We start from the raw sequence: 44,480 nt of genomic DNA, 5'->3' as shown, positions 1-44,480 counted from the left end.
AGGCCTGACAGACCGGGACGGCAGCGACAGCGTGGCCGCTGCTGCATGCGACAGCCTGCGCGCCGCCCACCGGGCACTGGCCGCGCGCCGCGACGCCATCGAAGCCGTCAAGACCGTCGCGGCGCGCGTGCGGGCGCTCGACGAAACGCTTGCCGCCTTGCGAGCCAGCATCGCCGGCGCCGGCCTGCCGGCGGAGCTCCTCGCCACATGGCAGCTGGCGGAGCTGGACCGCGCCGCCCTGCACGCGGCGGCGCCCTGCTTCATGCCAGCCCTGTTCGCGGCCAGGCGCGAGTTGTTCGTGGCGGCGATGGCGCTGCAACAGGCCTTTGTCGCAGGCGCCTGGTCCAAGCTCAAGCCGACGCTGGCCGCGTTCATGAATGTCCTGACCGGAGGTGTCCAGCCAGGCAGCGTGCCCGGCGGCGTCGCTGCCCTGTGGGACACGTTCTTCCTCGTCGTGCCGGTCGTGTCGACGACGTTCGCATCCTTCCCCCGCGTATTTGCGGGCATTGGCCGCGAGGAGCTGGGCTGGCTGCTGATCGACGAGGCAGGACAGGCCGCGCCGCAACAGGCCGTGGGCGCCATCTGGCGCTCACGCCGCAGCGTCATCGTCGGCGATCCGCTGCAACTGGAGCCGGTCGTCGCCTTGCCGGAGGAACTGGTGACGCCCCTGCTGGCGCGAACGGGCGCCGAACGGCAGTGGGTCCCGCCGGCCACGTCGGCCCAGACCCTGGCCGACCGCGCCAACCGTTACGGCACCTGGCTGCGCCAGGGCGAGAAGGACGATCCGGTATGGCTGGGCGCGCCGCTGGTGGTACACCGGCGCTGCCTCGATCCGATGTTCGGCATCGCCAACGGCATCGCCTACGACAACCGGATGGTGTACGGCGCCGGCAGGGACAGCGCACCCTGCCCCGAAAGCGGCATCGGCGAGAGCTGCTGGGTCGACATGCCGGCGAGCGACGCGCAAGGTCACTGGGTCGCATCGCAGGGGCACATGGCGCTGGAGCTGGTCAAGCGGCTGACCGCGCAGGGCCTGCGCGACGAGGAAAACCGCTTCCGCGTCTACGTCATCACGCCGTTCCGCCACGTCGCCCGCCAGTTCAAGGCCCTGCTGCACGAGAAACTGGGCAAGGACACGGAAGGCATGGCCGGAACGGTCCATACCTTCCAGGGCAAGGAGGCGGAACACGTGATCTTCCTGCTGGGTGGCGATCCGACCCGCCCCGGCGTCATCGGCAGCTACGCCGGCAAGAAACCGAACCTCGTCAATGTGGCCGTGACGCGGGCCAGGCGCCGGCTGTACGTCATCGGCGACCGGGGCTTCTGGACCGACCCGGGCCACGATCCGCGCGGCATCTACCGCCGGCTGGCGGCGCCGCTGCCCACGTGCCGGCCGGACGAACTGCGTGGCCGGCTGGACGTTCCGCCCGGCGAATAAGTACCGACCACCACAAGGAACTCGAATGTTCACGGACTGCACCTGGCTCAACGAGCCGGCCAACCACACCATCGACGGCGATGCACTGCGTGTCACGACCGATACCGCCACCGACTTCTGGCGCATCACCAGCTATGGCTTCATCCGCGACAGCGGCCATTTCCTCGGCCGCGCCGTCGAGGGCGACTTCACGGCGCAAATCCATGTCCAGGGCGACTTCCGCGAGCTGTACGACCAGGCCGGCCTGATGGTGCGCATCGACGAAGGACAATGGATCAAGGCGGGCGTGGAATTTTCCGACGGCGCGCTGATGCTGAGCACGGTCCTGACGGATGGCAGGTCGGACTGGGCCACCGGCGCGGCGCCACCCTTGCCGGACGGCTTCTGGCTGCGCGTCACGGTGACGGGCGGGGCCATCCGCGTGCAGTACTCGGCCGACGGCAAGGTCTGGCCCCTGTTGCGCCTTGCCCCATTCCCTGTCGCGGCGCGCTACCTGGTCGGGCCCATGTGCTGCACGCCCGAGCGGGCCGGGCTGGACGTCACGTTCACGGCGTTTTCCGTGGGGCCGGCGCTGGCGCGCGACCTGCACGACCTCAGCTGAACTCAAGCCCCATCGAGAAGGCGCGCCACCAGCGGCAGAACCCGTTGCGCCGGCAGCGCCAGCTTCAAGCCGATCAGCTCGTCCGCGCGGGTCTTGCCGGCGTTGACGGCGGCAATCGATTTGCCGGTGGCCGCTGCCAGCTTGGCGAAGCGAAAACCGGAGAACACCATCAGCGACGTGCCCACCACCAGCAGCGCGTCGGCCTCGTCCATCCACGCCAGCGCCTGTTCCGTGCGCTCGCGCGGTACGTTGTCGCCGAAGAAAACGACGTCCGGCTGCAGCATGCCGCCGCAGGCGACGCAGTCGGGCACGATGAAGTCGTCGAGCGCTTCAGGCTCCAGCTGGGCGTCGCCGTCCGGCAAGGGCTGGGCCAGCACGTTGGCCAGCGCCGGGTTGCGTTGCAGCAGTTGCACCTGCAGGTCGGCGCGGCGCTGGCGGGCGTCGCAGGCCAGGCAGCGCACCATATGGATATTGCCGTGCAGTTCGATCAGGCTGGCCGTGCCGGCGCGCTGGTGCAGGCCGTCGACGTTCTGCGTGATGACGCGCCCGATGCGGCCCGCATGTTCAAGCCGGGCCAGCGCTTCGTGGCCCGCATTGGGCTCGGCCCCGGCCAGCACGGGCCAGCCGACCATGCTGCGCGCCCAGTAGCGGCGGCGCAAGGCATCGGAACGGCGGAACTCCGGGCCTTCGGTCGGCGGGCGGCCCCGGCGGATGCCTTCGGCGTCGCGGTAGCCGGGAATGCCGGAGGCGGTGGACAGGCCGGCGCCCGTCAGCACGAGGACGCGGCGGTGGCGGTCGAGGAATTCGGCCAGCGCGCCGCACTGCTCCTCGATGCTGGCGGCCGGGGCGATGGGTTCGGTCAGGTTCATCCGGTCATGCTAGCATTTTGCGCCGTCGCGGGCGCGGCGCTGAACCGCTGTTGCACCGCGAGAACGAACAGCTAGCGGTAGCGCAGGATATTGATCAGCGTATTGGTGGTATCGACATCCGTCAAGGTGTCGCCTGCCACGCGCAGCAGGCTGCGTTCGCGCAGGGCCACCAGGTGCTCGATCAGGGTCGCCGTCGGCATGGCGGAACGGGCCAGCGCGATGGGGTTGATGCCGTCGTAGTTGCCGTACCGTTCGTGCAAGGTGGCCAGCACCTGGCGCGTGGCCGCTTCGTCCAGGCCGCGTACCGTGCCGGCCGCCACCGCCGCGCGCTCCTCGTTCTGGTCGGCCAGTTGCCCCACCAATGCATCGAAACCCATGTTGCCCAGCTGCCCCTGCGTCTGGCGGTAGAATTCCAGCGCCTTACCCTGCAGCTTGCGTGGATCGAAGGCGCGCAAGGCGTCGCGCCCGGCCGGGCCGCCGGCGCGCAGCAGGAAGGTGGCGGCCCGCGCGAAGGTTTCCGGGTCCGGCGTGTCCAGCAGGGCCGCCACGGCCGGCACGCTGTCGGGCGAACCCACCCACATCAGCACTTCCAGCGCGCGGTGCACGGCGGCCTCGTCGCGCAGCAGGCCGCGCAGGTGGCGCTCGGCGACGGCGCCATATTGGCCGTACAGGTAGATGCAGACGGAGGTCTCGTCCACCGTCACGCCCTGCTGGGGCAGGAAGACGGTGACCTGGCCGCGCAGGAAGGCGCGGTCCATCAGCGGCAGCAGGCGCGCCTCGCGCTCTGACGCCATCGCGTGCACGAAGCGGAACAGCTGCTGGCCCTGGGCCGTCGCGGCGGGCCCTTCCGGATCGATGCGCAGCAGCGCGGCCAGTGCCAGCGCCTTGTCCGCCGGCTCGCCCTGGGCGCGCAGGAAGTAGCCCACGTCCAGCAGCACCAGCTGGTTCGGCCTGGCCTTCTTCAGTTCCAGCGCCAGCTCGCGGCGCAGCACGGGCAGGGCTTGCGCCTTGTTGTTGCCGAACCAGCGCCAGGCGGCATCGAGCTCGCCCCGCTGGCGCGCCGCTTCCTGCGGTGCCGCCGCCACGGGCAGGCCGCGCATCTGCGCCAGCCGCTCCAGCACGGGCTCGTCGCCCGGCGCGGCCACGGCACCCATCATCGTTGCCGCCGCCAGCACGGCCACCGCCAGTCTGCTTCCCGCCGTCCCCGCCATCCTCGTCTCCTTCAACCTTGCAGCCGCGCTCGCTGTGCCTCGACACCGGCGCGCCATTGTTCGCCATGCTCGCTATCGTGCCACAGCTCGCGCAATTCCGACCGTTCCGACAGGATCAGGTCGATTGCCCGGCCGGCCTTCTCGAACAGATCGGTGCGCAGGCGGAAGCGCCCCTTGACGGCGCCGACCCAGTCGTCCACCTTCTGCGAGTCCGCGTCATGCTCGCCACCCCGGTCGTACAGGCGCAGCAGGGTCTCGATGGCGGCCAGGCCCTCGGCGCCATAGGGCGCTTCGAGCAGCTCGGCATCCTGCGCCGCCAGCACGTTGTCCAGCGTGTTTTCGATAAAGTACAAATCGTTCGATTCGCCCAGGTCCTCGGCCCAATCCTGGGCGAAGTCATTGCCGAATGGTCCCACGGTCCACGTTCCCACCTTGTTCTCCTCAGCCCGGGCGCACGACGGTGCGCTCCGGCGTTTGTGTCTTGACGACCTGCATCGCGGTGGCGATCAGGCTGCTCATATCGCCCACGTTGGCGGGCACGATCAGCGAATTGCCCGTCTTGGCCAGCTTGCCGAAGGCGTCCACGTACTGCTCGGCCACGCGCAGGTTGACGGCCTCGATGCCGCCCGGCTGCTCGATGGCGGCGCCCACCTGGCGCAGCGCGCCGGCGGTGGCCTCGGCAATGGCCGTGATGGCGGCCGCCTCGCCCTGGGCACGGTTGATGGCGGCCTGCATCTCGCCTTCGGAACGGGCGATCGACGCTTCCCGTTCACCGGTGGCGATATTGATCTGTTCCTGCTTGCGCCCTTCCGAGGCGGCGATCAGCGCGCGCTTGCCCCGCTCGGCCGTGATCTGGGCCTGCATCGCGTGCAGGATGTCGGCCGGCGGCGTCAGGTCCTTGATCTCGTAGCGCAGCACCTTGACGCCCCAGTTCGCGGCCGATTCGTCGATGGCGTTGACGACGGCCGTGTTGATATGGTCACGCTCCTCGAACGTCTTGTCCAGTTCCATGCGGCCGATCACGGAGCGCAGGGTCGTCTGCGCCAGCTGCGTGATGGCGGCAACATAGTTCGACGAGCCGTACGAGGCGCGCATCGCGTCGGTGACCTGGAAGTACAGGATGCCATCCACCTGCAGCTGGGTATTGTCCTTCGTGATGCAGACCTGCGATGGCACGTCCAGCGGGATTTCCTTCAGGATGTGCTTGTAGGCGATGCGGTCGATGAAGGGCACGACGATGTTCAGGCCGGGGCCCAGGGTGGCGTGGTATTTGCCGAGCCGCTCGACCACCCACGCATGCTGCTGGGGCACGACGTTGATGGTCTTGAAGACGAACACGAGGGCGACCAGCAGCAGCACCAGGGTCACGCCGCCGAATGTAATGTCCATATGGATTCCTTTGAATGACGATAAATCGTTTGGTTAATGCAGGGTGGCCAGCGCATCGAGCCGGTCGACCAGCAGCGGACAATCGGCGGCCACGAGGCAGCGCCGCAGCAGTTCCAGCCGTTCCAGCCACGCTTCGGAACGGTCGCACAGTTCGGCCACGTCGGCCACCACGGTCTGCGCGGCGCGCGGGTCGAGTACGGCGATATATACGAGGCCCCAGTACCACAGCGCGACGCGGCCGATGTCCTCATCCTGCAGGTAGCGCAGCGCGCGCAGCAGCACCATCACGCGCGTGAGCACCTGCTGGTCTTGTGCGTACGGCAGGAAGCGCTCGCGCTTGGCCAGCATGGTGGGAATCGACACGTACGCCGTCACGTGGGCCCACACCTTGCGATATGCCATGTACGTGGCCAGGGTCGGCGTTTCGCCGTCCGGCAAGGCCGACGTGCCGTCGTTGCCGAACAAGAAAATGCCCTGGGCCCGGGGCATGGCGCAGGCGGGCCAGCCATGTTCCAGCAGCGGCGTCATGCTCTGGTAGGCCCCGTGCAGCAACTCGAACTCCCGTTCCCGCTTCACGGCCGGCAGGATATCGAGGCGCAGCAGGTGAAAATAAAACATCAGCAGGTCGTCGTCGCCCAGCAAGCCCGAGGCACGGGGAATGCCCGCCTTGATGCCGACATGGTGCTGGCTGTAGAACGAACCCTGTTCCTGCCTGTCCATGGCCCGGTCCTCGTCGTCGATAAAGGCCAGCAGCAGCTGTTTCAGGTCGGCCTTCGAAGGCATCGGCTTGTTCAAATGACGTACGTTCTGCAGGCGCGGCGGCGAGTCAGTCGCTGACGATCAGCTTACTGCCGCGCACTTCGCGAATGGTGAAAATGCCGGCCTGGCCCGTGGCACCGGGCGCCAGTTCCACATCCCATAAAGCGCCCCGGTACATCACGCGGGCAGCGCCGTTTTCCCAGTGCGTCACCTGCACGGTCTGGCCGATATCGAGGTTGATGTTCGGGTCGCGCGCGGCATTGCCGCCGCCGCCCACGCGGGCGAACCGGCTGCGCCGCAGCAGCACGGTGGCAACGACGCCGACCAGGCTGGCAGCCAGCATCTGCCCCGGCAGGTCCACGCGCAGGAAGGCCAGCAGGGCCCCGGCCAGCGCGCCGATGGCGATCATCAGCAGATAGAACGTACCGCTGAACAGTTCCAGCGCCACCAGCACGCCCGCTGCCACCAGCCACATGACCCAGTCCGCCATATCGATAGTCTCCTGAAAATGAAAAACCCCCGCGGCCCTATTGGGCGGCGAGGGTAACGATAAAGGAAATCGCTATCGTTGTGTAGGCATTATTTATTCAAAAATAATATTTCGCCCGGTTTTTAACGGACAGTACCGGCTTATTTCTGCAATGCCGCCAGTTTCTGCCACGTGTCGATGACGGAATCGGGATTGAGCGACATCGATTCGATGCCCTGCTCCATCAGCCATTCGGCCAGGTCCGGGTGGTCCGAAGGACCCTGGCCGCAGATGCCAATATATTTGCCTTGCTTGCGGCAGGCGGAAATGGCCATCGCCAGCAGTGCCTTGACGGCCGGATCGCGCTCGTCGAAGTCGGCCGCCAGCAGTTCCATGCCGGAATCGCGGTCCAGGCCCAGGGTCAGCTGGGTCAGGTCGTTCGAGCCGATGGAGAAGCCATCGAAGTATTCCAGGAACTGGTCGGCCAGCACGGCGTTCGACGGAATCTCGCACATCATGATCAGGCGCAGGCCGTTTTCGCCCCGCTTCAGGCCGTTCTTCGCCAGCAGCTCCACCACTTTCTGCGCCTGGCCCACGGTGCGCACGAACGGCACCATGATCTCGACGTTGGTCAGGCCCATGTCTTCACGGACGCGCTTCATGGCCACGCATTCCATATTGAAGGACTCGGCGAAATCGGCCGCCAGGTAACGCGCCGCGCCGCGGAAGCCCAGCATCGGGTTTTCCTCGTCCGGCTCGTAGCGCGAACCGCCGATCAGCTTCTTGTACTCGTTCGACTTGAAGTCGGACAGGCGCACGATGACGGGTTTCGGCCAGAACGCGGCGGCAATGGTCGCGATGCCTTCGGCCAGCTTGTCGACATAGAAGGCCTTCGGCGATGCATGGCCCCGGGCCACCGATTCCACGGCCTTCTTCAGGTCCGGATCGATGTTCGGGTATTCCAGGATGGCTTTCGGGTGAACGCCGATATTGTTGTTGATGATGAATTCCAGGCGGGCCAGGCCGACACCGGCATTGGGCACCTGCTGGAAGTCGAACGCCAGCTGCGGGTTGCCCACGTTGAGCATGATCTTCGTCGGCAGCTTCGGCAGTTCGCCGCGCGCCACTTCCGACACTTCCGTTTCCAGGAGGCCGTCGTAGATCTTGCCTTCGTCGCCTTCGGCGCAGGAGACGGTGACGAACGTGCCGTCCTTCAGGATGTCGGTGGCGTCGCCGCAGCCGACCACGGCCGGCACGCCCAGTTCACGGGCGATGATGGCCGCGTGGCAGGTGCGGCCGCCACGGTTGGTGACGATGGCCGAGGCACGCTTCATGACCGGTTCCCAGTTCGGGTCCGTCATGTCGGCCACCAGCACGTCGCCCGGCTGCACCCGTTCCATTTCGGACGGGTCGCGGATCACGCGCACGGGGCCGGCGCCGATCTTCTGGCCGATGGCGCGGCCGGAGGTCAGGATGGTGCCGGTCGATTTCAGGCGGAAGCGCTGCTGCGCATCCGTGGCTTTTTGCTGCGACTTGACCGTCTCGGGACGGGCCTGCAGGATGAACAGCTTGCCGTCGCGGCCGTCCTTGCCCCACTCGATGTCCATCGGACGGCCATAATGGTTTTCGATGGTGACGGCGAACTTGGCCAGCTCGACCACTTCGGCATCCGTCAGCGAATAGCGGTTGCGCATTTCGATGGGCACGTCCACCGTCTTGACCGAGCGGCCGGCACGGGCTTCGTCGGTGAATTCCATCTTGATCAGCTTGGAGCCGATATTGCGGCGGATCACGGGCGACTTGCCCTGCTCCAGCATCGGCTTGTGCACGTAGAATTCGTCGGGATTGACGGCGCCCTGCACCACCGTCTCGCCCAGGCCGTAGCTGGAGGTGATGAAGACGACGTCCTTGAAGCCCGATTCCGTGTCGATGGTGAACATGACGCCGGCCGCGCCCAGGTCGGAGCGGACCATGCGCTGCACGCCGGCCGACAGGGCCACTTCCGCATGGGTGAAGCCCTTGTGGACGCGGTAGGAAATGGCGCGGTCGTTGTACAGCGAGGCGAAAACGTGCTTCATGGCGTCCAGCACGTTGTCGATGCCGACCACGTTCAGGAACGATTCCTGCTGGCCCGCGAACGATGCGTCCGGCAGGTCTTCCGCCGTGGCGGAGGAACGCACGGCAAAGGACATTTCCGCTTCCGAGTCGGCCACCAGGCGCTCGTAGAAGGCACGGATTTCCTGCTCCAGGCGGGGCTGGAACGGCGTTTCGACGATCCACTGGCGGATTTCCGCGCCGGCCTGGGCCAGCGAACGGACGTCGTCCACGTTCAGGTCGGCCAGGCGGTCGGCGATGCGTTCGGCCAGCGGCTTGCCGCCGTCGATGCTGTGGGTGAGGAAGTCGCGGAAGGCTTGCGCCGTGGTGGCGAAGCCGCCGGGGACGCTGACGCCGGCACCGGCCAGCTGGCTGATCATCTCGCCCAGCGACGCGTTCTTGCCGCCGACGGACTCGACGTCCGTCATGCGCAGGTTCTCGAACGACGCGACATAGACGGCGTCGTCGCCCGGCGCCTGGCCCGGTTCCTTCAGTGCTGCGTTAGACATGTTGGTCATAATGACACCCTTACTGTTTAGAAACCAGTGTTGGGGTGCTCGACTTCCCTTGCGCGACGCCACCGGCCGGCCGCTGTTCCAGACAGCAGCTCCTGGCCGAACGACACCGCCCCATCGCGGAAACCCAGTTCACCCCGAGGCGCCCGTGAACAGCCGCACCGTCTCCGGCTGGCCTTGCGGTGCTCGCTGTAAAGCTACAGCTGCGCAACGGCCAGCTTGCGTGCCGCGGTCCTGATTCGCGGGTGTCTCAATAATCCTTGTACAGGCCTGCCGGCGCTTCTTGTTATTCTCCATGCCGTGCAGCACAATCGAACTGTTGCCGGCCATTTTACAGCCTGTGGCGGAAATTGACGATTCACAATTATAGAACCCTTCCTCATGACCCCAGAGCAATCCCCGGCGGAGCAGCGCCCTGCCACCGCCCGCACCGTTTTCTTCGTTTCCGACGGCACCGGCATCACGGCGGAAACCTTCGGCCATTCCGTGCTGACCCAGTTCGAACTGCGTTTCCGCCAGATCCGCCTGCCCTTCATCGACACGGTGGACAAGGCGCGCGACGCGGCCCGCAAGATCAACGAAATGGCGGCCGTCGATGGCCAGCGCCCCATCATCTTCAGCACCCTGGTGCAGGCCGAGCTGTCGTCGATCATTCGCCAGTGCAACGGCATGCACATGGACCTGTTCCAGACCTTCGTCGCGCCGCTGGAGCTGGAGCTGGGCGTCAAGTCGACCCATACCATCGGCCGCTCGCACAATATCGTCGACAGCGAGGAATACAAGAACCGCATCGAGGCCATCAATTTCTCGCTGGCCCACGACGACGGCCAGTCGCACCGCAACCTGGCCGACGCGGACGTGATCCTGGTCGGCGTGTCGCGCTCGGGCAAGACCCCCACGTCGCTGTACCTGGCGATGCAGTACGGCATCAAGGCGGCCAACTACCCCCTGATCCCGGACGACTTCGAACGGGGCAAGCTGCCGTCGGCCCTGTACGAGTTCAAGAACAAGATCTTCGGCCTGACCATCACGCCGGAGCGGCTGACGGAAATCCGCAACGAGCGCCGCGCCGGCAGCAAGTATGCGTCGATCGAGAACTGCCGCTATGAAGTGAACGAGGCGGAAATGATGATGAAGCGGGAAGGCATCCGCTGGCTGTCGTCCACCACCAAGTCGATCGAGGAGATCTCCACGACGATCCTGCAGGAAATCAAGCCGAACCGGCGCGAGTATTAAGCGCTGGGTGCCGGCGGCCTGACGGCCCGCAGCCGGGTGGCTGGCGCCTGCCGGCTGACGGAATTGGCGGCGGCAATGATCAGGCTTTGCACGATGGCCGGTGACGTCAGGCCCACCTGCAGGGCCAGGATGGGGCTGAGTTTGTCACCGTTCATTAGGTAAATGGCGGTGACGCAGCCGCCCAGCAGTGGCAAGGTCAGCAGCAAGGTGACGACGAAGACGACATATTTCCCAACGGGCAACTTGTCCTGTTCGCGGCGCCCGAAATGCTCGGCCAGCTTGAAGCCGAACAGCACGAAGCCACCTAACACGGCGATGGCGATCAGGTGCTGGTTCGGCAGCAGCATGCCCCACGGATTGACGGCACCGTCAGGCATCGGCCAGCCTCGGCCGGTCCGACGCGAAGAAGTCGACGAATTTTTCCTTGAACGTCGCTTCGTTGGCGAAGCGGTCCTTGGTGGTCAGCAGCACGCGGCCATCCGGGGCGCGGATCGGCACCAGCTTGACGGTGCGTGCCAGTACCTTGTCGTCGCGCAGCAGTTGCGCCACGACGGTCGCGCTCAGCCCCGCTTCCTCGGCGACGCTGGACAGGGTGCGGAATTTATAGGCGGGATTGTTCAGTGCCTTGACGATCCGCGCGCGGACCGTTTGACGGCTGGGTGCCTCCGGCGCCGTCATGGGCTGGGGCCGCTTGAACCGGTATACGATATTCATCAAGAACCTCCACGATCGGGTACGGCGCCGGAAGCCGGCGCCTGGGTCTATCGGTTCAACCTATACAAAGCGCCGGGCGATTGCCAGTGCTACGTTTGACTTCTTGGGATACATCAAACGGCAGGGCACCCCCGGCCGTCGCCCCCCGGCACGCCATCGCTGAGTTACCATCTGGCTTCGTCCGTCATCCGCCATGAAGAAAATACCCATGCAAACCTCGATCATCGCCGCCGCCATCGCCACCACCCTGTTGAACGGCGCCGCCTTCGCCCAGCAAACGCCCACCGTTTCGGAACCCGTGCTGCGCGGCCACCTGGCCTTCCTGGCCGACGACCTGCTCGAAGGACGCGGCACGGGCCAGCGCGGCGGCGACCTGGCCGTACGCTACCTGGAAACCCAGGCGGCCATCATCGGCCTGAAACCCATGCCTTCCGGCGGTTACCGCCAGAGCGTCAAGTTCGAGGGCTCCAAGCTGCTGCCGGACAGCAGCGTGACCTTCCGCACCGGCACCACGCGCATCATGCCCATTGCCGGCAAGGATATCGTATTCGGCACGGGCAGCGGCAAGGCCAGCCTGTCGTTCGACGCGCCGCTGCTGTTCGTCGGCTACGGCGTCAAGGCCGAGGAGGAAAACTGGGACGACTACAAGGATGCCGACGTCAAGGGCAAGATCCTCGTCATGATGGTCAACGACCCGCAGCCCACGGCGGACGAGCCGAACCGCTTCGCCGGCAAGGCCTACACGTATTACGGCCGCTGGCTGTACAAGTTCGAGGAAGCCGTGCGCCGTGGCGCGGCCGGCGCCCTGCTGATCCACACGACGCCGTCCGCCTCGTATCCGTGGAGCGTGCCGGCCAACGGTTTCTCGCATGAGCGCTTCCACTTGAAGGGCCCGGGCAACCAGGTCGAGGGCTGGCTGCACGAGGACATGGCGCGCGAACTGTTCCTCTCCGCCGGCTTCGACCTGGACGTGCTGCGGGCCCAGGCCGAGCGGCGCGACTTCAAGCCCGTCGACCTGAAGGTGAGCACGCACGTGACGCTGCGCTCGACGATCCGGCAGGTGGAGCAGTTCAATGTCGTCGGCATCGTGCCGGGCACGGATCCGAAATTGAAACAGCAGGCCGTCGTGTACTCGGCCCACTGGGACCATATGGGCATCGACGAAGGCGCCAAGGATGGACGCGACCACATCTACAACGGCGCTGTCGACAACGCCTCCGGCACGGCGGCATTGCTGGCGATGGCGGCCGAAGCGGTGAAGCGCCCCGCCAGACGCAGCCAGGTGTTCCTGTGGCCGGCCGCCGAGGAGCAGGGCCTGCTGGGCAGCGCCGCCTACGTGGCCGACCCCGTCTTCCCGCTGGACCGGACGGCCGCCGACCTGAACCTGGACAGCATGAACTTCGTCGGCGTCACGCGCGACATCGGCGTGGCCGGTGCCGAGCGCAGCAGCCTGTACGAGACGTCGGCCCAGGTGGCCAGGAAGATGGGCCTGAAACTGGCGCCGACGATTCCCGACCTGTCCGGCGCCTACTTCCGCGCCGACCACTTCAATTTCGCCAAGGCCGGCATTCCCGCGTTTAACGTGGGCTCGGCCGTGTTCTCGGGCGACGGTCACTTCGAGTTCGCCCACGACCACGCGGCCGAAAGCGCGAAGATGGTGGGCTTCAAGAAGGACTACCACCAGGTGACGGACGAATACCGCGCCAGCTGGGACCTGTCCGGCATGGTGCAGCAGGCCCAGTTCACGTTGAACCTGGGCTATGCGGTAGCGAACGCGCCGACGATGCCGACGTGGAAGAAGGGGATGAAGCTGGGCGGCGCGGCGGCCGCCAAGCGGTAATACGGGAAACCGCGAAACAGCCGCGGCCATGGGCCGCGGCGCCGGGCCTTACTCGTTCACGCAGGTGGGACAAGCGTCTTCGATCGATACAGGCTCGGGGGCCGGCCGTCCGGCCTGCTCCGGCGTAGGCGCGGGCGCGGGCGCCGGCTCGGCCGACACGGCGGTGGTCAGCAGGCAGGCGCAAGCCAGCAGCAGGGTGTGGAATGGACGCATGAATACTCCTTTTGGTTGGTAAAAAATCAACCGTTAGTATTGCCTGCCGCGCCGCTGGCGTCCAGGCCAATATTACGGATTGCCCCTGCCGCCCGCCACGCCGTACACCTGCCCCGTCGTGTAGCTGGCGTCGTCCGCCGCCAGGGTGACGTAGACGCTGGCCAGCTCGGCCGGCTGGCCGGGCCGCTTCATCGGCGTGTCCGCGCCGAACTTTTCCAGCCCTTCCGGGGTCTGCCCACCCGTCACCTGCAGCGGTGTCCAGACGGGACCCGGCGCAACCGCGTTGACGCGGATGCCCTTCTCGGCCACCTGCTGCGCCAGCGCCTTCGTGAACGCCACCTGGGCGGCCTTGGTCTGGGCGTAGTCGAGCAGGTTCGGCGACGGATCGTAGGCCTGCACAGAGGCCGTCACGATGATGGCGCTGCCCGGCTTCATCTGCGCCACGGCCGCCTTGGCGATCCAGAAGTTCGCATACAGGTTGGTCTTCATCGTCCAGTCGAACTGGGCGGTGGTCAGGTCCAGGATCGATTCCACCGTATGCTGCTTGGCCGCGTTGCTGACGAGGATATCGAGCCCGCCCAGCAGCCGCACGGCGTCGTCCACCAGCTTCTTGCAGAAGGCCTCGTCGCGGATGTCGCCCGGCAGCAGCACGGCCTTGCGTCCCGCCGCCTTGATCAGGTCCGCCACCTCACGGGCGTCGGGTTCCTCGGCTGCCAGGTAGCTGATCGCCACGTCCGCCCCTTCGCGCGCGTAGGCGATGGCGGCGGCGCGTCCGATGCCGGAATCGCCGCCCGTGATCAGGGCCTTGCGGCCATTGAGCCGGCCGCTGCCCCGGTAGCTGGTTTCGCCGTGATCCGGGCGCGGCGTCATCTTGCCGGCCAGGCCAGGCCATTCCTGGCGCTGCTTCTGGAACGGCGGCTTCGCATAGTTGGGGGGCGGCTTGCGCCCTGCCGGCGGAGCCGGCGGCTGGCCCTGCGCCAGCGCGCCGCCCGCGGCCGTGGCCGCCGTTCCTGCGGCGATGCCGCTTGCCACGGCGCCGACGAAGCGCCGCCGGCCCTGCACGAATTGGTCGTCCGAATCCATGTGAACTCCTGATAGGTGATATTGAAAGTTGGTATGCTGTCCGCTTGTCAATGTAGTTAAGATGCGCATGGGCTGGCCACACCTTTGCGACAGGAAACGCGTGACGGCCTGTCACAAACGAAGCGGCCGGGCCGTCTTGCCCTTATTTCCTCGCCATCACGCCATGACCGACACCACGACCGACACGACGACCGGCACCACGGCAGACCCCGCCGCCACCTTCGCCGCCCTGCGGCCCCGCCTGTTCGCAATCGCCTACCGCATGCTCGGCACCCGCGCCGATGCCGAGGACGTCGTACAGGACACCTGGCTGCGCTGGCACGGCAGCGACCACGCCGTCGTCCGGAATGCCGAAGCGTGGCTGGTGACGGCGACGACGCGCCTCGCAATCGACCGCCTGCGCTCGCGCCAGAGCGAACGGGAGGCGTATATCGGCTGGTGGCTGCCGGAGCCGCTGGTGGAGGCGGACCATCACACGCCGGAATCGGCAGCCGAACTGGCCAGCGACGTGTCGGTGGCGATGCTGTGGGTGCTCGAGCGCCTGGCGCCGGAAGAACGGGCCGCCTTCCTGATGCGACAGGTGTTCGACCAGGATTACGCCGACCTGGCCGCCACCCTGGGAAAGAGCGAGGCAGCCTGCCGCCAGCTGGTGCACCGCGCACAGGAACGGGTGCGGCAGGAGCAGCCCCGCTTCGTCGTGTCGCGCGACGTGCACCGGGAAGTACTGACGGGTTTCATACAGGCCGCTGCCGGCGGCGACCGCGCGGCCATGAAGACCTTCCTGGCCGGCGACGTGCAGTTCGTCTCGGACGGCGGTGGCAAGGTGCCGTCGTTCGGCCGCATCCTGCAGGGCGCGGCCCGGATCGCCGGCCTGTTCTGGTGGCTGGAAAGCCAGTTCCCCGGCCAGGTCACGTACCGGCTGGCGCGGATCAACGGCGCGTTGGGATTGCTGCGCTACGTGAACGGGGCGATCGAGTCGGCCCAGAGCTTCATCGTCGACGGCGGCAAGATCGTCGCCGTCTATGTCGTGCGCAATCCCGACAAGCTGGCCGGCATCCCGCCCCTGGATTGAAGTTCTTCCGCGACTCTGTCACAGGCGGCACGGCCCTTCGTCTAATGGTCATGGCAGGCGCACACGGCGCCCGCCGCCACCTTAGAGAGGAACCGATATGACCCACGCAGCCCGCGTCACCTTCTTCAACTTCGCTCCCGCCAGCATGAAAGCCATGGTCGGCCTGTCCGCTGCCGTCAAGGAATCGCTCGGCGCGCAACTGGCCGAACTGGTGTTCCTGCGCGTCTCGCAGATCAACGGCTGCGGCTTTTGCATCGACATGCACTGGCGTGCGCTCGTCAAGGGCGGCGCCGACCAGCGCCACCTGAACACCCTGCCGGGCTGGCGCGAATCGCCCTTCTTCAGCGAACGGGAACGGGCCGCGCTGAACTGGGTTGAAGCCGTCAACGCCATCCCCCAACGCAGCCCTTCCGACGCCGACTTTGCCCTGCTCAAGGAACACTTCAACGATGAGGAAATCACGCAGCTGGGCTATGCGGTGGCCGTGATCCGCGGTTGGAACATGCTCAATGTCAGCCTGCGCAACCCGATTCCCGTGACGCCGGCACCGGGGATGTGAGCGCGTCCGTCCGGGGCCGCGATGCTAGAAGAACTGCCGCCAGTCCGCCAGCCAGCCGGGAACGTCCTCCACCGGCATCGGGCTGGCGATGTAGTAGCCCTGCGCGTAGGTGCAGCCCAGGCCCTGCAGGAAATCCCAGTCCTGCTTGGTCTCGACGCCAACGGCGCAGGCCTGCCGGTCCAGGCTGCGCGCCAGGCCCAGGTAGGATTTCAGCACGGTGCCGATGGCACGCTTCCGCGACGCGCCGTCGACGAAGCTGCGGTCGATCTTCAGTTCGGAAAACGGGATGCTGGCCAGGAGCTGCAGGTTCGACCTGCCCGTGCCGTAGTCGTCCACCGCCAGGCCGAAGCCCATCATGCGCAGACGCAGCAGGCGTTCCAGGAAGTGCGGGTCCGTCGCCAGCACGGACGATTCCGTGATCTCGAAGGTGATGTAGGCGGGCAGGATGCGGTGGCGCTCGACGCAGGCCGTGATCTGGCCGATGAACTGTTCGTGCGCCAGGGTGCTGGGGTCGACGTTGACGGAAAACGAGATGGGAATGCCCTGGTCGTGCAGGATGCGGCAGGCGCCGACGGATTTCTCGATCATGCTCCAGTCGAGGAAATCGATGCGCCCGTTCGCTTCCAGCACGGGCACGAAGGCCGATGGTCCCAGCACGCCGTGCTGCGGATGGCGCCAGCGGGCGAACATTTCCAGGCCCTTCACGTCGCCCGTTTCCAGCTCGATCTTGGGCTGGAAGAAGGGATCGAACTCGCGTGCCTGCAGGCCGCGCCCCACTTCGGCGAAGGTGAACGGCGGATGGGCGGCCGCCACGTCCGGCGTACCGGGCGGCGTGTAATGGCCGATCAGGGTTTGCAGCCGCGCCGCGGTGGCCGGCTTGGCCATCGTGCCGAGCAGGTCGACGCCATAGGCCAGCGCCATCGTCTCGACGGAGAACAGGATGTCGCCGCTTTGCGCGCCGACGACGACGAGGCCGGCGCGGCAGCCCTGCTCGGCCAGGCGCCGGATCAGTTCCAGTCCGTCCATCCCCGGCACGGCCAGGTCGATGATGGCGATGTCGATGGGCGGCGCGGCACCATCGATGGCGCGCAGGGCCGCGTGGCCATCGGGCGCCAGGTGAACGTGCTCCGCGCCGATGCTGCGCAGCAGGCCGGCCAGCAGCTCGCGTTGCACCGGTTCGGCTTGAGCGACGAGAAACTGCAGCTGTGCGATGTCCATCCGCGCTCCTATGTGAAGGCTGTATCCTGGGGCCAGGTGGCGGGCGCCACCACTCAGCTCAGATTCTGCCTGACCTGTTCGAAAAAGCATACCGCCGCACACGCGGCCACGTTCAGCGACTCGACCTGCCCCAGGTGGGGAATCACCACCCGGTAGCGCGCCAGCGACAGCAGCTCGTCCGACACGCCCTGCCCTTCGTGGCCGAAGACCCAGGCCACGGGCCGTTTCAAATCGACGTCGAACAGGCGCTGCTCGGCGTAGCCGCTGGTGGCCAGAGTGGCGATCGGCGCCTCGCGCAGCAAGGGCGCCAACTCGGCGTTTTCGAAAATATCGAGCACGAAGTGGGCACCCATGGCCGCGCGCAGCACCTTGGGCGACCAGCAGAACGCCGTGCCGGGGCTGCAGAACACCTGCTTGACGCCGGCGGCGGCGGCACTGCGCAGGATCGAGCCGACATTGCCGGGGTCCTGCACATTGTCGAGCAGGACGGCATTGACGGACAGCGCCGCCGGCGTGGCCCGCTGCGGCGTCTCGACCAGGAACATCAGCCCGACGCCGTGCTCCACCTGGCTCAGGGGCGCGTACAGCGCGTCCGGCAGGCACAGGCAGTGCCCGTGGTCCGCCGTCACGCGCGCGACGATGGCGGCGACTTCCCCGTTATGCATGGCGCTTTCGCTGACGATGCACTGCTCCGGCAGGCCGCGCAGCTGCAGCCACGTTTCGCACAGGTGCACGCCGTCGAGCAGGGTGCGGCCGGCCTTGCGGCGCGCCTGCGAACTGGTGGCCAGGTGCTTCAGGTCCTTGTACTGCGCGTTATCGCGCGAGGTGATGGTTTTCAAAGGTCGGACTTCAAAGGGACAGCGTTAAAACAGTTGTTCCAGCAGCTCGCGCACAGGCGCGAACGAGCGCCGGTGCACGGGCGACACGCCATGCGTCTTCAGGGCCTGCAGGTGCTGCGCCGTGCCGTAGCCCTTGTGCTGGTCGAAGCCGTACTGCGGGTACTTCTTGTGCAGCTTGCGCAGCGCGTCGTCGCGCGCCGTCTTGGCCAGGATCGACGCGGCCGAAATCGATTCGATCTTGTCGTCGCCGTCGACGATGGCGATGGTCTGGATGCGCATCACGGGGCACTTGTTGCCGTCGATAAGAGCCAGGGTGGGAATCGTCTCGAGCGCATGGACGGCCCGCTTCATCGCCAGCAGGGAGGCCTGCAGGATATTGATCTTGTCGATTTCCGCCTCGGAAGCCTTGGCGATGGCCCAGGCAATGCAGTCGCGCTTGATCAGCGGCGCCAGTTCCTCGCGGCGCGCCTCGGTCAGCTTCTTCGAGTCGCGCAGGCCCTCGATGGGACGCTCGCGGTGCAGGATCACGGCGGCCGCGTAGACGGGCCCGGCCAGGGGCCCGCGCCCGGCTTCATCGACGCCGCAGATGATTTCGTCGAGCGAGTAAGGCAGGTCGTCGAACAGGCCGGTCTGCAGGAGGTTCATGGTGTTCTACCGTCTTGAATGACTTGCATGACTGCCGCCGCGCCCTCTTCCGCGCTGTTGCGCAGCAGGCTGTGGTGCATGTCGGTGAAGCGCTGCGCCAGCGCCATGCGGTGCGGCGCATCCGTCAACTGCCGCCACATCGCCTCGGCCAGCGCTTCGGGGCTGGCGTGGTGCTGCAGCAGCTCGGGCACGAGGAACTCGCGCGCCAGGATATTGGGCAGGCCGATCCACGGCTGGTAGCCCATATGGCGCATGATTTCCCACGATGCCCGCATCATTCTATACGCGATCACCATCGGCTTCTTGAACAGGGCCACTTCCAGCGAGGCCGTGCCGGATGCGACCAGCACGGCATCGGCGGCGCAGATGGCCGTATGGCTTTGTCCGTCCAGCAGGGTGATCTCCACGTCCTGCAGGCCCGCTTCCCGCACCAGCTGGCGGAAGTAGTCGCGCTGCTTGTCCCCGGCCATCGGCGCGATGAAGCGCAGCGAACGGTCGCGCGCCTGCAGCAGCTTCGCGGCGCCGACAAAGGCGGCCGTGTTGTACTTGAGCTCCCCCATGCGGCTGCCCGGCATCAGGGTGATGATGTTGGCATCTTCCGGCAGGCCCAGCTCGCGCCGCGCGGCGCCTTCGTCCGGCACCATCGGGATCACTTCGGCCAGCGGATGGCCCACGTAGGTGACGGGCACGCCGGCGGCCCGGTAGATCGCTTCCTCGAACGGAAACACCACCAGCATGTGCGACACGGACTTGACGATCTTCTTGATGCGCCCGCCCCGCCAGGCCCAGATCTGCGGCCCGATGTAATGCATCGTGGGGATGCCGGCGGCCTTGAGCTGCGCTTCCAGGCCCAGGTTGAAGCCGGGGTAGTCGGCGCCGATGAAGACGGCCGGTTTCTCGGCGATGAGACGGTCGCGCAGTGCGTTCTGGATGCCCTTCAGTTCGCGGTAGCGGGGAATGATCTCGAACAGGCCCCGCACCGTCATGGTCTCGATGGGCCAGTGCGATTCGAAACCTTGCGCGATCATGCGCGGGCCGCCGATGCCGTGGAAGCGCGCGTCCGGCAGGTGCCGGCGCAGGCCCGACAGCAGGCGCCCGGCCAGCAGGTCGCCGGACAGTTCGCCGGCGACGACGGCAATATCGGCGATGTCGGCAGCTTCAGCGGACGATGCCACGGCTGGCCGTATCGAGGAAGGTGCGGAAGGCGCGCAGGTGTTCGGCCGCATCCGGCGTCGCCTGTTCCTGCGCCAGCAGCGCCGCCTTGGCTTCTTCCAGGGTCAGGCCGGAGCGGTACAGCGTCTTGTAGGCAGCCCGCAGGGCGTTGATCTGCTCGCGCGTGAAGCCGCGCCGCTTCAGGCCTTCGATATTGATGCCGTGGGCCTGGGCCGGATTGCCGTTCAACAGCACGAAGGGCGGCACGTCCTGCGTCAGGCTGGTGCTCATGCCGACAAAGGCGTGGGCGCCGATCTTGCAGAACTGGTGCACATTGGCGTAGCCGCTCATGATGACCCAGTCGCCGATCTCCACGTGCCCGGCCATCTGGGCATTGTTCGAGAAGATCGTATTGCTGCCCACCACGCAGTCGTGCGCCAGGTGGACGTAGGCCGAGATCCAGTTGTCGTTGCCCAGCTTCGTCACGCCCTTGTCCTGCACGGTGCCCAGGTTGAAGGTGCAGAATTCGCGGATCGTGTTGCGGTCGCCCACTTCCAGGCGGGTCGGTTCGCCGTTCCACTTCTTGTCCTGCGGCGGCGCGCCGATCGACGAGAACTGGAAGAACTTGTTGTCGCTGCCGATGGTCGTGTGGCCTTCGATGACGACGTGCGGACCGACCCAGGTGCGATCGCCGATGACGACGTTCGGACCCACGATCGAATAGGCGCCGATCTCGACGCCCTCGCCCAGCTGGGCTTTCGGGTCGACGATGGCGCTGGGGTGGATGGTTGCCATGCTTGCCTCCGGGTCCGGTGTTACGACGCCGCTTCGGCCGTATTGCGGATGGTGCACATCAGCTCGGCTTCCACCGCCACCTGGCCGTCGACGCTGCCGACGGCCTTGTACTTCCAGATGCCGCGCGAGGTGCGCAGGATCTCGACATCCATCTTCAGCTGGTCGCCGGGGCCGACGGGGCGCTTGAAGCGCGTGTTGTCGATGCCGACGAAGTAGACCACCGAATTCTCGTCCGGCTTGACGTTCATCGTCAGGAACGACAGGATTGCCGCCGTCTGCGCCATCGCCTCGATCATCAGGACACCAGGCATGACCGGCTTGTGCGGGAAGTGCCCGTTGAAGAATTCCTCGTTGGCCGTCACGTTCTTGATGGCCGTGATGGTCTTGTGCGCTTCCCAGGTCAGCACGCGGTCCACCAGCAGCATCGGGTAGCGGTGCGGCAGCAGTTCCTTGATCTGGTTGATGTCAAGCGTCTTGTTTTCGGTAGTTGTCATGATTCGTCGTGTTTCTCGTCTTGTGACGTTATCGTTTTAATGGTCTTTTCCAGTGCGCGGATCTTCTCGCGCATGGTCGACAGGTTGCGTACGATGGCGGCGCTCTTTTCCCACTCGCTGTTCTTCGCCAGCGGATAGAAGCCCGTGTACTGGCCCGGTTCCAGGATCGAGCGCGACACCATGCTGGCCGACGACACGTGGACACGGTCGACAATGGTCAGGTGACCCAGCACCATGGCGGCGCCGCCAAAGGTGCAGTATTTGCCGATCCTGGCGCTGCCGGCCACGCCGACGCAGCCGGCCATGGCCGTGTGCGCGCCGATATGGCAGTTGTGGCCGATCTGGATCTGGTTGTCCAGCTTGACGCCATCCTCGATGATGGTGTCGGCCAGCGCGCCCCGGTCGATCGTCGTCGAGGCGCCGATATCGACATCGTCGCCGATGACGACGCGCCCCGTTTGCGGAATGCGCACGTAGACGCCGCCCTCGTTGGCGAAGCCGAAGCCGTCCGTGCCGATGACGGCACCGGAATGGACGATGCCGCGCGCGCCGATGATGCAGCGGGCGTGGAACGTCACGTTGGCGAAGAAGTGCGTCTTCTCGCCGATGACGGCATCGCGGCCGATGTAGCAGCCGGCGTCGATGACGACCCCGGGCCCGATGCGCGCGCCGGCCTCGATCGTGACGTTGGCGCCGACATGGGCGCTGGCGTCGACGACGGCCGTCGCATCCACCACGGCGGACGGGTGGATGCCCGCCGCCGGCACGATGGCCGTCAGCGCCTCGAACAACTGCGCCGCATGGGCGAACCAGGCGTAGGGATTGTTCGTGACGATGCGCGCCCCCGGGTAGGTCTGGGCCACCAGCGCGTCGTCATTCGGGGATACGATCAGTGCGGCGGCGCGGCTCTGGCCGGCCTGTGCGCGAAATTTGCTGTTGCTGAGAAAGCTGATGTGTGAAACGCCGGCGTCCGTCAATGGCGCGATCCCGAGCACTTGCGTGTTCGGGTCGCCGATCAACTGTCCGCCCAAGCGCTCGACCAGTTCTCCTAGTCGAAGGCCCATGAGTGATCCGATCTGTTTATTTGTCCTTGTCCAGCTCTTCCAGCACGCGCTTGGTGATGTCGATGCGCGGGCTGGCCCAGACGGCATCCTGCAGCACGATGTCGAAGCCTTCGGTCTGCGCCAGCTGCTTGATGATGCGCGTGGCCTTTTCGGCGATCACGGCGCGTTCCTCGTTGGTGCGCTGGTTCAGGTCCTCGCGGAATTCGCGCTGGCGCCGCTGGAATTCCTTGTCCAGCTCGACCACGTCGCGCTGGGTTTTCGCGTGCTCGGCTTCCGGCACGGCCTTGCCTTCCTCGCTGGCCAGCTTGTCGGTGGCGGCCTTCAGGCGCTGTGCCAGGGCCTGAACGGCCTTCTCGCGCGGCGAAAACTCTTCCTTCAGCTTCTCGCCGGCCAGCTTGGCCAGGCGCGACTCATTATAGATCCGTTCGGGACTGAGCCAGGCGATGCGTGACGCCTGCGCCTGCGCCGGAGCGATTCCCCCCAGCGCCAGCCAGCCCAGCGCCGAGGCGGCAAGGAACTTGCCAAGCGTAGCGGATGACTTCAACATGATTCTCCTAAACGACGGGTCGGGGCTCAGAAGCCCGTACCCATCTGGAACTGGAAGCGTTCCAGGCGATCGCCCGGTTTCGCGTTCAGGGGCTTAGCATAACTCAACTTGAGCGGACCGACCGGGGAAATCCAGCTGATGCCCAGGCCCGTCGAGAAGCGCAGCTCGGACAGGCGCATCTTCTGGCCTTCCGTGTAGACCTGGCCGCCGTCGAGGAAACCGAACCAGCGCAGGCTGCGGTCCTTGCCCTGGCCGGGGAACGGCATCTGCAGTTCGGCGTTGCCGATCAGGCGCGAGGCGCCGCCCAGCGCATCGTTGTTGGACGGGTCGACGTAGCCCAGCGAGGAACTGTAGTAGCCGCGCACGGAGCCGATGCCGCCGGCGTAGAAGTTCTTGAAGACGGGGTAAGGCTTGCCGCCGATGCCGTGGCCGTAGTCGAACTCGCCCTTCAGCGCCAGCGTCATCGTCTGCGTCAGCGGACGATACCACTGGTGCTCGTAGACGGCGCGGAAGTACTTCGAGTCGCCCACGACGTCGATTTCCAGGTTGGCGCGCTGGTAGCGGCCCACCGTCGGCGTGACGGCGCTGTCGCGGCTGTCGCGGCCCCATGCCACCGTCAGCGGCACGGAGTTGGACGACACGGAACCTTCGCCGTTGGCGGGACCGCCCAGGTCGGCCACGTACTTCTTGTAGAAGCTCGGGCTGGAGTTGTCCGTCTCGACGTTGGCGTGTTCCAGGCCGATGCCGAAGAAGACCGTGTCCACTTCCGAGAACGGCACGCCCCAGCTGACGCGTCCACCCGTCTGCTTGATGGCGTACATGCCGATATTGACCGCGGGCGGGCGGAACGTGCGCAGGTACAGCTCATAGCTTTGCGACACGCCGTCGTCCGTGAAGTACGGATTGGTTTCCGAGAAGGCGATGGTGCGGCTGTACTTACTCGTGTTCAGGTCGATGCCGACGGTGTTGCCGGAACCGGCGAAGTTGGCCTGCTGGATCGACGCGTTCAGGCTGAATTTCTCGGCCTGCGAGAAGGCGCCGCCGATCTGGAAGCTGCCCGTGGGCTTTTCCACCACCGTCAGGTTGACGTCGACCTGGTCGGACGTGCCTTGCGCTTCCGGCGTGTCGATCGTCACGTCCTTGAAGTAGCCCAGGCGGTCGACGCGGTCGCGCGACAGCTTGATCTTGTTGGCGTCGTACCAGCTCGACTCGAACTGGCGGAACTCACGGCGGATCACTTCGTCGCGCGTCGTCGTATTGCCGGCGATATTCATGCGGCGCACGTAGGCGCGCTTGCCCGGGTCGATCATGAACGTGAAGGCCACTTCGCGCTTCTCGCGGTTCACTTCCGGGTTGGCATTGACGTTGGCAAAGGCGTAGCCGAAGGTGCCCAGGCGGTCCGTGATCAGCTTGTTCGTCGCCGTCAGGCGCGCGCCGGAATAGGTCGAACCGGGCGACAGCAGCACCAGCTGGCGCAGCTCTTCCTCGCGGCCGAACATCTCGCCTTCGAACTTGATGTCCGAGACGGTGTACTTCTCGCCTTCGGTGATGTTGATGGTGAGGTAGATGTCCTTCTTATCCGGCGTAATCGAGACCTGGGTCGAGTCGACGTTCATCTCGATATAGCCGCGGTCCAGGTAGAACGACTTGAGCGCCTCGATGTCGCCCGTCAGCTTCGTCTTCGAATACTGGTCGGCCTTGGTGTACCAGCTGAACCAGGTGCTGGTGTTGAGCTGCAGTTCCTTGCGCAGTTCCTTGTCCGAGAACACCTTGTTGCCGACGATATTGATCTGCTTGATGCGGGCGATCTCGCCTTCATCCACGTTGAACGTGATGCTGACGCGGTTGCGCTCCATCGGCGTGACGGTGGTGGTGATCTTCACGCCATACAGGCCGCGCGACAGGTACTGGCGCTTCAATTCCTGTTCGGCGCGATCGACCGTGGCCTTGTCGAAGGTCTTGGCTTCGCCGACGCCGATGTCCTTCAGCGCCTTGACCAGCATGTCCTTCTCGAATTCATGGGTGCCACTGAAGTCCACCTTGGCGATGGCGGGACGCTCCTCGACGATCACGACCAGCACGCCGCCGTCCGCTTCCAGGCGCACGTCCTTGAAGATGCCGGTGGCATACAGGGCCTTGATGGCGGCCACGCTCTTGTCGTCGCTGAAGGTCTCGCCGACTCGCACCGGCAGGTAGCTGAACACGGTGCCGGCTTCGGTCCGCTGGATGCCCTCGACCCGGATATCCTTCACGACAAAGGGGGCGATGGCGAAAGCGCTGCCGGAGCAGAAGGCCAGTACGGCGGCACCGATCAGGCTGCGGCGAAAGGAAGGCAAGGCAAAGCGGTCAGAATTGAATTTCATTGGCAAATATAATGGCTTGGAAGCCGCTTCGCGATGACCGCAGATCTGCGCTCATTGAGAACCGGCTTCTCTAACACGAGACTGCACGTGCGCCGGGCGGATCACATCAACCGCACAACGTCGTTGAACACAGCGAGTGCCATCAAGGTCACCAACAACCCCACACCCAGACGCTGTGCAATCTCCCCAAAACGCTCCGGCACCGGGCGCCCAGTCAAAACTTCCAGCGAATAATACAGCAAATGGCCACCATCCAGAACGGGAATCGGTAGCAAATTCATTACGCCCAGGCTAATGCTGACCATGGCGATGAAGGACAGATAGCTGGCCACGCCGATGCGCGAAGTCTGTCCGGCATAGTCGGCGATGGTGATCGGTCCCGTGACGTTCTTCCACGAGACGTCGCCCGTCAGCATGCGTCCGATCATGCGCACCGTCAGCACGCTGGTGTCCCACACCTTCGTGACGGCCTTGGCCAGCGCGCCGAACGGACCATCGCTGACGACGATCATATCCGGCCGGCCCGTCAACTCCACCCTGATCTTACCGACTGTTACAGACCCTTTACCGCCAGCGCCCGCGGGCGACGCTTCGGGCACGATGGACAGGCGCAGCGCCTGCGCCCCACGCCGCACGTCCAGCACCAGCTGCTTGCCAGGCGCAGCGCGCACGATGGCCATGAAGGCCCCCACGTCGACGACCGGCACGCCGTCGATGGCGGCGATGCGGTCGCCCGGCTGCAATCCGGCGCGCCCGCCCGGGCCGGCCGGGTCGACCCGCCCCAGCACGGGCGGCGGCAGCGCAAGGGCCAGGCCGACGGCGGCGGCGACGTCGCTGTCGGGATCGAAATCGTTCAGCGCCGCCGCCGGCAAGGTGAAGGTGTAGTCACCCCGGCCCGGGCGCCGCACCGTCAGCGGCACGTCTTGCTGCTCGCCGTCGGTGGCGGCGCGAATCAGCTGCCAGCGCATTTCCGACCAGCTGGCGACGGCTTCGCCACCGACGGCGACGATGATGTCGCCCCGGTGCAGGCCGGCCTGCCGGGCCGGCGTGGCGGCGGCCGGTTCGGCGATGCGGGCGCTGGGCTCCTCGACGCCGTGCATGTACAGGCCCGCCAGCAGCACGATGGCCAGCAGGAAGTTGGTGGCCGGGCCGGCGGCGATGATGGCGATGCGCTTCCACACGTTCTGGCGCGTGAACTCGTGCCGCAGGTCGTCCTCGGACAGGTGCTTGACATCCTGGTCGCGCGCGTCGAGCATGCGCACGTAGCCGCCCAGCGGCAGCGACGACAGCGCCCACTCGATACCGTCGGGACGGGAGCGCCACGACCACACCACCCTGCCCCAGCCCACCGAGAAGCGCAGCACCTTGACGCCGCACCAGCGCGCCACGACGCAGTGGCCCAGCTCGTGCAGCACGACCAGGGTGCCGAAGGCGCCGGCAAAGGCCAGCAGGGTTTGCAGGAAGCCGAGGACGCCGTTCATCATGAACTCATCGGGGGGCTCAGGCGCCGGCCGCCAGCAGCGGGCGGTCCAGGCGCGCGATGACATCGTCGGCGGCGCGGCGCGCCAGTCCGTCCTGGGCCATCACGGCCTCGATCGACGTGGCCGCGCCATGGGGCAGCCGATCCATCACGGTGGCGATGACCCGGTCGATCTGGCGGAAGCCGATGCGCTCGTCCAGGAAGGCCTGCACTGCCACTTCATTGGCCGCGTTCAGCAGGGCCGGCGCCGTGCCGCCCGCGCGCAGGGCGTCGAAGGCCAGCGCCAGGCAGGGGAAGCGGGCGAAATCCGGTTTTTCGAACTGCAGGGTGCCGATGGCCGTCAGGTCCAGCTGGGCCACGCCGGAGGCGATCCGCTCCGGGTAGGCCAGCGCGTGGGCGATGGGCGTGCGCATGTCCGGGTTGCCCAGCTCGGCCAGCACGGAGCCGTCGTTGTACGACACCATCGAGTGGATCACGGATTGCGGGTGGATCACCACTTCGATGCGTTCGGCGGGGGCACCGAACAGCCAGTGCGCCTCGATCACTTCCAGGCCCTTGTTCATCATCGTGGCCGAATCGACGGAAATCTTGCGACCCATGACCCATTTCGGGTGCTTGCAGGCTTCGTCCGGCGTGACCCGTTCCAGGCTCTCGACGGCGCGCTTCAGGAACGGTCCGCCCGACGCCGTCAGCAGGATCTTCGTCACGCCGGCCGCATCGGGCACCCGGCCGTAGCCCTTGGGCAGGCACTGGAAGATGGCGTTGTGCTCGCTGTCGATGGGCAGCAGGGTGGCGCCGCTTTCCTGCACGGCATCCATGAACAGCTGGCCCGACATGACGAGCGCTTCCTTGTTGGCCAGCATTACCTTCTTGCCGGCGCGGGCGGCGGCCAGCGTGGGCGCCAGGCCGGCGGCACCGACGATGGCGGCCATCACGCCGTCCACTTCAGGCGCGCTGGCGATGTCGCACAGGGCCGCCTCGCCCCACTCGACCTGCGTGACCAGGCCCATCGCGCGCAGCAGCGCGGCCAGGCGGTCGGCGGCGTCCTGCGTGCCGACCACGGCGCGGGCCGGGCGGAACTGCCGGCATTGCGCGGCCAGTTCCTCCACCCGGCTGTGGGCGGACAGGGCATGGACCGCGTAGCGTTCGGGGTGGCGCGCGATGACGTCGAGCGTGGAAACGCCGATGGAACCGGTGGCGCCGAGGATGGTGATACGTTGCATAGTCAGATTCCTTGATGGCCCGCGCGCACCCGTGCTCGGCCGGGGCGGCGGGACCGGGTCCGGACAGCAGGTCCGAACCGGTGATATTACAGCGTGGCGCCGATCAGTGCCGCAATGGGCAGGACTGGCACCAGCGCGTCGACTCGGTCGAGCACGCCGCCGTGGCCGGGCAGCAGGTTGCTGCTGTCCTTGAAGCCGGCGCGGCGCTTGAGCTGGGATTCGAACAGGTCGCCCACGACGGAGGCGACGACGATGACGGTCAGGTACAGCATGGCCACGACCCAGCCGTGTTTCGCCTGCAGCAGCACGACGAAGGTGTCCTGCAGCAGCGGCACGGCCGGCGCGGCCAGCACCGTCATGGCGGACAGCACCAGCACGGCGATCCAGCCGCCGATGGCGCCTTCCCACGATTTACCCGGGGAAATCGTCGGTGCCAGCTTGCGCTTGCCGAAGGCCTTGCCGGAGAAGTAGGCGCCGATATCGGCGATCCACACGAGGGCCATGGCCGACAGCAGGTAGACCACCGAATGGCGCCACAACACGAGGATGGCGACGAAGCACGACACCAGGGTGACGGCATACACCATGCTGAGCAACACGTTGCCGAAGCCCTCGGGCGGCGGCAGGCCCAGCTTCAGCGACGGCAGGAAGCGCAGCAGCCAGATGGCGGCGCCCAGCGCGCACCAGAAGCGGGCGTACTGCAGGCCGTCGTGGAAGAAGAAGGTATAGGCGAAGGCCGCCGTCCAGCAGGCCGCCACGACGATGGCGGCGCGGTTCTTGAACAGGCGGAAGGCTTCCCATACGGCGGCGCCGAAGGCGATGGTCACCAGGGCCTGCACGGCGATGGCATTGCCGGAGAACAGCACGGCCAGCAGAACCACCAACAGGATGACAGCAGTAATGATCCGGGTCTTGAGCATGCTTGCCTTATGCGGTCGTCTTGGCCAGCTGTTCGCCGGTGCGGCCGAAGCGGCGTTCGCGGTGCTGGTAGGAGGCGATGGCCTCGTCCAGCTTCTCGGCGTTGAAGTCGGGCCAGTAGGTGTCGGTGAAATACAGCTCCGTATAGGCGAGCTGCCACAGCAGGAAATTGGAAATGCGTTCCTCGCCGCCCGTACGGATGAACAGGTCCGGCTCGGGCGCGTAGGCCATGGCCAGGTAGGGCGCCAGTTGTTCCTCGGAGAAGTCCGTCACGCCGGGATGGGCGGCGACGAGCTTTCCGATGGCCTGCATGATGTCCCAGCGGCCGCCGTAGTTGGCGCAGACCGTCACGGTCAGGCGCGTGTTGTTGGCTGTCTTGCGTTCGGCGTTGGCGATCATCTCGCGCAGCTTGGCATCGAAGCGCGACAGGTCGCCCACCACCTTCAGGCGGATGTTATTGGCGTGCATCTTCGACACTTCCCGTTCCAGGGCCGTGACGAACAGGCGCATCAACAGCGACACCTCTTCCTCGGGGCGGCGCCAGTTCTCGGAACTGAAGGCAAACAAGGTCAGATACTCGATGCCGCGCGCGACGCAGGCCTCGACCACGGTACGCACCGCCTCCACACCCTTGACGTGGCCCGCGACCCGGGGCAGGAAGCGGCGGGTCGCCCAGCGCCCGTTGCCGTCCATAATAATCGCCAGGTGACGCGGCACCTTCGGCACTTCCGGCACCGCAGTCGTCGAACTTGAATATTTCATTGCAAACGCTTAGACCAAAGAGTGAACTTTATAACAAAAAAGCAGGGGCAGAAGCAAAAAAACCGGGGACAGACCCCTGTTTTCGAGAAATATTTCCTCTAAACAGGGGACTGTCCCCGGTTTTGCCGTCCTCACACCGTCAGGACTTCCTTCTCTTTCTCGGCAACGATCTTGTCGATGTCGATGATGGCCTTGTCCGTCAGCTTCTGCACTTCGTCGGAAGCGCGGCGTTCGTCGTCTTCCGAGATGGCCTTGTCCTTCGTCAGTTTCTTCAGCTGCTCGTTGGCGTCGCGGCGGATATTGCGCACGGCAATCTTGGCGTCTTCCGCTTCGCTCTTGCACAGCTTGACCATTTCCTTGCGGCGCTCTTCCGTCAGGGCCGGGGTCGGCACGCGGATCTGTTCGCCCTGCGACGAGGGGTTCAGGCCCAGGTCGGCTTCGCGGATGGCCTTCTCGATGGCGGCGGCCATCTTCTTCTCGAACGGCTGCACGCCGATGGTGCGGGCGTCGACCAGGGTCAGGCTGGCGACCTGGTTGATCGGCGTCGGGTTGCCGTAGTAATCGACCATGACGTGGTCCAGGATGCCCGTGTGGGCACGGCCGGTGCGGACCTTGGCCAGGTCGGCCTTCAAGGTATCCAGCGACTTGGCCATCTTGTCCTGGGCGGTCTTCTTGATGTCAGCAGTGGACATGTTCTCTCCTGTTCTTAAGTTCTGTTAAACGTGTACCAGCGTGCCCTCTTCCTCACCCATGATAACGCGCATCATCGCGCCGGGCTTGGTAATGGAGAACACCTTGATCGGCAGTTTCTGGTCCCGGCACAGCGCGAACGCGGTGGCGTCCATGACCTGCAGGTGCTGGGCGATGGCTTCGTCGAAGCTGATGGTATGGTACAGCGTGGCGTCCGGGTCCTTCTTCGGGTCGGCACTGTAGACGCCGTCCACCTTGGTGGCCTTCAGCACGATCTCGGCCGACATCTCCGAGCCGCGCAGCGCGGCGGCCGTGTCGGTGGTGAAGAACGGGTTGCCGGTGCCGGCCGCGAAGATCACGACCTTGCCTTCTTCCAGGTATTGCAGCGCCTTCGGGCGCACGTAGGGCTCGACCACCTGCTCGATGCCGATCGCCGACATGACGCGGGCGACGACGCCGACGTGACGCATGGCGTCGGCCAGGGCCAGCGCGTTCATCACGGTGGCCAGCATGCCCATGTAGTCGGCAGTGGCACGGTCCATGCCCTGGGCGCCTGGCGCCACGCCGCGGAAGATATTGCCGCCGCCGATGACGACCGCCAGTTCCACGCCCGCTTTCGCGACCTCGGCCACGTCAGCGACCATCCGCTCGATCGTGCCGCGGTTGATGCCGTAGGGGTCATCGCCCATCAGGGCTTCACCGGACAGTTTGAGGAGGACGCGCTTGTAGGCTGGTTTTGACATGAGCTGGGGCTCCATAAAAGATGTGGTTCGGTGTCACTCCGGCGGCAATGATAGCGGAAAGCCGCGCCCCGCCGGGGAATTCGCCAACCGTCCCGCGGGATGGCTGGGTCCTGCTGCGGGCGGCAAACTGGCCACCCTAAAAAAACGGGCCTCTCGGCCCGTTTCTTGAATTACGCTCCCTTGGAAGCAGCCATCTGGGCTGCCACTTCAGCGGCGAAATCGTCTACCTTTTTCTCGATGCCTTCACCGACGACGTACATCGTGAAGCTCTTCACGGTGGCGTTGGCGGCTTTCAGCATCTGCTCGACGGACTGCTTGTCGTTCTTGACGAACGCCTGGTTCAGCAGCGATACCTCTTTCAGGTACTTCTGCACGGAACCTTCCAGGCGCTTGGCGACGATGTCGGCCGATTGCGCCGGCTTGCCGGCGGCGGCAGCCTGGGCTGCATCTTCGTCGGCCTTGGCCTGGGCAACCGAACGCTCTTTTTCGATCAGTTCGGCAGGCACCTGATCCGACGACAGCGACACGGGCTTCATGGCGGCGATGTGCATGGCGACATCCTTGCCGACCTGCTCGTCCGCGCCTTCGAATTCAACCATGACACCGATACGGGTGCCGTGCAGGTAGGAAGCGAGCTTGCCGGTGGTGTCGAAACGCTGGAAACGACGGATCGACATGTTCTCGCCGATCTTGCCGATCAGGGCCGAGCGCACTTCGTCCAGGGTCTGGCCCGATTCGGTCGGCAGTGCCAGCAGGGCAGCGACGTCGGCAGGGTTCTTTTCAGCGACCAGGCGGGCGGCGTTGTTGGCCAGTGCCAGGAAGTCGTCGTTCTTGGCGACGAAGTCGGTTTCGGAGTTGACTTCCACCAGGGCGCCAACGTTGCCCGAGATGAATGCCGCGACGACGCCTTCGGCCGTGATACGTGCGGAAGCCTTGGAGGCCTTGCCGCCCAGCTTAACGCGCAGAATCTCTTCTGCCTTGTCCATGTCGCCGGCCGCTTCGGTCAGGGCCTTCTTGCATTCCATCATTGGTGCATCGGTCTTGGCGCGCAGTTCGCCAACCATTGCTGCAGTAATTGCTGCCATGTTTTTCTCCTGTTGTTCGGTGGGTATTGGGTGAAATCCCCGGGGCGGCACCTTGCGGCGGCCTGCTCTGCCGGTATTTCGTTAAAAAAAAGGGGAGCTTGACGAGCCACCCCTTTTCAAAGCATGTACCCGCCCCGCTTGCACGGGGCGGGACCAGACATTACGCCTGCTCGTTGACTTCCACGAACTCGTCGCCCGATGCCGTCTTGATTTGTTCCAGGACGTCAGCGGAGGCGTTGGCGCGGCCTTCCAGGATCGCATCTGCAACGCCACGGGCGTACAGGGTGATCGCTTTGGAGGAGTCATCGTTACCAGGGATGATGTAATCCACGCCAGCTGGCGAGTGGTTGGTATCGACCACGCCGATGACCGGGATGCCCAGTTTCTGCGCTTCGGTGATGGCGCCCTTGTGGTAGCCGACGTCGACTACGAAGATTGCGTCAGGAACACCGCCCATATCCTTGATACCGCCGATGGACTTCTGCAGCTTCTCCAGCTCGCGCGAGAACAGCAGTGCGTCCTTCTTCGTCAGCTTCTCGACGGAACCGTCTTCGATGGCGGCTTCCATGTCCTTCAGGCGCTTGATCGAGGTCTTGATGGTCTTGAAGTTGGTCAGCATGCCGCCCAGCCAACGCTGGTCGACGTAAGGAACACCTGCGCGCTGGGCTTCAGCAGCGATGATGTCGCGCGCCTGGCGCTTGGTGCCCACCATCAGGATGGTGCCACGGTTAGCGGACAGTTGGCGCACGGTCTTCATCGCCTCCTGGTACATCGCCATGGTTTTTTCCAGGTTGATGATGTGAATCTTGTTGCGGTGGCCGAAGATGAACGGAGCCATCTTTGGGTTCCAGAAACGGGTTTGGTGACCGAAATGGACGCCGGCTTCCAGCATTTCACGCATCGTTACAGACATAGTTACTCCAGGGTTGGGTCTGGAATCCACTCAGTCACCCTTGCGGGCACCCTTGCAGAGAGGATTCGAGTTTATAAAAAGTGTGGATTTTACAACATTACCCGACGTTGGGTCGGGCAACCCGAGATTATAGCCACTTATGGCTGCCGGTACAAGACTCATGGCGGACCAGGCACCACCCCATGCACGGGGCGTCAACCGCCAGCACCGCGGCGCCTCCGCCCCCGGGGTCACGGCCTCCTTCGTTCAACCGGGTCGCGCTGCCGACCTCAGCGCTGCAGTCCGCCTTCGTCCGCCGCGCCGAACCCCTTCGGCATCCGGGGCATCGTGACGGTAAACGTGGTGCCTTCCCTGTCGCTCGACGTCACGATCACCTTGCCGCCGTGGGCATGGATGATTTCGCGCGAGATGAACAGGCCGATGCCCAGGCTGGTGCGCTCCGTGTAGTCGGTGCTGACGCTGGCAGCGATGCGCACCATCGGGTCGAAGATGCCGGAAATCTTGTCCGCCGGGATCGTGGTGCCGCGGTTGTTGACGGTGATGCAGATATCGTTGACACCACCCTGCAGGCGCACCTTCACGGGCAGCTCCGGGCTGCCGTACTGCACGGCATTGCCGATCAGGTTCGACAGCACCTGGGCAATCCGGCCGTCGTCGAAGATGGCGTCGAGCTGCGGCGGCGACTCGAACTCGATCTGCTGTTCCGGGTGGAAGGTGCGCAACTCATTGACCATCAGCTCGCACACTTCCACCATGCTGCCCTGCTTGACCCGGATCGGGATGCCGGGGCCCAGGTGGGTGCGGGTAAAGTCGATCAGGTCGTTGATCAGCTTGCTCATGCGCTTGGCGCTGTTGAACATGCGGGTGGCGACGAGGATGTATTTCGGCGGAATATCCGTTGCCTGCATGACGAAGCTGGACCCGCTGACCACCGTGCCGAGCGGATTGCGCAGGTCGTGCCCCAGGATGGCAAGGAACATGTTCTGCGACTGCTTGACCATGTGCTCGTAGCGCGCCACGGATTCAGCCAGCGCCTGGTCGACCGCCTCGTTGAAGCGGGCCACGTCGGCCATGTCGGTGGCGCGGCTGTCCTTGACGTCCGCGGCCCACAGGGTCAGCACGCTCGAACGCAGGGCGCGATATTCGGACACCAGCTGCACGACGGTGTAGCCCGATTTGAGACGGGCTTCGGCATGGGTCTCGGCCGCCGTGTCCTCGTGGCTCCGCGTACCCTGTCCCTTCGACTTCGCGGCGCGCTGCGGTTCGGACTGGGGAGTAGCGATATCCTTCGCGAATGCAAGCAGCATCTGCCGGGCGTGGTCGCGCAATTCGGCGTCGTCCATCGTCAGCGCCGGCGGCTCGATGGTGCGGGCGAAGTCCTCCCAGGCTTGCAGGAGAGGTTCCATGTTGGCATTGATAAAATCGGCCAAGCGGTGCTGTGTCATCGTCATCTTTCTGTTCCCGATTCCGCGACATGCATCGAAGGGGTTTCCCCATGATAACAGTCGTTATCCAGATTGGTGCCGTAAAGTGCCAATAAAATGCGCAGGTGAAACGATATGGGAAATCATTAGGTGAAACCGCCAAAGCACTGTATCCTGACTTTCGCACCGTATCAAGTCGTTGTTATTGCTGGTCTTTCTTCCCCGTCTTGCCTTATTGGACCATCCATGGGCAGTCCTGTTTGATCTCCTCCTTACCATTCTTCTTGGTTATGTGCTTGCCCGGCATTTGCCGGCTTTCCCATGCGTGAATCGACGTATAAGTTTCGCTAATGGAAGAAATAATATGGACAAAATTGATGAGGACAGCAGCGAGGATGTGGTGGCTGCCTTGCAGGCATTGCACCTGGCGCTGTCGTGTGACCTGGACGACGTCGAAAGCCGCATCGGCGCACTGGCCGGCGCGGATGAACTGGACGATGCCGTCGTCGACCGTCTGACGGAATATTGCGCGGCCCGCACGGCCCTGCACAGCGGGCTGGCGAGTATTGCCGAGGTATTGGGTTGGGTCCAGTTCAAGATCGAGGAAGATGCCGAAGGCGAAGTCGCCGCCGCGATCCAGCCGCTGCCGACGGTGCGGGGCTGCTCGATTCATTGATTCGGCCGTCAAGCGGCCGGTGAATCAGCTGATAATGCGAAACGAATTGCGAAGTTAATTGGAGAACGTCATGAGTAAAAGCCAGGATGCAAAGAAAACCACCAAAAAAGAACCTGCCAAAAGCATGAAGGAAAAAAAGGCGGACAAGAAGGTGAAAAAGGAAGAGAAATTGCGCCAGCAATAATGGCGCGCTGATCTGGAGTTGTTTTATGCCGGATTGACCCGATCATCCGGCCACTGCACGGGCAGGCGTCATCGCCTGCCCGTTTGCATTGGCAGCCTATATCTTAGCGGCGGCCCCGCAAGGCATCCATTTCGGCCCGCAACGTCGTCCGTTCGGCCTTGGCCGCTTCCAGTTGTGCGCGCAGCTGCCGGGCTTCGGCGGCGAATTCGTCGCGTGCCGTGGTGGCCCCCACCAGCTCCATTTCGGCCGCCAGGCGGGCATCGGAATCGCTGGCCGAGGCGGCGACATTGCGTTCCAGCTGGGCACGCAGGTCGGCGATCTGGCGGTCCTTGCCGTCAATGGCGAGCTGGTCCTTCGCCTTGCCCACCAGGGCATCCGTGGCCAGCTTGCGCGCGTCGCGCAGTTCCACCATCAACTGTTCGATCTGCTCGTTCTGTTCGGCCGACGTGGCCAGCGCGCGGTCGCGCTCCGATTCGATTCGCTCGCCCGAATCGAGCAAGGCGTCCAGGTCGCTCTGCGCCCGTGCCAGCGCGTCGCGCGTGCCGGCACCCGCCTCTTCCGCATAGCGCTGGGCCCAGTCCGTCAAGGCGGCGGCGACAGCCTCCGGAATGTCCGGACTGGGCGGCGTGAACGGCGTATCCGTGCTGGCGCGCCACTGGGACAGGTGGCGGTGAATGGACGCGGCCGAGCCTGCGCCAAGCGCATCGCGCACGGCTTCGTTGGTGACTTCCGTGCCCTCCTCCTTCAGCCGGTTGGCGGCTTCTGCGACTTCATCGTAAGTGGGTGTCGATTCCGGCATCGAGTTTATCCTTTTGCAATATATAACTGGTCGGTTGGTGAACCGGGCGGCGCCGCGCCAGTCGATAGCTTATCCTGACATGGCTCACCTGCCCCGTACGTTACTTTTTTAACCGAAGAAAGGAGCCAGCGCCATGCAATCGTCGCAACTGGAACAACTGGAACGAGGCCTGCACAACGTGCTGCGCCTGGCCGAACGGGACGAAGGCCGCGCCGGCGCCGCCCTGAACCCGGACCATCCTGCCGTGCAGGCCGCCGCCGCGTGCGAGCTGATGCTGCCGGAAATCCTGACGGCCGCCACCTTGGCCGAGGCGGCCCGCCACAAGATCGATACCGTCCAGGTCCTGCTGGCACGGGCCCGCGCGCACGAGAAGCTGCCGCCGGAGGCGCAACTGGCTGCCGACGAGGGTTATCTGGTGGATGCCGAGGATGTGCGGCAGCAGCCGGGCGGTACGCCACCCTGACGACTGCGGCGACGAGCGCGGCGCCGGCCGCCGATCTGCATGCCCGGGCCGACCCCTGGCCCTTAAGAACGACCTCCGCACGACCTGCGGCTGCCTTGTGCAGCCGTACCCTTCCCGCGTCACCTCCGTTCCCTGCTGAAAATATAAGCTTGCACCAGCCCTTGCAATCCCTCATCATGTCCGCAGATACCATCCAACCAGATGGTTTAGGGATGGCCTAGAACAGGAAAGCTTACAAACATGACGAACGAACTCAAAGCACGGGCCAGCGACTCGGAAAAAATCACGATCAACCTTTTTCCCGTCGACCTGGGCCAGATCGACCTGCTGGTGCAGCAGGGCTTCTATGCCAACCGTACCGACCTGATCCGCACCGCCATCCGCAACCAGCTGCAACTGCACGCGGACGTGGTGCGGCAGACCGTGGCGCGCGACCAGCTCGTGCTGGGCGTGCAGCATTACGGCCGGCGCGACCTGGAAGCAGTGCAGGCCGCCGGCGAGACGCTGAATATCCGCGTGCTGGGACTGTGCACCATCGGCGCCGACGTGCCGCCGGAGCTGGCCGCCGCCACCATCGACTCCATTGCCGTGCTGGGTGCCTTGCACGCCGGCACAGCTGTCAAGGCGGCCCTGAAGGGCCGTATCCGCTGACATCGCTGTTTTCAGCAAACCACTCGCCGGTAGTACCGGCACGAAAGGTCTACCATGAAATACGATTCGCCACTGATGGCCCGCCTGCAGGCAGCCACGCAACAATTACTGAAGAACGGTCCCCTGGGCGCCGCCGCCACGATGGATGAGGCTGGAGAGCCGGGCGCGCAGGCCGGTGCGACGCCGAACCTGAAAGACTTGAACGAGGCGCCCCAGTATGCTGCGTCGGGCAAGCGCGGATTTGGCGGCAAGCGCACCGCGCCGCCGGCCCCGCCCGCCGATGACACCGGTAACGATGCCGCGCCCGGCACCCACCCGGCCATCGCCGCCATGCTGGACAAGCTGGGCGTCAAGCTGCCGCAAGGTTTCAAGATGCCGGAAGGCGTGCAGATGCCCGAGGGGTTCAAGATGCCCGAAGGCTTTAAGATGCCGGAAGGATTCAAGATGCCCGAAGGCTTCACCCTGCCGGAAGGCATCAACCTGCCGGAAGGCCCGGCCATGCGCAAGCGTACCCCGCCGCCGCCCTTGCCCGAAGGCGCGACCTTCGAGGCGGGCACGTTCACCAACCATGCCGGCACCCGCGGCTACAAGCTCTACGTGCCGAGCAACTACGACGCCGGCACGCCGATGCCGCTGGTCGTGATGCTGCACGGCTGCACGCAGGACCCGGACGATTTCGCCGCCGGCACCAAGATGAACCTGGTCGGCGAGGAAAGCGGTTGCCTGGTGCTGTATCCGGCCCAGCCGCAAAGCGCCAACCAATCGCGTTGCTGGAACTGGTTCAGCAAGAACGACCAGCAACGGGAACGGGGCGAACCGGCCATTATCGCCGGCATGACGCGCCAGGTGATGACGCAGTATGCCGTCGATGCTGGCCAGGTCAGCATCGCCGGGCTGTCGGCGGGCGGCGCCATGGCCGTCATAGTCGGCGCCCTGTACCCGGAGCTGTACCAGGCCGTGGGCGTGCACTCGGGCCTGCCCTTCGGTGCCGCCCACGACCTGCCGGCCGCGCTGCAGGCAATGAAGACGGGCGCGCCCGGCCGCAAGGGCGGCGCCGCGACCAGGCCCGTCATCGTCTTCCATGGCGACAAGGATCACACGGTGGCCGCCGTCAACGCCGAGCAGGTGCTGGCCGATGCGCTGGCGCCCCACGGCAGCGGCGCGCCGGCCAGCGAATCGGCCAAGGCGCCGGGCGGGCGCAAGTACACCCGGGACGTGCACACCAACCGGGACGGCGCCGTGGTGGCGGAACACTGGGTGCTGCACGGCGGCGGCCATGCCTGGGCCGGCGGCAGCCCCAGCGGCAGCTACACGGACTGCAAAGGCCCGGACGCCAGCCGTGAGATGGTGCGCTTTTTCAAGGCCGTGGCGGCGGCGCGGCAGGCGTGACGGCATGATGTAGGCGGCCAGCAACAAAACTCTGGCCCTTGAGAAATAGCAAAGGGGAAATTGACGTTCGGCATCATCATGGTCATCCAGTGTTTGCTTTCCACGGGACCGCACCATGCCAATTACTGCCGCCGCCCTGGCCGCCAGCCTCGTCTTCAGTGCCACCTGCTCCTGGAACCGCCCCGGTGTCGATCCCTACCGGGGCGATGCCGCCGGCGCGCTGGCACATTACCCGGATATCCCGCCGGACGGGCGCCAGGCCCTGCTGGCGAAGATCGCCGCCGGCACGCCGGACGACACCGTGCACATCGGGCGCGACACCATCACCGGCAAGCTGGACTACGATCCCGTCATCCGCGACATGCACTTCGGCAAGCGCCGCGTGTGCGGCACGGTCGACCGTGCCGGCTGGCACGCGGCACGCAGCGAGCCTGCGGCCGTGTACTGCGCCGGCGAGCACTGCATCCTGGTGCCGCGCATCTGCGGCAATGTCAGCCGCGTCCGGCGCCGTCCCGCGGCGCCGCAGCCGGCACCGGCAAACACCCGCGTGGAAGTCATCGAAGCGCCCGGGCAGCCGTGGCAACCGGCCAGCCACCCGCTGGACTGGGCCCTCGGCATCGAACTGGGCCTGGCCGACAGCACGCCGCCCGACGAGGAAGAAGAAGACAGCCCGGAACGTCCCGTCGTCGTGCCCGATCCGGGCGTTGCGCCGCCCTGGGACTGGCACCCGGGCGGTTCCTTGCAGCCCGTGCCGGAAGCGTCGACGTGGGCCATGCTCGTCGCCGGCTTCGGCTGCCTGGCCGGCTGGCGGCGGCTGACCGACCGCAAGCGTCACTGAGTGCCACGGCATCACCTGGCCGCCGTCGCATCCCCTTTCCAGACATAGCCCTGCTCTTCGAAATACCCGGCCAGCGCCTGCGGCGACCCGTCAACGCTGGCCAGCGCCACGTAGCTGTCCGGCCGCAGCAAATACAGCGCGTCTTCATGCAGGCCCACCGCGCGGCAAGCCTCATCCCAGGCGAACTGGCGCAGCCGGATGCCATGCGCCTCGCACCACGTTTGCACGGCGGCGCTGGCCTGGCCATACACGTGAAGTTGCCAGCCGATGGCGCCGTCCGCCACGAAATTGTCCTCGTGCGGCGGCGCCAGCCATGGCAGCCGCTCGCCGCCGCGCACGTCGCCCGCCTGGCCCCGGCTGAGCCAACTGTCGCGGTAGTGCATCGTGATCTGCGACACCGTCCTGAACGCCAGTTCGCGCACGTCCCCGATGCGGGCAGCGGCACTGGCGATGGTCGGCAGGATATGCGTCTTGATGAAGTCTGCCACATTGCCGTCGCTGGTGGCCAAGGTGAACATGCGGTCCGTCGTCGCGACCAGGGTGCGTGCAAAGGCCTGGCGCTCCAGCGCATAAGTCTCCAGCAGACGCTCGGGTGCGCGGCCGTGCAGCACGTCGGCCAGCTTCCACGCCAGGTTGGAGGCGTCGACAATGCCCGTATTCATGCCCTGCCCGCCGACGGGGCTGTGGATGTGGCCCGCGTCGCCCAGCAGGAAGACGCGGCCGCGCTGGAACTGGCTGGCGATGCGGTGGTGCACCCGGTAGGTGGAAAACCAGTTGACGCGCTCGACCTGCATGCCCAGCGAATGCAGCGCATCCTGCCGCACGTCCTCGAAGGTCAGCGATTCGACGCCTGCGGCCCGCTCGTCGCTGACGGTGCCTATCAGCCGCCGGAAGTTGCCGGTACCGTAAGGGAAGACCAGGGCGAAATCGCCGCCCGTCTCGAACGCGATATGGGCCTCGCCGGCCGGCTCCAGGCCGCTTGCCTCGACGTCGGCGACGTAGAAGGCGTGCTGGTAGGTGCCGCCATCGAAGTCGATGCCCAGGCGTTGCCGGACGGTCGAGCGCGCTCCGTCGCAGCCGGCCAGGTAGGGCACCGCGATCTCTTCCGTAGTACCATCCGCGCGCCGCAACCGGGCATGCACCAGTCCATCGTGCTCGTCGAAGTCGACCAGTTCCGTATTGCGCTCGATGTCGACACCCAGCGCGGCAAGCTTGTCGGCCAGCAGCCGCTCATGCTGGTCTTGCGGGTAGACGGTGATGAAGGGATAAGGCGACAGCGTCCTGCCCGCCTCGGCCAGCACGATCGTGGCCCGGTGCTTGCCGCGTGCCCAGACATTCATCGACGGGTTGCGGTGCCCCGCCGCGACGACGGCTTCGGCCAGGTCGAGCTGGCGGTACAGTTCCAGGGTGCGCGCCTGCACGACCATCGCGCGCGAGGTCTCGCCCGGCCCCGCGCTCCGGTCGACGATGCGCACGTTGACGCCCTGCCGCGTCAGCCACAACGCCAACGCCAGGCCCGTCGGCCCCGCTCCCGCGATCAGTACCTGGTCCATGCTGCCCTCCCGCCTTGATGACATGACATGCCGATCATGTTAGTAAGGCGCGGGCCCGCCGTCAAAGCCCGCTTCAAAGCGACTTCGTGCGGCACACCAAGCTGACGGAACGAAAAAAGGCGCCACGAAGGCGCCCAGTGTGACTGCCGCGTTGCCGCTCAGCGCACGAAAGCGGGCCGCTTGGCGTCGAAGGTCCAGCCCGGGATGTAGTACTGCATCGCCACCGCGTCGTTGCGGGCGCCCAGGCCCATGCCCTTGTATACCTGGTGCGCCTGCTCGATGGCGGCCAGGTCGATGTCCACGCCCAGGCCCGGCGCCGTCGGCACGTCGACCATGCCGCCCTGGATCCGCAGCGGGTTGGTGGTCAGGTGCTGGCCGTCCTGCCAGATCCAGTGCGTGTCGATGGCCGTGATCCTGCCCGGAGCGGCGGCTGCCACGTGGGTGAACATGGCCAGCGAGATATCGAAGTGGTTGTTCGAATGGGAGCCCCACGTCAGGCCCCACTCCTTGCACAGCTGGGCCACGCGCACGGAACCCTGCATGGTCCAGAAGTGCGGATCGGCCAGCGGAATGTCGACCGACTGCAGCTGGATCGCGTGGCCCAGCTCGCGCCAGTCCGTGGCGATCATGTTGGTCGCCGTCGGCAGGCCCGTGGCGCGGCGGAACTCGGCCATCACTTCGCGGCCCGAGTAGCCATTTTCCGCGCCGCACGGGTCTTCCGCATAGGCCAGCACGTGATGCTGGTCGCGGCACAGGCGAATGGCGTCCTTCAGCAGCCAGCCGCCGTTCGGGTCCAGGGTCACGCGCGCTTCCGGGAAACGCTCGGCCAGCGCCGTCACGGCGGCGATTTCCTCCTCGCCCCGCAGCACGCCGCCCTTCAGCTTGAAGTCCTTGAAGCCGTAGCGCTCGTAGGACGCTTCGGCCAGGCGCACGATCGCCTCCGGCGTCAACGCCACTTCATGGCGCAGGCGCAGCCAGTCGTCGGCCTGGTCCGGATCGCTGTGGTACGGCAGGTCGGTGACGGCGCGGTCGCCCACGTAGAACAGGTAGCCCAGCATTTCGACCTGGCTGCGCTGCTGGCCGTCGCCCAGCAGGGCGCACACGGGCACGCCGAGGAACTTGCCCAGCAGGTCCAGCAGCGATGCTTCCAGCGCCGTCACGGCATGGATGGCAATGCGCAGGTCGAAGGTCTGGTTGCCGCGCCCGCCGGCGTCGCGTTCGGCAAAAGCCGCGCGCACCTTGTTCAGGATCGCCTGGTAATTGCCGACGGACTGGCCCACCACCAGCGCGCGGGCGTCTTCCAGGGTCTGTCGGATCGCTTCGCCGCCGGGCACTTCGCCCACGCCCGTGTTGCCGGCGCTGTCCGTCAGGATAACGATATTGCGGGTGAAGTAAGGGCCGTGGGCGCCGGACAGGTTCAGCAGCATGCTGTCGCGGCCAGCAACGGGGATGACACGCAGTTCGGTAACGACGGGGGCGTGACGGGAAAGAGTTCGATCGTTCATGTGGGTTCCTGACTAAAAAGTATGACGGATGCCGGGCCCTGAGCACGGTCGCCGGTCCTGTCGTTCGCCGTGCCGGCGGCCAGCAGCAGCGAGGCGAGGGTTCCTTGCTCATGTCTCATCCCGACTGCGCATCTTCGATCGTGATGCGGTCCGGCCGACATGCCGGCACGTTACCGTCGCCAATGGTAGAAAATGATATATATGGCGCCTCAGTCCTCCATAATGACGGATCGGATCGTAGCGCATCATCCGTCGTCACGCAATGAATAGACGGGAAATTTGCGATAACTTCTGTTTCCATACCGCTATCTCATTGATTTTTAAGGGTCACAACCACCCAACGAGGGAATTGCCATTTGGGCCAACTGTGCTCATACTGGCCTGACCACTTTGATGTATTAATGATGTGTTTATGATGCGTCTAACAGAAGATTCACGGTTGACCCGACCGAAGTGAACGCCCTGTAAATTCTTAGGAGACCGTATGGAAGTGCAAGCTAACCGTCCCGCGCCGGCCGGCGTCCCCGCCAAGGCCACCCGCGCCCGCTGGACCATCCTGGCGATGCTGTTCCTGATCACCACCATCAACTATGCGGACCGGGCCACCATCTCGATTGCCGGCCCCGAACTGAAGAAGCTGCTGGGCCTGTCGCCGGTGGAGATGGGCTATGTCTTCTCCGCGTTCGCGTGGTCGTACGTGCTGGCGCAGTTGCCCGGCGGCTGGCTGCTGGACCGCTTCGGCTCGAAGATCACCTATTTCTTCAGCATCTTCCTGTGGTCGCTGTTCACCGTAATGATGGGCGGCGTGGGCTTCCTGACGGGCGGCGCCGCCGTCGCCGCGCTGTTCTGCCTGCGCCTGCTGGTGGGCGCGGCCGAAGCACCCTCCTTCCCCGGCAACAGCCGCATCACCTCAAGCTGGTTCCCCACGGCCGAAAGGGGCCGCGCTGCCGCCATCTTCAACTCGGCCCAGTATTTCGCCACGGTGCTGTTCGCGCCGCTGATGGGCTGGCTGGTGCACAGCCTGGGCTGGCAAAGCGTGTTCTACGTGATGGGCGCGCTGGGCATCATCATGTCCTTCGTGTGGCTCGTCACGATCTACGGTCCGCGCCAGCACCCCCGCATCAATGCCGCCGAACTGGCCTATATCGAGGCGGGCGGCGGGCTGGTCGACATCGAATCGGCCGAGCCGGTGAAGACGAATACCGATACGTGGGCCACCATCAAGCAGCTGCTGGGCAGCCGCATGCTGCTGGGCGTGTACGTCGGCCAGTACTGCATCACGACCTTGACCTACTTCTTCCTGACGTGGTTCCCCGTCTACCTCGTCTCGGAGCGGGGCATGACGATCCTGAAGGCGGGCTTCGTCGCCGCGCTGCCCGCCATCGCCGGTTTCCTGGGCGGCATCCTGGGCGGCGTCATCTCGGACCGCATGATCAAGTCCGGCTACTCGCTGTCGGCGGCGCGCAAGACGCCCATCGTCGTCGGCATGCTGCTGGCCATGAGCATGATCGTCTGTAACTACGTCGAGCAGGACTGGGTGGTCGTGGCCGTGATGTCGCTGGCCTTCTTCGGCAAGGGCATCGGCGCGCTGGGCTGGGCCGTCGTGTCGGACACGTCGCCGAAGCAAGCGGGCGGCCTGAGCGGCGGCTTGTTCAACACCTTCGGCAATACCGCCGGCATCACGACACCGATCGTCATCGGCTACATCCTGCAGGCCACCGGCTCGTTTGCCGGCGCCCTCGTCTTCGTCGGCGCCAACGCGCTGGTGGCGATCCTGTGCTACCTGTTCGTTGTCGGCGACATCCGCCGCTTCGAGTTCAGGAAACCGGCGGCCCTGGAAGGCCTGGATGCACCCGGCGCCGCGCGGCGGGCGTCGTAAAAAAAGGCGCTGTGCCCCGGTCGCAAGGAACTTGTTGGCTCGACCATTGTCATACCGTAAGTTGGCATGAACCAAGACGGAGGTGGGCATGGAAATCGACGAGTACGCGGCGGTGCGGACGCAGTG

44 protein-coding genes are annotated in these 44,480 nt (G+C 65.6%); 12 read left to right on the top strand and 32 right to left on the bottom strand.

Annotated features, from left to right (window positions below; genetic code table 11):
• Both GM672_RS16520 and GM672_RS16515 read left to right on the top strand, forming a co-directional pair.
• Positions 1–1,438 (top strand): DEAD/DEAH box helicase (locus GM672_RS16520; protein ID WP_211517378.1); only part of this gene is annotated, 1,438 nt, incomplete at its 5' end.
• A 25-nt stretch (positions 1,439–1,463) separates the two neighbouring features.
• Positions 1,464–2,039 carry a DUF1349 domain-containing protein gene (locus GM672_RS16515; RefSeq protein WP_155471635.1) on the top strand — a complete coding sequence of 192 codons (576 nt, stop codon included), beginning with the start codon at positions 1,464–1,466 and terminating at the stop codon, positions 2,037–2,039.
• 2 nt (positions 2,040–2,041) lie between these two features.
• On the opposite strand, the gene GM672_RS16510 is transcribed toward GM672_RS16515, so the two are convergent.
• The 7 genes from GM672_RS16510 to ppsA all read right to left on the bottom strand — a co-directional run bounded on the left by GM672_RS16510 (position 2,042) and on the right by ppsA (position 9,339).
• Positions 2,042–2,908 carry an NAD-dependent protein deacetylase gene (locus tag GM672_RS16510; RefSeq protein WP_155471634.1) on the bottom strand — a complete coding sequence of 289 codons (867 nt, stop codon included), beginning with the start codon at positions 2,906–2,908 and terminating at the stop codon, positions 2,042–2,044.
• A gap of 71 nt (positions 2,909–2,979) precedes the next feature.
• Complete coding sequence (locus tag GM672_RS16505; RefSeq protein ID WP_155471633.1) at positions 2,980–4,119, bottom strand: hypothetical protein; 1,140 nt, start codon at positions 4,117–4,119, stop codon at positions 2,980–2,982.
• Between the two features lie 11 nt (positions 4,120–4,130).
• Positions 4,131–4,550 (bottom strand): DUF4259 domain-containing protein, encoded by a 420-nt coding sequence (locus GM672_RS16500; protein ID WP_170300101.1) that lies wholly within the window; start codon positions 4,548–4,550, stop codon positions 4,131–4,133.
• A gap of 10 nt (positions 4,551–4,560) precedes the next feature.
• Positions 4,561–5,508, bottom strand: a complete 948-nt coding sequence (locus GM672_RS16495; RefSeq protein ID WP_155471632.1) for an SPFH domain-containing protein — start codon at positions 5,506–5,508, stop codon at positions 4,561–4,563.
• A gap of 33 nt (positions 5,509–5,541) precedes the next feature.
• Entirely contained in the window at positions 5,542–6,291 is a 750-nt protein-coding gene (locus GM672_RS16490) for a hypothetical protein (RefSeq protein WP_155471631.1), read from the bottom strand.
• Between the two features lie 43 nt (positions 6,292–6,334).
• On the bottom strand, positions 6,335–6,757 hold the full coding sequence (locus GM672_RS16485; protein ID WP_155471630.1) for an NfeD family protein: 423 nt from the start codon (positions 6,755–6,757) through the stop codon (positions 6,335–6,337).
• 140 nt (positions 6,758–6,897) lie between these two features.
• Complete coding sequence (gene ppsA, locus GM672_RS16480; RefSeq protein WP_155471629.1) at positions 6,898–9,339, bottom strand: phosphoenolpyruvate synthase; 2,442 nt, start codon at positions 9,337–9,339, stop codon at positions 6,898–6,900.
• 387 nt (positions 9,340–9,726) lie between these two features.
• Between ppsA and ppsR the strand changes: the two genes are divergently transcribed.
• Positions 9,727–10,581, top strand: a complete 855-nt coding sequence (gene ppsR / locus GM672_RS16475; protein WP_155471628.1) for a posphoenolpyruvate synthetase regulatory kinase/phosphorylase PpsR — start codon at positions 9,727–9,729, stop codon at positions 10,579–10,581.
• Here the strand turns inward: ppsR and GM672_RS16470 are convergent.
• Positions 10,578–10,958 (bottom strand): hypothetical protein, encoded by a 381-nt coding sequence (locus GM672_RS16470; RefSeq protein ID WP_155471627.1) that lies wholly within the window; start codon positions 10,956–10,958, stop codon positions 10,578–10,580. The genes ppsR and GM672_RS16470 overlap by 4 nt on opposite strands.
• Positions 10,951–11,295 carry a hypothetical protein gene (locus GM672_RS16465; RefSeq protein WP_155471626.1) on the bottom strand — a complete coding sequence of 115 codons (345 nt, stop codon included), beginning with the start codon at positions 11,293–11,295 and terminating at the stop codon, positions 10,951–10,953. Before GM672_RS16465 ends, GM672_RS16470 begins: the two co-directional genes overlap by 8 nt.
• 208 nt (positions 11,296–11,503) lie before the next feature.
• Here GM672_RS16465 and GM672_RS16460 point away from each other — a divergent pair, with 208 nt between their 5' ends.
• Positions 11,504–13,135 (top strand): M28 family peptidase, encoded by a 1,632-nt coding sequence (locus GM672_RS16460; protein ID WP_229417778.1) that lies wholly within the window; start codon positions 11,504–11,506, stop codon positions 13,133–13,135.
• 48 nt (positions 13,136–13,183) lie between these two features.
• On the opposite strand, the gene GM672_RS16455 is transcribed toward GM672_RS16460, so the two are convergent.
• Positions 13,184–13,348: a hypothetical protein gene (locus tag GM672_RS16455; RefSeq protein WP_155471624.1), complete on the bottom strand. Its 165-nt coding sequence runs from the start codon at positions 13,346–13,348 to the stop codon at positions 13,184–13,186.
• Positions 13,349–13,420: 72 nt separating this feature from the next.
• Positions 13,421–14,431: an SDR family oxidoreductase gene (locus GM672_RS16450; RefSeq protein ID WP_155471623.1), complete on the bottom strand. Its 1,011-nt coding sequence runs from the start codon at positions 14,429–14,431 to the stop codon at positions 13,421–13,423.
• A gap of 163 nt (positions 14,432–14,594) precedes the next feature.
• Between GM672_RS16450 and GM672_RS16445 the strand changes: the two genes are divergently transcribed.
• Together GM672_RS16445 and GM672_RS16440 are read left to right on the top strand one after the other, a co-directional pair.
• The gene (locus GM672_RS16445) at positions 14,595–15,503 is read left to right on the top strand and encodes an RNA polymerase sigma-70 factor (RefSeq protein ID WP_155471622.1); all 909 of its coding nucleotides are present in this window, start codon (positions 14,595–14,597) and stop codon (positions 15,501–15,503) included.
• 97 nt (positions 15,504–15,600) lie between these two features.
• Complete coding sequence (locus GM672_RS16440; protein WP_155471621.1) at positions 15,601–16,062, top strand: carboxymuconolactone decarboxylase family protein; 462 nt, start codon at positions 15,601–15,603, stop codon at positions 16,060–16,062.
• Between the two features lie 24 nt (positions 16,063–16,086).
• On the opposite strand, the gene GM672_RS16435 is transcribed toward GM672_RS16440, so the two are convergent.
• The 18 genes from GM672_RS16435 to GM672_RS16350 form a co-directional block, all read right to left on the bottom strand.
• Positions 16,087–17,280: an EAL domain-containing response regulator gene (locus GM672_RS16435; protein WP_155471620.1), complete on the bottom strand. Its 1,194-nt coding sequence runs from the start codon at positions 17,278–17,280 to the stop codon at positions 16,087–16,089.
• 53 nt (positions 17,281–17,333) lie between these two features.
• Entirely contained in the window at positions 17,334–18,119 is a 786-nt protein-coding gene (locus tag GM672_RS16430) for a TrmH family RNA methyltransferase (RefSeq protein ID WP_155471619.1), read from the bottom strand.
• Between the two features lie 24 nt (positions 18,120–18,143).
• On the bottom strand, positions 18,144–18,764 hold the full coding sequence (gene rnhB, locus GM672_RS16425) for a ribonuclease HII (protein ID WP_155471618.1): 621 nt from the start codon (positions 18,762–18,764) through the stop codon (positions 18,144–18,146).
• Positions 18,761–19,939 (bottom strand): lipid-A-disaccharide synthase, encoded by a 1,179-nt coding sequence (gene lpxB / locus GM672_RS16420; RefSeq protein WP_229427747.1) that lies wholly within the window; start codon positions 19,937–19,939, stop codon positions 18,761–18,763. The genes rnhB and lpxB overlap by 4 nt, the downstream gene beginning before the upstream one ends.
• The gene (gene lpxA, locus GM672_RS16415; protein WP_155471616.1) at positions 19,923–20,711 is read right to left on the bottom strand and encodes an acyl-ACP--UDP-N-acetylglucosamine O-acyltransferase; all 789 of its coding nucleotides are present in this window, start codon (positions 20,709–20,711) and stop codon (positions 19,923–19,925) included. The genes lpxB and lpxA overlap by 17 nt, the downstream gene beginning before the upstream one ends.
• A 20-nt stretch (positions 20,712–20,731) precedes the next feature.
• On the bottom strand, positions 20,732–21,205 hold the full coding sequence (fabZ, locus tag GM672_RS16410; RefSeq protein ID WP_155471615.1) for a 3-hydroxyacyl-ACP dehydratase FabZ: 474 nt from the start codon (positions 21,203–21,205) through the stop codon (positions 20,732–20,734).
• A complete protein-coding gene (gene lpxD, locus GM672_RS16405) occupies positions 21,202–22,269 on the bottom strand; it encodes a UDP-3-O-(3-hydroxymyristoyl)glucosamine N-acyltransferase (RefSeq protein WP_155471614.1) in 1,068 nt (355 codons plus the stop codon). The genes fabZ and lpxD overlap by 4 nt, the downstream gene beginning before the upstream one ends.
• A 16-nt stretch (positions 22,270–22,285) precedes the next feature.
• Positions 22,286–22,816 (bottom strand): OmpH/Skp family outer membrane protein, encoded by a 531-nt coding sequence (locus GM672_RS16400; protein ID WP_155471613.1) that lies wholly within the window; start codon positions 22,814–22,816, stop codon positions 22,286–22,288.
• Positions 22,817–22,842: 26 nt separating this feature from the next.
• A complete protein-coding gene (bamA, locus tag GM672_RS16395; RefSeq protein ID WP_155471612.1) occupies positions 22,843–25,179 on the bottom strand; it encodes an outer membrane protein assembly factor BamA in 2,337 nt (778 codons plus the stop codon).
• Positions 25,180–25,280: 101 nt separating this feature from the next.
• Positions 25,281–26,660 carry an RIP metalloprotease RseP gene (rseP, locus tag GM672_RS16390; protein ID WP_155471611.1) on the bottom strand — a complete coding sequence of 460 codons (1,380 nt, stop codon included), beginning with the start codon at positions 26,658–26,660 and terminating at the stop codon, positions 25,281–25,283.
• A gap of 19 nt (positions 26,661–26,679) precedes the next feature.
• A complete protein-coding gene (ispC, locus tag GM672_RS16385; RefSeq protein ID WP_155471610.1) occupies positions 26,680–27,882 on the bottom strand; it encodes a 1-deoxy-D-xylulose-5-phosphate reductoisomerase in 1,203 nt (400 codons plus the stop codon).
• Between the two features lie 86 nt (positions 27,883–27,968).
• On the bottom strand, positions 27,969–28,802 hold the full coding sequence (locus GM672_RS16380) for a phosphatidate cytidylyltransferase (RefSeq protein ID WP_155471609.1): 834 nt from the start codon (positions 28,800–28,802) through the stop codon (positions 27,969–27,971).
• A 7-nt stretch (positions 28,803–28,809) separates the two neighbouring features.
• Positions 28,810–29,562: a polyprenyl diphosphate synthase gene (gene uppS / locus GM672_RS16375; RefSeq protein WP_155471608.1), complete on the bottom strand. Its 753-nt coding sequence runs from the start codon at positions 29,560–29,562 to the stop codon at positions 28,810–28,812.
• 131 nt (positions 29,563–29,693) lie between these two features.
• Positions 29,694–30,254 (bottom strand): ribosome recycling factor, encoded by a 561-nt coding sequence (frr, locus tag GM672_RS16370; RefSeq protein ID WP_155471607.1) that lies wholly within the window; start codon positions 30,252–30,254, stop codon positions 29,694–29,696.
• Between the two features lie 24 nt (positions 30,255–30,278).
• Positions 30,279–30,995: a UMP kinase gene (pyrH, locus tag GM672_RS16365; protein WP_155471606.1), complete on the bottom strand. Its 717-nt coding sequence runs from the start codon at positions 30,993–30,995 to the stop codon at positions 30,279–30,281.
• 170 nt (positions 30,996–31,165) lie between these two features.
• The gene (tsf, locus tag GM672_RS16360; protein ID WP_155471605.1) at positions 31,166–32,080 is read right to left on the bottom strand and encodes a translation elongation factor Ts; all 915 of its coding nucleotides are present in this window, start codon (positions 32,078–32,080) and stop codon (positions 31,166–31,168) included.
• A gap of 160 nt (positions 32,081–32,240) precedes the next feature.
• Positions 32,241–32,993 carry a 30S ribosomal protein S2 gene (gene rpsB, locus GM672_RS16355; protein WP_155471604.1) on the bottom strand — a complete coding sequence of 251 codons (753 nt, stop codon included), beginning with the start codon at positions 32,991–32,993 and terminating at the stop codon, positions 32,241–32,243.
• Between the two features lie 269 nt (positions 32,994–33,262).
• Complete coding sequence (locus GM672_RS16350) at positions 33,263–34,399, bottom strand: ATP-binding protein (RefSeq protein WP_229417777.1); 1,137 nt, start codon at positions 34,397–34,399, stop codon at positions 33,263–33,265.
• A 382-nt stretch (positions 34,400–34,781) separates the two neighbouring features.
• On the opposite strand from GM672_RS16350, the gene GM672_RS16345 reads away from it, so the two are divergent.
• The gene (locus GM672_RS16345; protein ID WP_155471603.1) at positions 34,782–35,093 is read left to right on the top strand and encodes a hypothetical protein; all 312 of its coding nucleotides are present in this window, start codon (positions 34,782–34,784) and stop codon (positions 35,091–35,093) included.
• Positions 35,094–35,380: 287 nt separating this feature from the next.
• Here the strand turns inward: GM672_RS16345 and GM672_RS16340 are convergent, their stop codons facing one another.
• Complete coding sequence (locus tag GM672_RS16340) at positions 35,381–36,076, bottom strand: DNA-binding protein (protein WP_155471602.1); 696 nt, start codon at positions 36,074–36,076, stop codon at positions 35,381–35,383.
• A gap of 133 nt (positions 36,077–36,209) precedes the next feature.
• Here GM672_RS16340 and GM672_RS16335 point away from each other — a divergent pair, with 133 nt between their 5' ends.
• From GM672_RS16335 to GM672_RS16320, 4 genes are all read left to right on the top strand, one after another.
• Positions 36,210–36,539, top strand: a complete 330-nt coding sequence (locus GM672_RS16335) for a hypothetical protein (RefSeq protein ID WP_155471601.1) — start codon at positions 36,210–36,212, stop codon at positions 36,537–36,539.
• A 240-nt stretch (positions 36,540–36,779) separates the two neighbouring features.
• Positions 36,780–37,190, top strand: a complete 411-nt coding sequence (locus GM672_RS16330; RefSeq protein WP_155471600.1) for a ribbon-helix-helix domain-containing protein — start codon at positions 36,780–36,782, stop codon at positions 37,188–37,190.
• Between the two features lie 54 nt (positions 37,191–37,244).
• Positions 37,245–38,579: an extracellular catalytic domain type 1 short-chain-length polyhydroxyalkanoate depolymerase gene (locus tag GM672_RS16325; RefSeq protein ID WP_229417776.1), complete on the top strand. Its 1,335-nt coding sequence runs from the start codon at positions 37,245–37,247 to the stop codon at positions 38,577–38,579.
• Between the two features lie 115 nt (positions 38,580–38,694).
• Entirely contained in the window at positions 38,695–39,417 is a 723-nt protein-coding gene (locus tag GM672_RS16320) for an MHFG family PEP-CTERM protein (RefSeq protein WP_155471599.1), read from the top strand.
• An 11-nt stretch (positions 39,418–39,428) separates the two neighbouring features.
• On the opposite strand, the gene GM672_RS16315 is transcribed toward GM672_RS16320, so the two are convergent.
• Both GM672_RS16315 and gudD read right to left on the bottom strand, forming a co-directional pair.
• Positions 39,429–40,970, bottom strand: coding sequence for an FAD-dependent monooxygenase (locus GM672_RS16315; protein ID WP_155471598.1), 1,542 nt, complete (start codon positions 40,968–40,970; stop codon positions 39,429–39,431).
• A gap of 158 nt (positions 40,971–41,128) precedes the next feature.
• Positions 41,129–42,475, bottom strand: a complete 1,347-nt coding sequence (gudD, locus tag GM672_RS16310; protein WP_155471597.1) for a glucarate dehydratase — start codon at positions 42,473–42,475, stop codon at positions 41,129–41,131.
• A 484-nt stretch (positions 42,476–42,959) separates the two neighbouring features.
• Between gudD and GM672_RS16305 the strand changes: the two genes are divergently transcribed.
• The gene (locus GM672_RS16305; RefSeq protein ID WP_155471596.1) at positions 42,960–44,354 is read left to right on the top strand and encodes an MFS transporter; all 1,395 of its coding nucleotides are present in this window, start codon (positions 42,960–42,962) and stop codon (positions 44,352–44,354) included.
• Positions 44,355–44,480 lie beyond the last annotated feature (126 nt).

Source organism: Pseudoduganella buxea, from assembly GCF_009720835.1.
GTDB classification, from domain to species: Bacteria; Pseudomonadota; Gammaproteobacteria; order Burkholderiales; family Burkholderiaceae_D; genus Rugamonas; species Rugamonas buxea.
The sequence above is the reverse complement of the archived record's forward strand: the minus strand, read 5'-3'. Positions and strand labels throughout refer to the sequence as shown.

What these genes read in the sequence shown, in the direction of transcription:
- fabZ (WP_155471615.1), bottom strand. Translation starts at nt 21,205, where the DNA reads ATGACAACTACCGAAAACAAGACGCTTGACATCAACCAGATCAAGGAA.
- GM672_RS16515 (WP_155471635.1), top strand. Translation starts at nt 1,464, where the DNA reads ATGTTCACGGACTGCACCTGGCTCAACGAGCCGGCCAACCACACCATC.
- GM672_RS16305 (WP_155471596.1), top strand. Translation starts at nt 42,960, where the DNA reads ATGGAAGTGCAAGCTAACCGTCCCGCGCCGGCCGGCGTCCCCGCCAAG.
- GM672_RS16445 (WP_155471622.1), top strand. Translation starts at nt 14,595, where the DNA reads ATGACCGACACCACGACCGACACGACGACCGGCACCACGGCAGACCCC.
- ppsA (WP_155471629.1), bottom strand. Translation starts at nt 9,339, where the DNA reads ATGTCTAACGCAGCACTGAAGGAACCGGGCCAGGCGCCGGGCGACGAC.
- GM672_RS16450 (WP_155471623.1), bottom strand. Translation starts at nt 14,431, where the DNA reads ATGGATTCGGACGACCAATTCGTGCAGGGCCGGCGGCGCTTCGTCGGC.
- bamA (WP_155471612.1), bottom strand. Translation starts at nt 25,179, where the DNA reads ATGAAATTCAATTCTGACCGCTTTGCCTTGCCTTCCTTTCGCCGCAGC.
- GM672_RS16315 (WP_155471598.1), bottom strand. Translation starts at nt 40,970, where the DNA reads ATGGACCAGGTACTGATCGCGGGAGCGGGGCCGACGGGCCTGGCGTTG.
- lpxA (WP_155471616.1), bottom strand. Translation starts at nt 20,711, where the DNA reads ATGGCAACCATCCACCCCAGCGCCATCGTCGACCCGAAAGCCCAGCTG.
- GM672_RS16505 (WP_155471633.1), bottom strand. Translation starts at nt 4,119, where the DNA reads ATGGCGGGGACGGCGGGAAGCAGACTGGCGGTGGCCGTGCTGGCGGCG.
- frr (WP_155471607.1), bottom strand. Translation starts at nt 30,254, where the DNA reads ATGTCCACTGCTGACATCAAGAAGACCGCCCAGGACAAGATGGCCAAG.
- GM672_RS16435 (WP_155471620.1), bottom strand. Translation starts at nt 17,280, where the DNA reads ATGGACATCGCACAGCTGCAGTTTCTCGTCGCTCAAGCCGAACCGGTG.
- GM672_RS16510 (WP_155471634.1), bottom strand. Translation starts at nt 2,908, where the DNA reads ATGAACCTGACCGAACCCATCGCCCCGGCCGCCAGCATCGAGGAGCAG.
- GM672_RS16495 (WP_155471632.1), bottom strand. Translation starts at nt 5,508, where the DNA reads ATGGACATTACATTCGGCGGCGTGACCCTGGTGCTGCTGCTGGTCGCC.
- GM672_RS16490 (WP_155471631.1), bottom strand. Translation starts at nt 6,291, where the DNA reads ATGCCTTCGAAGGCCGACCTGAAACAGCTGCTGCTGGCCTTTATCGAC.
- ppsR (WP_155471628.1), top strand. Translation starts at nt 9,727, where the DNA reads ATGACCCCAGAGCAATCCCCGGCGGAGCAGCGCCCTGCCACCGCCCGC.
- rnhB (WP_155471618.1), bottom strand. Translation starts at nt 18,764, where the DNA reads ATGAACCTCCTGCAGACCGGCCTGTTCGACGACCTGCCTTACTCGCTC.
- GM672_RS16485 (WP_155471630.1), bottom strand. Translation starts at nt 6,757, where the DNA reads ATGGCGGACTGGGTCATGTGGCTGGTGGCAGCGGGCGTGCTGGTGGCG.
- GM672_RS16380 (WP_155471609.1), bottom strand. Translation starts at nt 28,802, where the DNA reads ATGCTCAAGACCCGGATCATTACTGCTGTCATCCTGTTGGTGGTTCTG.
- gudD (WP_155471597.1), bottom strand. Translation starts at nt 42,475, where the DNA reads ATGAACGATCGAACTCTTTCCCGTCACGCCCCCGTCGTTACCGAACTG.
- GM672_RS16350 (WP_229417777.1), bottom strand. Translation starts at nt 34,399, where the DNA reads ATGGAACCTCTCCTGCAAGCCTGGGAGGACTTCGCCCGCACCATCGAG.
- GM672_RS16330 (WP_155471600.1), top strand. Translation starts at nt 36,780, where the DNA reads ATGACGAACGAACTCAAAGCACGGGCCAGCGACTCGGAAAAAATCACG.
- GM672_RS16325 (WP_229417776.1), top strand. Translation starts at nt 37,245, where the DNA reads ATGAAATACGATTCGCCACTGATGGCCCGCCTGCAGGCAGCCACGCAA.
- GM672_RS16440 (WP_155471621.1), top strand. Translation starts at nt 15,601, where the DNA reads ATGACCCACGCAGCCCGCGTCACCTTCTTCAACTTCGCTCCCGCCAGC.
- GM672_RS16400 (WP_155471613.1), bottom strand. Translation starts at nt 22,816, where the DNA reads ATGTTGAAGTCATCCGCTACGCTTGGCAAGTTCCTTGCCGCCTCGGCG.
- lpxD (WP_155471614.1), bottom strand. Translation starts at nt 22,269, where the DNA reads ATGGGCCTTCGACTAGGAGAACTGGTCGAGCGCTTGGGCGGACAGTTG.
- GM672_RS16460 (WP_229417778.1), top strand. Translation starts at nt 11,504, where the DNA reads ATGCAAACCTCGATCATCGCCGCCGCCATCGCCACCACCCTGTTGAAC.
- GM672_RS16470 (WP_155471627.1), bottom strand. Translation starts at nt 10,958, where the DNA reads ATGCCTGACGGTGCCGTCAATCCGTGGGGCATGCTGCTGCCGAACCAG.
- GM672_RS16335 (WP_155471601.1), top strand. Translation starts at nt 36,210, where the DNA reads ATGCAATCGTCGCAACTGGAACAACTGGAACGAGGCCTGCACAACGTG.
- tsf (WP_155471605.1), bottom strand. Translation starts at nt 32,080, where the DNA reads ATGGCAGCAATTACTGCAGCAATGGTTGGCGAACTGCGCGCCAAGACC.
- rpsB (WP_155471604.1), bottom strand. Translation starts at nt 32,993, where the DNA reads ATGTCTGTAACGATGCGTGAAATGCTGGAAGCCGGCGTCCATTTCGGT.
- GM672_RS16320 (WP_155471599.1), top strand. Translation starts at nt 38,695, where the DNA reads ATGCCAATTACTGCCGCCGCCCTGGCCGCCAGCCTCGTCTTCAGTGCC.
- GM672_RS16340 (WP_155471602.1), bottom strand. Translation starts at nt 36,076, where the DNA reads ATGCCGGAATCGACACCCACTTACGATGAAGTCGCAGAAGCCGCCAAC.
- ispC (WP_155471610.1), bottom strand. Translation starts at nt 27,882, where the DNA reads ATGCAACGTATCACCATCCTCGGCGCCACCGGTTCCATCGGCGTTTCC.
- uppS (WP_155471608.1), bottom strand. Translation starts at nt 29,562, where the DNA reads ATGAAATATTCAAGTTCGACGACTGCGGTGCCGGAAGTGCCGAAGGTG.
- GM672_RS16455 (WP_155471624.1), bottom strand. Translation starts at nt 13,348, where the DNA reads ATGCGTCCATTCCACACCCTGCTGCTGGCTTGCGCCTGCCTGCTGACC.
- rseP (WP_155471611.1), bottom strand. Translation starts at nt 26,660, where the DNA reads ATGAACGGCGTCCTCGGCTTCCTGCAAACCCTGCTGGCCTTTGCCGGC.
- GM672_RS16465 (WP_155471626.1), bottom strand. Translation starts at nt 11,295, where the DNA reads ATGAATATCGTATACCGGTTCAAGCGGCCCCAGCCCATGACGGCGCCG.
- pyrH (WP_155471606.1), bottom strand. Translation starts at nt 30,995, where the DNA reads ATGTCAAAACCAGCCTACAAGCGCGTCCTCCTCAAACTGTCCGGTGAA.
- GM672_RS16345 (WP_155471603.1), top strand. Translation starts at nt 34,782, where the DNA reads ATGGACAAAATTGATGAGGACAGCAGCGAGGATGTGGTGGCTGCCTTG.